Annotated in this window: 54 protein-coding genes and 3 tRNA genes (1 of these 57 cut by a window edge); 16 read left to right on the plus strand and 41 right to left on the minus strand. The window is 70.0% G+C overall.

Going from position 1 to position 55,270, the window contains the following annotated elements; translation table 11 throughout:
* Positions 1-244: 244 nt before the first annotated feature.
* Positions 245-1,108 carry a branched-chain amino acid aminotransferase gene (locus tag ABD056_RS09035; protein ID WP_343866233.1) on the plus strand — a complete coding sequence of 288 codons (864 nt, stop codon included), beginning with the start codon at positions 245-247 and terminating at the stop codon, positions 1,106-1,108.
* A 24-nt stretch (positions 1,109-1,132) separates the two neighbouring features.
* Here the strand turns inward: ABD056_RS09035 and ABD056_RS09040 are convergent, their stop codons facing one another.
* A complete protein-coding gene (locus ABD056_RS09040) occupies positions 1,133-1,594 on the minus strand; it encodes an Rrf2 family transcriptional regulator (RefSeq protein WP_343866234.1) in 462 nt (153 codons plus the stop codon).
* Between the two features lie 182 nt (positions 1,595-1,776).
* On the opposite strand from ABD056_RS09040, the gene ABD056_RS09045 reads away from it, so the two are divergent.
* A complete protein-coding gene (locus ABD056_RS09045; RefSeq protein WP_343866235.1) occupies positions 1,777-1,989 on the plus strand; it encodes a hypothetical protein in 213 nt (70 codons plus the stop codon).
* A 16-nt stretch (positions 1,990-2,005) separates the two neighbouring features.
* Here the strand turns inward: ABD056_RS09045 and ABD056_RS09050 are convergent, their stop codons facing one another.
* Positions 2,006-2,656, minus strand: coding sequence for a cation efflux transmembrane domain-containing protein (locus tag ABD056_RS09050; RefSeq protein ID WP_343866236.1), 651 nt, complete (start codon positions 2,654-2,656; stop codon positions 2,006-2,008).
* A 137-nt stretch (positions 2,657-2,793) separates the two neighbouring features.
* On the opposite strand from ABD056_RS09050, the gene ABD056_RS09055 reads away from it, so the two are divergent.
* On the plus strand, positions 2,794-3,444 hold the full coding sequence (locus ABD056_RS09055) for a helix-turn-helix domain-containing protein (protein ID WP_343866237.1): 651 nt from the start codon (positions 2,794-2,796) through the stop codon (positions 3,442-3,444).
* 58 nt (positions 3,445-3,502) lie between these two features.
* Here ABD056_RS09055 and ABD056_RS09060 read toward each other — a convergent pair whose 3' ends face one another.
* Complete coding sequence (locus ABD056_RS09060) at positions 3,503-5,104, minus strand: lysine--tRNA ligase (protein ID WP_343866238.1); 1,602 nt, start codon at positions 5,102-5,104, stop codon at positions 3,503-3,505.
* 143 nt (positions 5,105-5,247) lie between these two features.
* Here ABD056_RS09060 and ABD056_RS09065 point away from each other — a divergent pair, with 143 nt between their 5' ends.
* The 7 genes from ABD056_RS09065 (at position 5,248) to coaA (ending at position 11,732) form a co-directional block, all read left to right on the plus strand.
* On the plus strand, positions 5,248-5,469 hold the full coding sequence (locus ABD056_RS09065; protein WP_343866239.1) for a TA system antitoxin ParD family protein: 222 nt from the start codon (positions 5,248-5,250) through the stop codon (positions 5,467-5,469).
* A gap of 11 nt (positions 5,470-5,480) precedes the next feature.
* Positions 5,481-5,759, plus strand: a complete 279-nt coding sequence (locus ABD056_RS09070; RefSeq protein ID WP_343866240.1) for a type II toxin-antitoxin system RelE/ParE family toxin — start codon at positions 5,481-5,483, stop codon at positions 5,757-5,759.
* 72 nt (positions 5,760-5,831) lie between these two features.
* A complete protein-coding gene (locus tag ABD056_RS09075; protein WP_343866241.1) occupies positions 5,832-8,597 on the plus strand; it encodes an ATP-dependent DNA helicase in 2,766 nt (921 codons plus the stop codon).
* 148 nt (positions 8,598-8,745) lie between these two features.
* Positions 8,746-9,150 carry a tellurite resistance TerB family protein gene (locus tag ABD056_RS09080; RefSeq protein ID WP_343866242.1) on the plus strand — a complete coding sequence of 135 codons (405 nt, stop codon included), beginning with the start codon at positions 8,746-8,748 and terminating at the stop codon, positions 9,148-9,150.
* A 57-nt stretch (positions 9,151-9,207) separates the two neighbouring features.
* Positions 9,208-9,888, plus strand: coding sequence for an NnrU family protein (locus ABD056_RS09085; protein WP_343866243.1), 681 nt, complete (start codon positions 9,208-9,210; stop codon positions 9,886-9,888).
* A gap of 68 nt (positions 9,889-9,956) precedes the next feature.
* The gene (locus tag ABD056_RS09090; protein ID WP_343866244.1) at positions 9,957-10,592 is read left to right on the plus strand and encodes a LysE family translocator; all 636 of its coding nucleotides are present in this window, start codon (positions 9,957-9,959) and stop codon (positions 10,590-10,592) included.
* A 189-nt stretch (positions 10,593-10,781) separates the two neighbouring features.
* Positions 10,782-11,732 carry a type I pantothenate kinase gene (gene coaA, locus ABD056_RS09095; protein WP_343866245.1) on the plus strand — a complete coding sequence of 317 codons (951 nt, stop codon included), beginning with the start codon at positions 10,782-10,784 and terminating at the stop codon, positions 11,730-11,732.
* Between the two features lie 17 nt (positions 11,733-11,749).
* On the opposite strand, the gene ABD056_RS09100 is transcribed toward coaA, so the two are convergent.
* On the minus strand, positions 11,750-12,562 hold the full coding sequence (locus tag ABD056_RS09100; protein WP_343866246.1) for a ZIP family metal transporter: 813 nt from the start codon (positions 12,560-12,562) through the stop codon (positions 11,750-11,752).
* A gap of 408 nt (positions 12,563-12,970) precedes the next feature.
* Between ABD056_RS09100 and ABD056_RS09105 the strand changes: the two genes are divergently transcribed.
* Complete coding sequence (locus tag ABD056_RS09105) at positions 12,971-14,806, plus strand: phosphoenolpyruvate carboxykinase (GTP) (protein ID WP_343866248.1); 1,836 nt, start codon at positions 12,971-12,973, stop codon at positions 14,804-14,806.
* 419 nt (positions 14,807-15,225) lie between these two features.
* A tRNA-Gln gene (locus ABD056_RS09110) sits at positions 15,226-15,299 on the plus strand.
* A gap of 449 nt (positions 15,300-15,748) precedes the next feature.
* On the opposite strand, the gene ABD056_RS09115 is transcribed toward ABD056_RS09110, so the two are convergent.
* From ABD056_RS09115 to ffh, 18 genes are all read right to left on the minus strand, one after another.
* Entirely contained in the window at positions 15,749-16,450 is a 702-nt protein-coding gene (locus ABD056_RS09115; RefSeq protein WP_343866249.1) for a response regulator, read from the minus strand.
* On the minus strand, positions 16,447-19,197 hold the full coding sequence (locus tag ABD056_RS09120; RefSeq protein ID WP_343866250.1) for an ATP-binding protein: 2,751 nt from the start codon (positions 19,195-19,197) through the stop codon (positions 16,447-16,449). The genes ABD056_RS09115 and ABD056_RS09120 overlap by 4 nt, the downstream gene beginning before the upstream one ends.
* A gap of 64 nt (positions 19,198-19,261) precedes the next feature.
* Complete coding sequence (gene kdpC / locus ABD056_RS09125; RefSeq protein ID WP_343866251.1) at positions 19,262-19,852, minus strand: potassium-transporting ATPase subunit KdpC; 591 nt, start codon at positions 19,850-19,852, stop codon at positions 19,262-19,264.
* Positions 19,853-19,872: 20 nt separating this feature from the next.
* Entirely contained in the window at positions 19,873-21,987 is a 2,115-nt protein-coding gene (gene kdpB, locus ABD056_RS09130; protein ID WP_343866252.1) for a potassium-transporting ATPase subunit KdpB, read from the minus strand.
* 34 nt (positions 21,988-22,021) lie between these two features.
* Positions 22,022-23,731 (minus strand): potassium-transporting ATPase subunit KdpA, encoded by a 1,710-nt coding sequence (gene kdpA / locus ABD056_RS09135; RefSeq protein ID WP_343866253.1) that lies wholly within the window; start codon positions 23,729-23,731, stop codon positions 22,022-22,024.
* Positions 23,732-23,744: 13 nt separating this feature from the next.
* Positions 23,745-23,834, minus strand: coding sequence for a K(+)-transporting ATPase subunit F (gene kdpF / locus ABD056_RS09140; protein ID WP_097278419.1), 90 nt, complete (start codon positions 23,832-23,834; stop codon positions 23,745-23,747).
* Positions 23,835-24,068: 234 nt separating this feature from the next.
* Positions 24,069-25,280, minus strand: a complete 1,212-nt coding sequence (locus tag ABD056_RS09145; protein ID WP_343866254.1) for an extracellular catalytic domain type 1 short-chain-length polyhydroxyalkanoate depolymerase — start codon at positions 25,278-25,280, stop codon at positions 24,069-24,071.
* 70 nt (positions 25,281-25,350) lie between these two features.
* A complete protein-coding gene (locus ABD056_RS09150) occupies positions 25,351-25,770 on the minus strand; it encodes a CopG family transcriptional regulator (protein ID WP_343866255.1) in 420 nt (139 codons plus the stop codon).
* 251 nt (positions 25,771-26,021) lie between these two features.
* Positions 26,022-26,097, minus strand: a tRNA-Ala gene (locus tag ABD056_RS09155).
* A gap of 158 nt (positions 26,098-26,255) precedes the next feature.
* Positions 26,256-27,371 carry a 3-isopropylmalate dehydrogenase gene (leuB, locus tag ABD056_RS09160; RefSeq protein WP_343866256.1) on the minus strand — a complete coding sequence of 372 codons (1,116 nt, stop codon included), beginning with the start codon at positions 27,369-27,371 and terminating at the stop codon, positions 26,256-26,258.
* A 110-nt stretch (positions 27,372-27,481) separates the two neighbouring features.
* Positions 27,482-28,111, minus strand: coding sequence for a 3-isopropylmalate dehydratase small subunit (gene leuD / locus ABD056_RS09165; protein ID WP_343866257.1), 630 nt, complete (start codon positions 28,109-28,111; stop codon positions 27,482-27,484).
* Positions 28,112-28,118: 7 nt separating this feature from the next.
* Positions 28,119-28,400 (minus strand): hypothetical protein, encoded by a 282-nt coding sequence (locus tag ABD056_RS09170; RefSeq protein ID WP_343866258.1) that lies wholly within the window; start codon positions 28,398-28,400, stop codon positions 28,119-28,121.
* A 148-nt stretch (positions 28,401-28,548) separates the two neighbouring features.
* Positions 28,549-29,976, minus strand: a complete 1,428-nt coding sequence (gene leuC, locus ABD056_RS09175) for a 3-isopropylmalate dehydratase large subunit (protein WP_343866259.1) — start codon at positions 29,974-29,976, stop codon at positions 28,549-28,551.
* Between the two features lie 265 nt (positions 29,977-30,241).
* Entirely contained in the window at positions 30,242-30,670 is a 429-nt protein-coding gene (rplS, locus tag ABD056_RS09180; protein ID WP_343866260.1) for a 50S ribosomal protein L19, read from the minus strand.
* Between the two features lie 4 nt (positions 30,671-30,674).
* Positions 30,675-31,394 (minus strand): tRNA (guanosine(37)-N1)-methyltransferase TrmD, encoded by a 720-nt coding sequence (gene trmD, locus ABD056_RS09185; protein WP_343866261.1) that lies wholly within the window; start codon positions 31,392-31,394, stop codon positions 30,675-30,677.
* The gene (rimM, locus tag ABD056_RS09190) at positions 31,391-32,011 is read right to left on the minus strand and encodes a ribosome maturation factor RimM (RefSeq protein WP_343866262.1); all 621 of its coding nucleotides are present in this window, start codon (positions 32,009-32,011) and stop codon (positions 31,391-31,393) included. The genes trmD and rimM overlap by 4 nt, the downstream gene beginning before the upstream one ends.
* A gap of 36 nt (positions 32,012-32,047) precedes the next feature.
* Complete coding sequence (rpsP, locus tag ABD056_RS09195; protein ID WP_343866263.1) at positions 32,048-32,425, minus strand: 30S ribosomal protein S16; 378 nt, start codon at positions 32,423-32,425, stop codon at positions 32,048-32,050.
* 106 nt (positions 32,426-32,531) lie between these two features.
* Positions 32,532-34,058 carry a signal recognition particle protein gene (gene ffh, locus ABD056_RS09200; RefSeq protein WP_343866264.1) on the minus strand — a complete coding sequence of 509 codons (1,527 nt, stop codon included), beginning with the start codon at positions 34,056-34,058 and terminating at the stop codon, positions 32,532-32,534.
* 237 nt (positions 34,059-34,295) lie between these two features.
* Here ffh and ABD056_RS09205 point away from each other — a divergent pair, with 237 nt between their 5' ends.
* Entirely contained in the window at positions 34,296-34,925 is a 630-nt protein-coding gene (locus ABD056_RS09205; RefSeq protein ID WP_343866265.1) for a ferredoxin, read from the plus strand.
* A 280-nt stretch (positions 34,926-35,205) separates the two neighbouring features.
* On the opposite strand, the gene ABD056_RS09210 is transcribed toward ABD056_RS09205, so the two are convergent.
* Genes ABD056_RS09210 through ABD056_RS09220 form a run of 3 tightly spaced genes read right to left on the minus strand, consistent with a single transcriptional unit; the run spans position 35,206 to position 36,495 of the window.
* A complete protein-coding gene (locus tag ABD056_RS09210) occupies positions 35,206-35,475 on the minus strand; it encodes a hypothetical protein (protein ID WP_343866266.1) in 270 nt (89 codons plus the stop codon).
* Positions 35,476-35,500: 25 nt separating this feature from the next.
* Positions 35,501-36,277, minus strand: coding sequence for a tRNA1(Val) (adenine(37)-N6)-methyltransferase (locus ABD056_RS09215; RefSeq protein WP_343866267.1), 777 nt, complete (start codon positions 36,275-36,277; stop codon positions 35,501-35,503).
* Positions 36,274-36,495: a putative signal transducing protein gene (locus ABD056_RS09220; RefSeq protein ID WP_343866268.1), complete on the minus strand. Its 222-nt coding sequence runs from the start codon at positions 36,493-36,495 to the stop codon at positions 36,274-36,276. The genes ABD056_RS09215 and ABD056_RS09220 overlap by 4 nt, the downstream gene beginning before the upstream one ends.
* A gap of 137 nt (positions 36,496-36,632) precedes the next feature.
* Here ABD056_RS09220 and ABD056_RS09225 point away from each other — a divergent pair, with 137 nt between their 5' ends.
* Complete coding sequence (locus tag ABD056_RS09225; protein WP_343866269.1) at positions 36,633-37,634, plus strand: polyprenyl synthetase family protein; 1,002 nt, start codon at positions 36,633-36,635, stop codon at positions 37,632-37,634.
* Positions 37,635-37,742: 108 nt separating this feature from the next.
* Positions 37,743-37,819 (plus strand) — tRNA-Pro (locus tag ABD056_RS09230).
* Positions 37,820-37,881: 62 nt separating this feature from the next.
* On the opposite strand, the gene ABD056_RS09235 is transcribed toward ABD056_RS09230, so the two are convergent.
* The 7 genes from ABD056_RS09235 to ABD056_RS09265 form a co-directional block, all read right to left on the minus strand.
* Positions 37,882-38,634: an RES family NAD+ phosphorylase gene (locus ABD056_RS09235; RefSeq protein WP_343866270.1), complete on the minus strand. Its 753-nt coding sequence runs from the start codon at positions 38,632-38,634 to the stop codon at positions 37,882-37,884.
* Positions 38,606-39,007 carry an antitoxin Xre/MbcA/ParS toxin-binding domain-containing protein gene (locus ABD056_RS09240; RefSeq protein ID WP_343866271.1) on the minus strand — a complete coding sequence of 134 codons (402 nt, stop codon included), beginning with the start codon at positions 39,005-39,007 and terminating at the stop codon, positions 38,606-38,608. Before ABD056_RS09240 ends, ABD056_RS09235 begins: the two co-directional genes overlap by 29 nt.
* 87 nt (positions 39,008-39,094) lie before the next feature.
* On the minus strand, positions 39,095-39,715 hold the full coding sequence (locus tag ABD056_RS09245) for a septation protein A (RefSeq protein ID WP_425545026.1): 621 nt from the start codon (positions 39,713-39,715) through the stop codon (positions 39,095-39,097).
* Positions 39,712-40,488 carry an RlmE family RNA methyltransferase gene (locus ABD056_RS09250; RefSeq protein ID WP_343866272.1) on the minus strand — a complete coding sequence of 259 codons (777 nt, stop codon included), beginning with the start codon at positions 40,486-40,488 and terminating at the stop codon, positions 39,712-39,714. Before ABD056_RS09250 ends, ABD056_RS09245 begins: the two co-directional genes overlap by 4 nt.
* Positions 40,489-40,493: 5 nt before the next feature.
* Complete coding sequence (locus ABD056_RS09255; protein WP_343866273.1) at positions 40,494-41,537, minus strand: Ppx/GppA phosphatase family protein; 1,044 nt, start codon at positions 41,535-41,537, stop codon at positions 40,494-40,496.
* Positions 41,538-41,923: 386 nt separating this feature from the next.
* A complete protein-coding gene (locus ABD056_RS09260; protein ID WP_343866274.1) occupies positions 41,924-43,279 on the minus strand; it encodes a TldD/PmbA family protein in 1,356 nt (451 codons plus the stop codon).
* Positions 43,280-43,534: 255 nt separating this feature from the next.
* Positions 43,535-45,043 carry a UbiD family decarboxylase gene (locus ABD056_RS09265; RefSeq protein ID WP_343866275.1) on the minus strand — a complete coding sequence of 503 codons (1,509 nt, stop codon included), beginning with the start codon at positions 45,041-45,043 and terminating at the stop codon, positions 43,535-43,537.
* A 239-nt stretch (positions 45,044-45,282) separates the two neighbouring features.
* Here ABD056_RS09265 and ABD056_RS09270 point away from each other — a divergent pair, with 239 nt between their 5' ends.
* Complete coding sequence (locus ABD056_RS09270; RefSeq protein WP_343866276.1) at positions 45,283-47,040, plus strand: HD domain-containing phosphohydrolase; 1,758 nt, start codon at positions 45,283-45,285, stop codon at positions 47,038-47,040.
* Positions 47,041-47,048: 8 nt separating this feature from the next.
* Here the strand turns inward: ABD056_RS09270 and ABD056_RS09275 are convergent, their stop codons facing one another.
* The 9 genes from ABD056_RS09275 to egtB form a co-directional block, all read right to left on the minus strand.
* On the minus strand, positions 47,049-47,285 hold the full coding sequence (locus ABD056_RS09275; protein ID WP_343866277.1) for a hypothetical protein: 237 nt from the start codon (positions 47,283-47,285) through the stop codon (positions 47,049-47,051).
* Positions 47,286-47,505: 220 nt separating this feature from the next.
* Positions 47,506-47,799, minus strand: coding sequence for a hypothetical protein (locus tag ABD056_RS09280; RefSeq protein WP_343866278.1), 294 nt, complete (start codon positions 47,797-47,799; stop codon positions 47,506-47,508).
* Positions 47,800-47,897: 98 nt separating this feature from the next.
* Complete coding sequence (gene zapE, locus ABD056_RS09285) at positions 47,898-49,028, minus strand: cell division protein ZapE (RefSeq protein ID WP_343866279.1); 1,131 nt, start codon at positions 49,026-49,028, stop codon at positions 47,898-47,900.
* Between the two features lie 97 nt (positions 49,029-49,125).
* Positions 49,126-50,172 carry an AI-2E family transporter gene (locus tag ABD056_RS09290; protein ID WP_343866280.1) on the minus strand — a complete coding sequence of 349 codons (1,047 nt, stop codon included), beginning with the start codon at positions 50,170-50,172 and terminating at the stop codon, positions 49,126-49,128.
* A 151-nt stretch (positions 50,173-50,323) separates the two neighbouring features.
* A complete protein-coding gene (locus ABD056_RS09295; protein WP_343866281.1) occupies positions 50,324-50,530 on the minus strand; it encodes a hypothetical protein in 207 nt (68 codons plus the stop codon).
* A 128-nt stretch (positions 50,531-50,658) separates the two neighbouring features.
* A complete protein-coding gene (locus ABD056_RS09300; RefSeq protein WP_343866282.1) occupies positions 50,659-52,095 on the minus strand; it encodes a leucyl aminopeptidase family protein in 1,437 nt (478 codons plus the stop codon).
* 121 nt (positions 52,096-52,216) lie between these two features.
* The gene (locus tag ABD056_RS09305) at positions 52,217-53,710 is read right to left on the minus strand and encodes a leucyl aminopeptidase (protein WP_343866283.1); all 1,494 of its coding nucleotides are present in this window, start codon (positions 53,708-53,710) and stop codon (positions 52,217-52,219) included.
* 214 nt (positions 53,711-53,924) lie between these two features.
* Positions 53,925-54,938 (minus strand): L-histidine N(alpha)-methyltransferase, encoded by a 1,014-nt coding sequence (egtD, locus tag ABD056_RS09310; protein ID WP_343866284.1) that lies wholly within the window; start codon positions 54,936-54,938, stop codon positions 53,925-53,927.
* Between the two features lies 1 nt (position 54,939).
* Positions 54,940-55,270, minus strand: the end of a protein-coding gene (egtB, locus tag ABD056_RS09315) for an ergothioneine biosynthesis protein EgtB (RefSeq protein ID WP_343866285.1). 1,028 nt of this gene lie beyond the right edge of the window; the window shows 331 of its 1,359 coding nt (coding positions 1,029-1,359); the start codon falls outside the window, past its right edge; it ends in the stop codon at positions 54,940-54,942.

Genomic DNA, 55,270 nt, shown 5'->3' on the forward strand with positions numbered 1-55,270 from the left:
GGCACGACCTCTGCCGTCTGCGCGCCGCCGCCGGCCGCTGCCTCTCGCATCCCGCCCTGGCCGAGGCGGCGGCGCGGCTGGCCTGGGCGCGCGAGCGGGCGGAGGCGTGGCGACGACGGGCCGCCGCGGCCGGCGTCTGAGCCCGCCCTGATCCATTGGTCCGTTGGACAAGCCTGCGGCTCCGTGACTATGCTGATCGTTCCTGCCAAACAAGACCGCAAACGAACGAAGATCGAGGAGCGCCATGAACGGGCATATCGCGACGGAGGGACTCGTCTACGCCGACGGCGACTGGCATGTCGGCAACCCGAAGCTGCTCGGGCCGCGCACCCATGGCGTCTGGCTGGGCGCGGTGGTGTTCGACGGCGCCCGTTACTTCGACGGCGTCGCCCCTGATCTGCTGCTGCATTGCGAACGGTCGGTGCGCTCGGCGCGGGTGCTCGGCATGCGCCCCATGCTGACCGGGGCGGAGATCGCCGAACTGGCGTGGGAAGGCATCCGCCGCTTCCCGCGCGATGCGCAGCTTTACATCTGCCCGCTGTTCTGGGGCGACCACGGCTTCATCATGCCGGACCCGGACGCCACCCGCTTCGCCCTGTCGGTCTACAGCTCGCCGCTGCCGCCGCCCACCGGCTTCAGCGCCATGCTGTCGAGCTTCCGCCGCCCGGCCCGCGACATGGCGCCGACGGAGGCCAAGGCCAGCTGCCTCTACCCCAACACCGCCCGCGCCGTCGCCGAGGCCAAGGATGCCGGCTATGACACGGCGGTGATGCTCGACCCCGCCGGCAACGTGGCGGAATTCGCCTATACCAACCTGTTCCTGGCCAAGGGCAATGCGGTCATCACGCCGCAGTGGAACGGCACCTTCCTCAACGGCCTGACCCGCCAGCGGGTGATCCAGCTGCTGCGCGACGACGGGGTGGAGGTGATCGAGCGCGCCGTCACCTGGCGCGACGTCCACGAGGCGGACGAGGTCTTCGCCACCGGCAACTACCAGAAGCTGGGCTGGTGCCGCCGCATCGCCGACCGCGACCTGCGCCCCGGCGCCTTCTATGAACGGGCGCGGGCGCTGTACTGGGAGTATGCCCGCCAGCACGGCGCGCCGTAAGGGCCGCCGCGCCGGGCGGGGGCATCACTCCGCCATCTGCAGCAGGTCTTCCAGGGCGGCCGGCTGCGCCACCACATCGGCCAGGGTGGCGCCGTCGAGTACGCTCAGGAAGGCGTCCTGCGCCTGCGCCATGACGCCTTTCAGGCGGCAGGCCGGGGCGATGCGGCAGGTGTTGGTCTCCGGCCGGAAGCATTCCACCAGGTCGCGCGGGTCTTCCAGCGCCCGCACCACGGCGCCGATGCCGATGTCGGCCGCCGGCCGCGCCAGCCGCAGGCCGCCGCCACGGCCGCGCAGTCCCTCCACCACGCCAGCCCGCGTCAGTTCGTTCGCCACCTTCATCAGATGGTTGCGGGAGATGGCATAGCGGTCCGCCACCTCGCGGATGGTGATGGTGTCCGGCTGGCCGGTCGCCGCCGCCCGCTGCTGCCGGACGGCCAGCGCGATCAGCAGGCGCAGGGCGTAGTCGGTGTGTTGCGTCAGGCGCATGGCATCCCCGCGGGAACGGCGGTTAAAGATGTATCCGACATATTGCTTTGCCGGTCGGGCGCCTTAAATATATATCTCAAACGCATCTTTAAAGCCCCGGCTGGCTGCTTGCCAGCCTCATCTTTAGAGCCCAGCCGGCGGGTCGCCGGCTCGTAGCGACGCCACCACCAAGGGGAAGCGCCATGATCGAGATCGTCCTGGTCAGCCTGGTTGCCCTCGTCGGCCTGTTCTTCGCCGGCCTGTTCACCGGCGCCGCCTACTTCGCCGGCGCCGGCAAGCGCTGGAGCCCGGATGCGCCGGGCCTCATCTACCAGTGGTTCGCGCGCGGCGTTCTGTCGCTCGGCCTGCTGGCGCTGACCGTGCTCACCCTGGTCGAGATGCGGGTCTTCGCCTGAAGCGCTGCTGTGCCGCTCAGGCGACGGGGGAAGCGGGGGTGAGGCCGGCGCGGGCGTCCTTCAGCTCTCGGCTGGCGTGGCGGATGATGCTGTGGGCGCCCTGCAGCGACAGGCCGGCGATGAACAGGCCCACCAGCCAGTCGGCCCAGCCCTGGCCGGTGGCGATCACCACCCCGCCGGCGACGATGACCGCCACGTTGGCCATGGCATCGTTGCGCGAGCAGATCCACACCGACCGCATGTTGGCGTCGCCCTCGCGATAGCGGTAGAGCAGCAGGGCGGCGGCCACGTTCACCGCCAGGGCGAGGAAGCCGATGCCGCCCATCACCAGCGGCTCCGGCACCGTGCCGGTCATCGCCCGCCAGCCCACCATGGCGAGCACGAAGACGCCGAAGGCGGCCATGGTCAGCCCCTTCACCAGCGCCGAGCCCGCCTTCCACGTCACCGACCGGCCGAGCACGAACAGGGCGATGCCGTAGTTGGCGGCATCCCCCAGGAAATCGAGCGAGTCGCCCTGCAGCGCCGCCGACCGGCCGAGCCAGCCGGCAATGCCTTCCACCAGGAACATGACGGCGTTCAGCGCCAGCACGATCCACAGCACGCGGCGGAAGGCGGCATTGCGCCGGGCGGTGGTCGGGCACACGGAACCGCAGCCGCAGCCGGACATGGCAGCATTCTCCGTTACATGAACATTCCCTAATCTAGCGGCGACCGGTGCTGCCGGCAAGAGCCTGCGGCGGCACCGGCAAGCCCCTGCGGAAGCCGGGCTTGATTTGCCGCGCGGTTGGGACGACTGTCACCGCCATGGACGAGGACGAGATCACAGCCGCCGCCGTCGGCGTCGACGACCGCATCGCCCGCCGCCTGCGGGCGCGGCGCGAGGAACTCGGCCTCAGCGAGGGCGAGGCGGCGGCGCGCATCGGCATCACCCGCGCCAAGTTGGCCCGCATCGAAAACGGCCGCAGCCACCCGACGACGGTGCTGCTCGGCCGCATCTGCACGGCACTCGGCCTGACCATGACGGCGGTGATGGCGCCCGACGGCCCCGTTTCGGCCGGCCCCGGCGCGGCGGCGGCGGAGGGGGACGGCGGCGTGGCGGTGGTGGCCGCCGGCGGCACGGCGCTGCTGCGGCGGATCGAGCAGCCGGTGTGGCACGATCCCGGCTCCGGCTACCTGCGCCGGGTGCTGTCGCCGCCCGGCGACGGCTCGCCGGTGGAGATCGTCGAGATCGAGTTTCCGCCCTATGCCGATGTCACCTACGGCCCCACCGGCGCCTTCGGGGCAACCCAGCATCTGGTGGTGCTGGAGGGTACGGTGCTGGTGACGGTGGCGGGCGAGACTCACCAGCTGGATGCCGGCGACTGCCTGCGCCTGTGCCTGTCGCGCGGCGGTGCCGTCCACAACCCCGGCCCGGCGACCTGCCGCTACCTCGCCGTGCTGGCCAAGGGACGGTAGGACGGAAACAGGGCCGGCGCCGCGACGATCACTGCGGCGCCGGCCCATTCTCCTGGCCTTACCCCAGGTCTTCCCCGGCGATGGCCTTGTCGAGCAGCGCCAGCGATTCCTCGACGCCGTAGAGCGCGAAGAACGAGCCCATGCGCGGCCCCTGGTCCTGGCCCAGCAGCACCTGATACAGGCACTGGAACCACGTCCGCAGTTCGGGGAAGGTGCCGGCGTGGGCCTTGCCGACGGCATAGACCACGTTCTGCAGTTCGGTGGCGTCGGTGCGCTGGTCCGCCGGCACGGCGGCGAGGCCGTCGCGCAGATCCTTCAGCGCCGCCGTCTCCGCCTCGGTCGCCTTGCGGTAGACCTTGGCCGGCAGCACGAAGTCCTTGTAGTAGCGGATGGCATAGGTCACCAGCCGGTCCAGCATGGGCGCCGACTCGGGGCTCGCCTCGGGGGCGTAGCGGGTGATGTAGTGCCACAGCACCGCCGGGTCTTCCGAATGGGCGACGCCGGCCAGGTTCAGCAGGATGCCGAACGACAGGTGCGCCTTCAGGGCCGGCGGCTGGCCGTGGTGGATGTGCCAGGCGGGGTTGGCGAGGCGGTCCTTCGGCTCCTGCTCGGGGAACTTCTCGCACCACGTCAGGTATTCATCCACCGCCTTGGGGATGACGTCGAAGTACAGGCGCTTGGCCGCCTTGGGCTTCTGGTACATGTACAGCGCCAGGCTTTCCTCCGGCGCGTAGGTCAGCCACTCCTCAACCGACAGGCCGTTGCCCTTGGACTTGGAGATCTTCTGGCCCTTGTCGTCGAGGAACAGCTCGTAGGTCAGGTTCTGCGGCGGCGTGCCGCCCATGATGCGGCAGATCTTCGACGCCAGTTCGACCGAGGGGATGAGATCCTTGCCCGACATCTCGTAATCGACGCCGAGCACGTACCAGCGCATGCCCCAGTCGCACTTCCACTGCAGCTTGCAGCCGCCCTTGTAGATGGACTGGGTGACGCGGGTGCCGTCCTCGTCCTCGAAGGTGATGAGGCCGTTCTCCACGTCGCGGTCGAGGATGGCCACCTGCAGCACCCGCCCGGTGGTCGGGCTGACCGGCAGGAAGGGCGAGTAGGTCTGGCGGCGTTCCTCGCCCAGCGTCGGCAGCATGACGTCCATGATGGCGTCGTAGCATTCGTTGACGCGCTTCAGGCCGCCGTCGAACTTGCCCGACATGTAGTAGTCGGAGGCCGACTGGAACTCGTACTCGAAGCCGAAGCTGTCGAGGAAGCCGCGCAGGCGGGCGTTGTTGTGGTGGCCGAAGCTCTCGTGGGTGCCGAAGGGGTCGGGAATGCGCGTCAGCGGCTTGCCCAGGTGCTCGCGCACCACATCCTTGTTGGGGATGTTGTCGGGCACCTTGCGCAGGCCGTCCATGTCGTCGGAGAAGGCGAACAGGCGCGTCGGCACGTCGCCGCCGGTGATCAGCTCGAAGGCGCGGCGCACCATGGTGGTGCGCACCACCTCGCCGAAGGTGCCGATGTGCGGCAGGCCCGAGGGGCCGTAGCCCGTTTCGAACAGCACGTAGCCTTTCGCCGGTTTCTCCCCCTTCAGCCGCTGCTCGAGCAGGACGCGGGCCTCCTGAAAGGGCCAGGCGTTCGAGGCGAGGGCGAGATCGCGGAGATCGGACATGCTCGTCTGTTCCAATGAGACGGGTTGACGGGAAGGCCGCCAAGCTATGCCGCGTGCGGGCGTGCGTCAATGGCGGGGGGATCGGGTTGCAGAATGAAACCGGCAGCCCCATACTCCGTGCTGGCCCCTTGGAGACTGCTGCCATGCCCACCGCCCTGAAGCTCTCCACCGACCTGGTGGACGCCGCTCGCCCGCACGCGGCGGCCCTGCACCGCTCCGTGTCGAAGCAGATCGAGCACTGGGCCCGCCTCGGCAAGGCGGCGGAGGAAAACCCCGACCTGCCCGGCAGCTTCATCCAGGACATTCTTCTCGCGAAGGAAGAAGAGAAGGCGGGCCTTGCCGAACCCTACAGCCTGGATGAGTGAGGCGTGACGCGGTGACGCATCTGGTCGCCCTGCCGCGCTTTCAGAAAGCGGCGAAGAAGATGCGGCCGGCGGAAAAGGCGGCCCTGCACGATGCCATCCGGGCGGTGGTCGCCGACCCTGCCGTAGGGGCCATGAAGGTCGGTGACCTTGCCGGCACGCGGGTGCATAAGTACCGCTACCAGACCACCCTGATGCTGCTGGCCTATTCCGTCAGCGACGACGGCGGCACCATCACGCTGCAGGCCATCGGCACCCACGAGAACTTCTACCGCGACCTGAAGCGCGATTAGGCTGGCGGGCGCGCTCGCCTGCGTCCACCCCGCAGGTGCATCCGCCGTCCCTGCGCACTATACTCCGCCGCCATGACACCCGATGCCCCAGCAGCGGCGGCGCGACAGCCGCGACTCGTGATCCCGCCGAGCCCGGTGCTGGTGGCCGGGCTGCGTCATGCGGTCATGCTCACCCCCGACGGCGAACTCGCCACCCTGCGTCACGATCAGGCGGCGGCGCGGGCGCGGCGGGAGCATCCCATTCTGGTCCATGCCCCCGCCGTCGGCGCGCGGCTGAAGAGCGATCCCTTCCACGCCTTCGACGTGCTGGAGCTGTTCGCCTTCATCCGCCCCGCCGCCTTCTGCCTGCCCACCGTGCGCGGCCTGGCGGAGGCGGTCGGGCTGCCGCGGCCGGACAGCCTGGAGGACGAGGCCCCGGCCCTCATCGAGATCATCCGCCGCCTGCTTCGCGAGGCTGCCACCTGCGCCCCCAAGGCCCAGACCGCCATGCGCGACCTCGCCTGGGGCATGGGGCAGGCGGGGTGGGGGTGGGCGCCGTCGGTGCTGGCGGCCATCGGCGTCCATGGCGATGCGCCGCACCGCGCCAACGTCGCCGCCGGCCTGCGGGTGTGGGAGCGGCTGCCGGAAACGCCCGAACACGCACCGGAGCCGCCGGCCGGCAACCGCCCGGTCAGCCCCGCCCAGGCGCGCGAGCGGCTGGCCCGGCTGCTCGGTCCCGGCGCCGAGGAACGGCCGCAGCAGGTGGACTATGCCGCCGCCGCCGCCCACGCCTTCCAGCCCCGCGATGCCGAGGGCGAACCCCGGCTGGTGCTGGCCGAGGCGGGCACCGGCGTCGGCAAGACCCTCGGCTACATCGCGCCCGCCAGCGTGTGGGCGGAGGTGAACGAGGGCGCGGTGTGGATCGCCACCTACACCCGCAACCTGCAGCGCCAGCTGGATGCCGAACTGGACCGCCTGTGCCCCGACCCCGCCGACAAGGCGCTGCGGGTGGTGGTGCGCAAGGGGCGGGAGAATTACCTCTGCCTGCTGAACCTGGAAGAGTCGATCATGGGCCTCGGCCGCAACCCGCGGCAGACGGTGGCGCTCGGCCTGATGGCGCGGTGGGCCCTGGCGACCCGCGACGGTGACCTGGTGGGCGGCGACTTCCCCGGCTGGCTGACCGACATCCTGGGCAAGCCGCAGACGGTCGGGCTGGCGGACCGGCGCGGGGAATGCGTGTTCTCCGCCTGCAGCCACTACGACAAGTGCTTCATCGAACGCGCCGTGCGACGGGCGCGGCGGGCGCGCATCGTCGTCGCCAACCACGCCCTGGTGATGGTGCAGGCGGCGCTCGGCGGGCTGGACGAGCGGCTGATGCCGACCCGCTATGTGTTCGACGAAGGCCACCACGTCTTCGATGCCGCCGACAGCGCCTTCTCCGCCCACCTGAGCGGCTTCGAGACCGCCGAATTGCGCCGCTGGCTGCTGGGGGCGGAGGGCGACACTACCCGCTCGCGCGCCCGTGGCCTTAAGCGGCGGGCGGAGGATCTGGTGGCCGACGACCAGCCGGCGGCGGATGCGCTGCAGGCGATCCTCCACGCCGCCCGCATCCTGCCCGGCCCGGCCTGGCACATGCGGGTGGTGGACGGCCAGCCGCACGGCCCGGCGGAAAGCTTCCTGGCGCTGGTGCGCGACCAGGTCTATGCCCGCAGCCCCGACAGCCGCGGCCCCTACAGCCTGGAGACGGAGGCGGTCAGCCCCATCCCCGGCCTGCTGGAGGCGGCGGTGGCGCTGGAAGCGGCGCTGGCGCGGCTGGAGGAACCCCTGAAGGCCCTCGGCAAGGCGCTCGACGCCCGCCTGGACGACGAGGCGGCCGACCTGGACGCCGCCCAGCGCCTGCGCATGGAAAGCCTGATGAAGAGCCTGGAGCGCCGCGCCGTCATGCCCATCGCGGCGTGGCGGGCCATGCTGGCGAGCCTGGGGCAGGAGACGCCGCCCGATTTCGTCGACTGGTTCGCCGTCGACCGCATCGACGGCCGCGACGTCGACATCGGCATGCACCGCCACTGGATCGACCCCACCATCCCCTTCGCCAAGGGCGTGGTGGAGCCGGCGCAGGGGGTGCTCATCACCTCCGCCACCCTGCGCGACGGGTCCGGCGATGCCGATGCCGACTGGGCGGCGGCGGAACGGCGCACCGGCGCCGTGCATGTGGCCTCGGCGACGGTGCGGGCGGCGGTGCCGTCGCCCTTCGACTACCCGGCGCAGACCCGCGTCTACGTCGTCACCGACGTGCGCAAGGACGACATGAACCAGGTGGCGGCGGCGTACCGGGAGCTGTTCCTGGCCTCGGGCGGCGGCGGCCTCGGGCTGTTTACCGCCATCTCGCGCCTGCGGGCGGTGTACGAGCGCATCGCCCCGGCCCTGGATGCCGCCCACATCCCGCTGCACGCCCAGCACGTGGACGGCATGGACACGGCCACCCTGGTGGAGATCTTCCGCGGCGAGGACCATGCCTGCCTGCTCGGCACCGATGCCCTGCGCGACGGCGTCGACGTGCCCGGCCAGAGCCTGCGCCTGGCGGTGTTCGACCGCGTGCCGTGGCCGCGCCCGGACATCCTGCACAAGGCGCGGCGGGCCCACTTCGGCGGCAAGGCCTACGACGACATGATCGCCCGCCTGCGCCTGAAGCAGGCGTTCGGCCGGCTGGTGCGGCGGGCCGACGACCGCGGCGTGTTCGTGCTGCTCGACCCCATGATGCCGACCCGCCTGCTCGGCGCCTTCCCCGAGGGCGTGACGGTGGAGCGGGTGGGGCTGGCCCAGGCGGTGGCGGCCACCCGCGCCTTCTTCGGGCGGTGATCCGTCGGGTGGGGCAATAGCTCCCATGTTTCAAGCGTTTGTGTCCGACCGCCGGCACGGTCGCGCTTGACCGCTCCGGTGGGGCGGGGGAGACTCAGGGCGCGGTCCGGGGGTCTGGACTGACGGCGCAACAGGAGACGACGCTCACATGATCAGCCATCACGACGCCCTCATCTACACCATGGTGCTGACCGCCGCCGCCGATGGCGACCTCAAGGACGAGGAACTGCGGACCATGGGCAACATCGTGCAGTCGCTGCCGGTGTTCCAGGATTTCGACCCCGAGCACATCACCGCCGTCGCCGAGGACTGCGGCCGTTACCTGTCCAAGGAAGACGGTCTGGAAGAGGCGCTGGAGATGGTCCGCAACGCCCTGCCCGACAAGCTGAACGAAACCGCCTACGCCCTGGCGGTGGACGTGGCGGTCTCCGACGGCCAGCTGCGGCAGGAAGAACTGCGCATCCTCGAAATGGTCCGCCACATGCTGGACGTCGACCGCCTGACCGCCGCCGCCATCGAACGTGGCGCCGTCGTCCGCCATCGCAAGCCGTAAGGCCGCACCGCCCGACCGCCCGCCTGCCTGCTGCCTGTCTGCCGGAGGACGCGCCGCATGACCTCGCTCGCCCTGGCCTGCCTGCTGTTCCTGGCGTCGCATCTGGTGGTCAGCCCGTCACCGCTGCGGCCGTGGCTGATCGGCCGGCTGGGGCAGGGGCCTTACCTCGGCATCTACTCCCTGGTGTCGCTGGCGGCGCTGGTGTGGATGGGCTACGCCTACGGCCGGGCGCCCTTCGTGCCGGTGTGGCAGCCGCCGCCCGGCATGGCGCATCTGGCGCTGATCCTGGTGCCGCTGGCCTTCGTGCTGCTGGTGCTGTCGGTGGCGACCCCCAACCCGACCGCCGGCCCCACCGGCAAGGCGCTGGCGGAAGGTCGGGCGACCGGCATCATCGCCGTCACCCGCCACCCGATGATGTGGGCCTTCAGCCTGTGGGCGGTGGCGCATCTGCTGGCCAACGGCGACCTTGCCTCCATCCTGCTGTTCGGCACGGTGCTGGTGGTGGCGCAGGCCGGCATGGTGCTGCTCGACCGCCGCAAGGCCCGCGAGGCGCCGGAGGGCTTCGCCCGGCTGGCCGCCACCACCTCGCGGCTGCCTTTCGTCGCCCTGGCGCAGGGCCGCGCCCGCACCTCCCTGCGCGAGATCGGCCCGCTGCGGATCGTACTCGGCCTGGTGCTGGCGGCGGCGGCGGTGGCCGCCCACCCGTGGCTGTTCGGCGTCTCCCCACTGCCCGGCTGAGGCCCTTGCGCGGGGGGGCGGGGCTGGCGGATGATTGGTGCCGCCTCTCACTCCCTGCGAGCCCCTTCATGGACCCGATGATCCTGTTCCTGGCCGCCGCGGCCGGTGCGATTTATGTGCTGACGCCGGGGCCGGCGTTCCTGGCGGTGCTCGGCATCGGGGTGAGCCAGGGACGGCGGGCCAGCTTCGGCTTCCTGTCCGGCCATCTGGTCGGCGACCTGCTGTGGACGGTGATGGCACTGGCCGCCATCATCGGCGCCCGCACCGTCAGCCCGCTGGTGTTCGACCTGCTGGGGGTGGCCTGCGGCGCCTATCTGCTGTACCTGGGGGTTAGGGCGCTGATGGTGCGCAAGGGCGACGAGTCGGGCGGCGGCTTCGTCACCCGCAGCCCGTTCCGCCGCGGCCTGCTGTTCGGCGTCACCAACCCCAAGGGCTATCCCGTGGCGCTGGCCATGTTCACCGCCCTGCTCGCCGACCGCTCCGACTCGCTGACCTGGAGCGTGGCGCCGGAACTGCTGGCGGCAGCCTTCCTGGGGTTCCTGGCCGCCGACGTGATCCTGGTGTGGCTGACCGGTCTGTCCGGCCTGAAGGCGGTCTACCGCCGCCACGACGTCTGGATCATCCGCGCCACCGGCGCCCTGTTCGTCGGCTTCGCCGTCAACGCCCTGACCGCCAGCCTGCCGGGGCTGTGGGCGCGGCGGTGAGGGCAGGAGAAGGGGCGGGAATCCCCGTGGTCTGCCCCCACACGCAGCAGGTCTGCCATCCGCCGGAAGCATCGTAGCGCCCAACCTCCCCATTGCCTTCCGCCGCTCAAGCCGCCATTCTGTCGCCCGCGAACCGCCCGAAGGTGTGGGGCCTGCGGGTGGGGTCGTGTGCGTAGGGAGGACCGACCCGTGACGCTCGTTTCCGGAAGCGGTACCGTGGGGCCGCTGTTCGATCGCTTCTCCGTGCCCGAATGGGCGGGCGGCTGGGGCGGTGCGGCTCCGCCCCTGACGACGCAGGACATCGACCGCCTGCGCGGCCTCAACGAACCCCTCACCGTCGCCGAGGTGGAGAGGGTCTACATGCCGCTGGTCGAGCTGCTGGTCACCCACATGGGCGCCCGCTGGGACCTGCGCCGCCGCCGCGCCCAGCTGTCGCGCCGGGTGGACCGCCACGGGCCGTTCATCGTCGGCCTCGCCGGCAGCGTCGCGGTGGGCAAGAGCACCACCGCCCGCGTCCTCGCCGCCCTGCTGCGGGCCGAGGGCCGCAAGGTGGCGCTGGTGCCGACCGACGGCTTCCTGCTGCCCAACGCCGTGCTGCAGGAGCGCGGCCTGATGAACCGCAAGGGCTTCCCCGGCACCTACGACCTGAAGGCGCTGATCGCCTTCCTCACCGACATCCGCCTCGGCCGCCCGGCCCAGGCGCCGGTCTACAGCCACCAGACCTACGACATCGTCCCGGACGCCAGCGTGACGGTAGAGGAGGCCGAGGTGGTCATCCTGGAGGGCCTGAACGTGCTGCAGGTCGGCCCGCTGCCGGCCGAGGGCGAGCACAGGCCGTTCGTCTCCGACTTCTTCGACTTCTCCATCTACGTCGACGCCGACGAGGACAGCCTGCGGACGTGGTACCTGGAACGCTTCCTCGCCCTGCGCAAGACCGCCTTCCAGGACCCCCAGGCCTACTTCCACCGCTATGCCGCCATGCCGGAGGACGAGGTGCAGGCCACCGCCGGCCGCATCTGGGAGACCATCAACCTGGTCAACCTGCGGGAAAACGTGCTGCCGACGCGCGCCCGCGCCGACGTGGTGCTGCGCAAGGGCGGCGACCACGCCGTCTATGAAGTGTGGCTGCGGCGGGTATGACCACGGCCATGGCCCCCTCAATCGGTGACGCCGAGCCCGACGTCGAGACCCATCATCAGCAGGAAGCCCACCGTCAGGCCGAAGGTGGCGGCGGTGTCGTGGCCGTTGCGGTGGGTTTCCGGGATGATCTCGTTGCTGACCACGAACAGCATGGCGCCGCCGGCCATGGCGAGGCCCCAGGGCAGCACCGGCTCGGCCAGGGCGACGGCGCCGGCGCCGATGAAGCCGCCGATGCTTTCCACCGCCCCGGTGGCCAGCGCGATGCCCACCGCCGGCAGCGGCCGGTAGCCGAGCGCCAGCATGGACAGCGCCACCACCAGCCCTTCCGGCAGGTTCTGCAGGAAGATGCCGATGGTCAGGGTGACGCCGTTCTGCACGTTGCCGCCGCCGAACCCAACGCCCACCGCCAGCCCTTCCGGGAAGTTGTGCAGGGTGATGGCGATGACGAACAGCCACAGGCGCCGCACCTGGCGGCCCTCCACGTGCTCCGGCCCCTTCACCAGATGCTCGTGCGGCAGGCTGTTGTGGATGGCCCACAGGCCGCCGGCGCCGATCAGCGCCCCGGCTGCCACCACCAGGAAGGCCGGCAGGGTGCCGCCGTAAAGGTCGGTGCCCGCCTCCACCCCCGGCAGCAGCAGGGAGAAGGCGGTGGCCGCCAGCATCACCCCGGCGGAGAAGCCGAGCATGATGTCCTGCTGCCGCACCGTGATGGTCCGCAGCACCAGCACCGGCAGGGCGCCGATGCCGGCGGCGGAGCCGGCGATCAGGCTGGCGATGAGGCCGAGGGTGACGAGCGGCAGGGTGTCCAGGGTGGCGATCAGGCTGTCCAAGGGGCGTCTCTGGATTTTGTCGGAAGGATGGAACCGAAGGGAGGGGGCGGGGTTTCCCGTTTCGGATGTACCCCGTCGGGCACAAGTCGCCAAAGCATAACGTATGGCCCGTTGCCGAGGCGCAAACGTCGTCTTATGGTGGGGGGCACTTGCTTTACGTCTCGCCGGGTGGGCCGAGTGGCGGCCGGGCCCGGGGAGCAGGAGACGGGGAGGTTCCTACGGTGCAACCACGACCAGGAAGGGCATGTTCTGCCCTGTGGTCCCGGGTGTCGCCGCGCGTTCGGGTTCCGGCCCTGGCTTCCGGTCCCCCCGCAGCGTTTTTTCCGCACGCAGACGAATAGGTGAGTTCCGACTCGGCCGCCGTGACGCGACGGGCGGCTGGGCGATTGTCGGTATTGGAGACCCGTAATGACCGAAGCGCCTACCAAGAATGCCAAATTGCTTGCCTGGGTGGAGGAGATTGCGAAACTCACGAAGCCTGACCGGATTTACTGGTGCGATGGCTCCGACGAGGAATATGACCGCCTCTGCCAGGAGATGGTGGACTCCGGCACCTTCATCCGTCTGAACGCGGAGAAGCGCCCGAACAGCTACCTCTGCCGCTCCGATCCGGGCGACGTTGCGCGCGTTGAAGACCGCACCTTCATCTGCTCGCAGCGCCGCGAGGATGCCGGCCCGACCAACAACTGGGTCGAACCGGCCGAGATGCGCGCCACCCTGAACAAGCTGTTCGACGGCTGCATGCGCGGCCGCACCATGTATGTGGTGCCGTTCAGCATGGGTCCGCTCGGCTCCAAGATCGCCCACATCGGCGTCGAGATCTCCGACAGCGCCTATGTCGCCGTCAACATGAAGATCATGACCCGCATGGGCCGCAAGGTGCTGGACGTGCTGGGCGACGACGGCGAGTTCGTTCCCTGCGTGCATTCGGTGGGCATGCCCCTGGACGCCGGCCAGAAGGACGTCGCGTGGCCGTGCAATGCCGACAACAAGTACATCGTCCACTACCCCGAAACCCGCGAGATCTGGTCCTTCGGCTCCGGCTACGGCGGCAACGCCCTGCTCGGCAAGAAGTGCTTCGCGCTCCGCATCGCTTCGGTCATGGCGCGCGATGAAGGCTGGCTGGCGGAACACATGCTCATCCTGGGCGTGAAGAACCCGCAGGGCCAGCGCACCTATGTGGCCGCCGCCTTCCCGTCGGCCTGCGGCAAGACCAACTTCGCCATGCTGATCCCGCCCAAGGGCTTCGAGGGCTGGGAGGTCTCCACCGTCGGCGACGACATCGCCTGGATCAAGCCGGACGAGAACGGCGTGCTGCACGCCATCAACCCCGAATACGGCTTCTTCGGCGTCGCGCCCGGCACCAACGAAAAGTCCAACCCCAACGCCATGGCGTCGCTGGCGAAGAACTCCATCTTCACCAACGTCGCGCTCACCGATGACGGCGACGTCTGGTGGGAAGGCATGACCGACGACGCCCCGGCCCACCTGATCGACTGGAAGGGCCAGGACTGGACGCCGGATTGCGGCCGCCCCGCGGCGCACCCCAACGCCCGCTTCACCGCCCCGGCCAGCCAGTGCCCGTCCATCGACCCCGAGTGGGAAAACCCGAAGGGCGTGCCCATCTCGGCCTTCATCTTCGGCGGTCGCGTGTCGAAGAACTTCCCGCTGGTGTTCCAGGCCTTCAACTGGAGCCACGGCGTCTACCTCGCCGCCACCATGGGCTCGGAAGCGACGGCCGCCGCCGTCGGCCAGGCCGCCATGCGCCGCGACCCGATGGCCATGCTGCCGTTCTGCGGCTACAACATGGCCGACTACTGGTCGCACTGGCTGAACATGGGCCGCAAGCTGCCGGAGCCGCCGCGGATCTTCCGCGTCAACTGGTTCCGCAAGGACGAGAACGGCAAGTTCATCTGGCCGGGCTTCGGCGAGAACATGCGCGTGCTGAAGTGGATCGTCGACCGCGTGCACGGCCGCGCCCGCGCCGTCGAAAGCCCGATCGGCTGGGAACCGTTCCACGAGGACATCGAATGGAACGGCATCGAGTTCGAGAAGGGCAAGTTCGAGAAGATCATGGCCGTCGAGAAGGCCGTGGCGCTGGACGAAGCCAACGAGGAAGACAAGCTGTTCGACCAGTTCGACGGCCGTCTGCCGAAGGAGATGCGCCTGCACCAGCAGATGCTCATCGCCCGCCTGGAGCGCAGCCCCGAGGTGTGGTCGATCAGCGACCCGCGCACCTCGTAAGCTGAGGCACCCCGGCCCCAGGCCGGACGCCAGCACACCGCGGCCCCGCCGGAGACATCCGGCGGGGCCGTCGGCTTTTAGGGGGCGTAGCGGGCTGTTCACCATCACGGAGCACCAGGACTGGGTGCGGCCGTTGACTGGCTCGGCCAGGATGACGCGGACCGGAAGGCCAAGCCACTGACTCACACATAGATGCTTTCACGGGAGAGGCTCTTGTGCGGGCAACGGCGCCCCACGGCCGGGTGGGAAGTGTGCGATGACCCACGTGTCGGGAGTTGGTGTCCCCGGACCCTTCCAGCGGACTGGGTGAAGAGCAAAAAATCTTTCCGAAAGGTGTTTACAGTCGGGGGGCACGATGCTATATACGCGGCCTCTGCCGGGACGCACTGCTCCAAAAGACGATCCGGTAGGCTCCCTGGTGGGGGATAGTTTAATGGTAGAACTGCGGACTCTGACTCCGTTAGTCCAGGTTCGAGTCCTGGTCCCCCAGCCACCGAAAGCGTTGTAGATCAACGCCTTAGCGAAGGCCTAGCAAAGACGGCGACAAGCCCGAAAGCTAGGCCTTCTGCCTATTCGGCCTCCCCATCGCTCGGCTGCGGCCCCGGAAGGTGGTGGACCAGGCGACTGGACCATCCGCTATGCCAGCAACTCCGACTCGGAGTGGATGCGCGCCCTTGTTCCAGAGTTATAGGCCGTCTCGGTTCCCGCTCTGCCCGTCCATCGCCACGGCGCTGGGGCTGGCCGCGGACGGGGTGGTGCCGCCGCCAATCCTGACAAAGCACGAGGGGAGGCTACGGACGTGCGCCCTAACTGGGGGATTCGGTGTGCAGATCCAGGACGCATAACCAGACGGCCGGCGTGAAGGCGCGATGGTGATGGTACTGAAGCATCCCCTGTCCGTGGATGTTGTCGCCGTTATTCCTCTGACCCTGCGCCCGCCCCTTATTCCACGATCAACCGGTAGCCCACACCGGGCTCGGTCCATACGAACCGCGGGGCGTTGGGGTCGTCGCCCAGCTTCTGGCGCAGATGGCCGATGTGGACGCGGAGGTACTGGGTTTCCTTGACATAGGCCTGCCCCCACACCTCGCGCAGCAGTTGGTCGTGGGTCAGCACCTTGCCGGCGTTGCGGGCGAGCAGGCGCAGGAGGTCGAACTCCTTGCGGGTCAGCTTGACCTCCTCGCCGCCCACCCACACCCGCCGGCCGGGAAAATCCAGGCGCAGGCCGCCGGTCTCGAAGGTGGTCGCCTCCGCCGACCCGGCCGCCGCCGGGCGGGAGCGCAGCAGCACGCGCACCCGCGCGATCAGCTCGGCGACACCGAAGGGCTTGGTGACGTAGTCGTTGGCACCGCTTTCCAGCGCCTCCACCTTGTCCATCTCGCCGGCCCGCACCGACAGCACCAGGATCGGCACGTCACTCCATTCACGCACCGAGCGGATGACGCCCTGGCCGTCGATGTCGGGCAGGCCGAGGTCGAGCACCATGAGGTCGGGTTGCTCGGTCGCCACCTTGCGGATGGCGTCCTCGCCGCGCGGCGCTTCCACCACCTCGTAACCGTGGGCGGTCAGGCTGATGCGCAGGAACTTGCGGATCTGCGCCTCGTCGTCCACCACCAGGATCTTCGCCGTCTCGCCCCGCGTCATTGTCCCTCGTCTCCCGGCTGCTGTGCCGCGACAGGGTCGGGCTCGACATCAGCGGCGTCAAGGGCCGGCGGCGCCACCAGCGGCAGGCGCAGGACGATGGCGGCGCCGCGCTGGCCGCGGCCTTCCTCCGCGGCGATGGTGCCGCCGTGCGCCTCGATCAGCCCGCGGCAGATGGACAGGCCGAGGCCGGTGCCGGCGGTGCGGCTGTCGCGTGCCTTGACGCGGTAGAACATGTCGAACACCAGCTCCCGCTCGTCGGGCGGGATGCCGGGGCCGTCGTCCTCCACCCGCAGCTCCAGCGCCCCGTCCCGCGGCCCTGCCTCCACCACGATCAGGCCGTTGGCGGGGGAATACTTGGCGGCATTGTCGAGCACGTTGACCAGCACCTGCTCCATCAGCACCGGATCGGCCCAGAGCAGCGGCGTTTCCGGCGCGATGTCTACGCTGACGCGGAACGGTTCCAGCACGTCGCGCAGGCGCTGCACTGCCCGCCCGACCACGTCGTGCAGGTCGGTCCAGTCGCGCCGGGGCTGCATGGCGCCGTAGCCGAGGCGCGTCATGTCGAGCAGGTTCTGGACGAAGCGGTTGAGGCGGTTGGCTTCCTCCAGCACGGTGCCGACCAGTTCGCGGCGATCCTCGGGCGACACCCGCTCGCCGACCTCCGACAGGGTGGTGGCCGATCCGATGATGGAGACCAGCGGCGTGCGCAGGTCATGGGAGATGGAGGACAGCAGGGCGGAACGCAGGTTCTCCGTCTCCGACAGCAGGCGCGCTTCCTCGATGTCGCCAGCCAGCTGGGCGCGTTCGATGGCGACGGCGGACTGGTCGGCCACCGCGCCCAGCAGCCGCTGCTGCTCCGGCGACAGGGCCTTGCCCGGCCGGTCGAAGGCCACCCCCAGCAGACCAATGACGCCGCGCCCGGTGCGCAGCGGCATGAACAGGTAGCCGGCGGCGGGCAACGTGTCGGTGCCCCAGCCCGCCGGCCGCTCGTTCTTCCAGGCCCAGTCAGCGGCGGCCCAGTCGGTGTCTGACATGCGGTCTTCCGGCGGATAGCCGGCAGCGATGGTCAGGTCCGGCGCCCTCGGCTGCGGCGGCAGCAGCACCAGCGACCGCGCCGTCAGGGTCGACGACACATGATGGACCGCAGCCCACAGCACGTCGTCCAGGCTGGCGGCGGCGGCCACCTTGCGGCTGAACTCGTACAGGTTGGCATTGCGGCGGGCGGTCTGGCGGATGGCATCAAGCTGGGCCCGCACCCGCCCGGCCAGGTTCCCGGTGATGACGGCCACCAGCACGAAGAACATCAGCGTCAGGATGTCGGCCTGATGGTAGACGCTGAAGGTGAGATAGGGCGCGGTGAAGAAGTAGTTGTAGACGGCGAGGCTCAAACCGACGGCATAGAGCGCCGGCCACAGGCCGAAGCGCACGGCGATCAGCAGCACCGCGGTCAGGAACACCAGCGACAGGTTGGGCAGCGGCAGGAACAACTCCACCACCCGCGCCACCGCGCCGGCGGCGCCGACGGCGGCGGTGGCCCACAGCAGCCCGAGAAGGGTGCGGCGGCGGCTGGTTTCCTCCTGGGTCCGCAGCGGGCGGGGGGCGGTGGCCCGCGCCTCGGTGCCGACCACTGTGACTTCAAAGTCGCGGCCGAGGCGCAGCAGCCCCTGCGGCACCGACCGGACGAACCACCGCTGCCACGCCCCCCGGCGCTCCCGCCCGACCAGGATGCGGGTGACGTTGCGGCTGCGGGCGTAGGCGATCAGGTCACGCGCCACCAGCGGCCCGCCCTGCAGGGTGACCACCTCCGCCCCCAGCCGCTGGGCGAGGCGGAGGGTATCGTCCAGGCGGGTGCGGGCGTCCTCGTCCAGGCGGTCGTCGGCCTGGGTTTCCACATGCACGGCGATCCACGGGATGCGGGCGCGCTCGGCCATGCGGCGGGCGGTACGCACCAGCGCCTGACCGCCGGCGCCGTCGTCCAGGCAGACCATCAGGCGATCGCGGGTCGGCCACGGCCCCGGCACCGCATGGGCGCGCATGTAGGCGAGCATCTCGGTATCGACCCGCTCGGCGGCGGTGCGCATGGCCAGTTCGCGCAGGGCGGTCAGGTTGCCGCGCGAGAAGAAGTGATGCACCGCCCGCCGCGCCTGCTCGGGCACGTAGACCTTGCCCTCCGACAGGCGCTGGATGAGGGCATCGGGCGGCAGGTCGACAAGCTCGATCTCGTCGGCCATCTCCAGCACCTTGTCGGGCAGCGTCTCGCGCACGCGTACCTTGGCGATGCGCTCGACGATGTCGTTCAGGCTTTCCAGGTGCTGGATGTTGAGCGTGGTGTAGACGTCGATGCCGGCGTCGAGGATCTCCTCCACGTCCTGCCAGCGCTTGATGTGGCGCGAGCCCTGCACGTTGGTGTGCGCCAGCTCGTCCATCAGGGCGAGGGTCGGACGGCGCTGCAGCAGGGCGTCGAGGTCCATTTCGGTGAACACCCGGCCGCGATAGCCGATGCGCTTGCGCGGCAGGATGACGAGCCCGCGCAGCAGCGCCTCGGTCTCCTGGCGGCCGTGGGTTTCCACCACGGCCGCCAGCACGTCGGTGCCTTCCTTGCGCCGCTCGTGGGCGGCCTGGAGCATGGCGTAGGTCTTGCCCACCCCCGGCGCCGCACCCAGGAAGATCTTCAGGCGCCCACGGTTCTCTTTGCGGACTTCCGTCAGCAGGGCGTCGGGTTCTGGGCGGGTGGTGTCGTCGCTCATGACTTCGGCTTGTCCACAGGGCGCGGAGACGATCCCACAGGGTCTCGACCATGGTCCAGCCCCGTCATGGCGGCGGCGCCCCGCCGGCCAGGGCATCCAGCGCCATGTTCAGCGCCAGCACGTTGACCCGCGGCTCGCCGAGGATGCCAAGCGTGCGGCCCTCGACATGCTCCGCCACCAGGGCCCGCACCTGGGCCTCGGGCAGGCCGCGCGCGGCCGCGATACGCGGCACCTGGAAGGAGGCGCTCTCCGGCGAGATGTGCGGGTCGAGCCCGGACCCGGAACCGGTGACCAGATCCACCGGCACCGTCGGGGCGCCCGGGCCGGCGGCGGCGCGGGCCGCCTCCGTCCGCTCGGTGACGGCGGCGATGAGTTCCCGGCTGGTGGCGCCCAGGTTGGAGGCACCGGAGGAAGCCGCGTCATAGCCGTCGCCGGCATAGGACGGCCGTCCATGGAAGTACCCGGGCCGGGTGAAGCTCTGTCCCAGCAGCGCGGAGCCGAGCACGGTGCCGTCGTCCCGTTGGATCAGGCTGCCGCTTGCCTGATCGGGAAACAGGGCCTGGCCGAGGCCGGTCATCGCCAAAGGGTAGCCGATCCCGAGGACGGCGGTGAAACCGAGATACAGGGCGCCGTAGCGCAGGGTCTTGATGAGCATGGCGGTTGTCTCCTTCGTCCTCACACCAGGCCGAGGCCGGTGATGGCAAGGTCGATGGCCTTGATGCCCACGAACGGCACGATCAGCCCCCCGAGGCCGTAGACCAGCAGGTTGCGGCGAAGCAGCGACGCGGCCGAGGCGGGGCGATACGCCACGCCCTTCAGGGCCAGCGGGATCAGCGCGATGATGATGAGGGCGTTGAAGATCACCGCCGACAGGATGGCGCTTTCCGGGCTCGCCAGCCCCATGACGTTGAGCGCCTGGAGCTGCGGATAGGCCGCCACGAACATGGCCGGGATGATGGCGAAGTACTTCGCCACGTCGTTGGCGATGGAGAAGGTGGTCAGCGCCCCGCGGCTGATGAGCAGCTGCTTGCCCACCATCACCACCTCGATCAGCTTGGCCGGGTCGCTGTCGAGGTCGACCAGGTTGCCGGCCTCGCGCGCCGCCGGGGTGCCGTCGTTCATGGCGATGCCGATGTCGGCCTGGGCCAGCGCCGGGGCGTCGTTGGAGCCGTCGCCGCACATGGCGACCAGGCGGCCCTCCTGCTGCTCCTTGCGGATCAGGTCGAGCTTCTTCTCGGGCGTCGCCTCGGCCAGGAAGTCGTCGACCCCGGCCTCGGCGGCGATGGCGGCCGCGGTCAGCGGGTTGTCGCCGGTAACCATGACGGTGCGGATGCCCATGGCGCGCAGCTGGGCGAAGCGCTCGCGGATGCCCGGCTTGACGATGTCCTTCAGGAACACCACACCGAGCAGGCGGCCGTTCTCGGCCACCACGAGCGGCGTGCCGCCGGCCTTGGCGACGCGCTCCACCTCGCGCCGGCATTGTTCGGCAAGCCGCGACTGCCGCGAGCCGTCGCTGACGATGACCGCCTGCGCCGGCAGGGCGGCGGCCACCGGCTCGGGCTGGGCCATCGCGTGGGCGAGAATGGCATCCACCGCCCCCTTGCGGATGACCGTGCCGCCGGTCAGGTCGCAGCCGCTCATGCGGGTGTGGGCGGTGAAGGGCACGAACTCCGCCACCGTCGAGCGGTCGGGAGTCAGGTGGTACTTGCGCCGGGCGAGGTCGACGATGGACTTGCCCTCCGGCGTCTCGTCGGCCAGCGAGGCCAGCAGGGCGGCGGCGGCCAACTCGCGCTCGCTGACGCCGGCCAGCGGGATCAGCTCGTCGGCCATGCGGTTGCCGTAGGTGATGGTGCCGGTCTTGTCGAGCAGCAGCACGTCCACGTCGCCGGCCGCCTCCACCGCGCGGCCGGACTTGGCGATGACGTTGGCCTTCACCAGCCGGTCCATGCCGGCAATGCCGATGGCCGACAGCAGGCCGCCGATGGTGGTCGGGATCAGCGTCACCAGCAGCGCCAGCAGGAAGGCGACGGGGATGGTGGCGCCGGCATAGCGGGCGAAGGGTTCCAGCGTCGCCACCACCATGACGAAGATCAGGCTCATGCCGACCAGCAGGATGGTCAGCGCCACCTCGTTCGGGGTCTTCTGCCGCCGGGCGCCTTCCACCAGGCCGATCATGCGGTCCAGGAAGCTTTCGCCCGGCTTCTGGGTGACCCGCACCTTGATGACGTCCGACACCACCCGGGTACCGCCGGTGACGGCCGAGCGGTCGCCGCCGCTCTCGCGGATGACGGGGGCCGATTCGCCGGTGATGGCGCTTTCGTCCACCGAGGCGATGCCGGCCACCACCTCGCCGTCGGCGGGGATGACGTCGCCGGCCGTGCACAGGACGATGTCGCCGGGCCGCAGACTGTCGCCCGCCACCTCGTCCCAGCCCTCGGCATCCACCGTCGCCAGCTTCTTGGCCGGGGTGTCGGTACGGGTGGCGCGCAGGGAATCGGCGCGCGCCTTGCCCCGGCCCTCAGCCAGGGCTTCGGCGAAGTTGGCGAACAGCACGGTGAACCACAGCCACGCAGCGATCTGCGCCACCGTCGCCGGGTCGCCGTAGGCGGCGCCGGTCAGGGGCACGGCGGCGGCAATGACCGTCGCCACGACGGCGACCACGGCGGTCACGAAGATGACCGGATTGCGGACCAGGGTGCGGGGATCCAGCTTGACCACCGCCTGGCGCAGCGCCGGACCAACCAGGGCGGGGTCCAGCAGGCGCGTATCCTTGGGTCGATGTTTGGACATCGGAGTCTCTCTTAACCGTGAAGAGGTGGCGGCGTCAGTAGCTGAGGCCGCCGGTCATGGCGAAGTGCTCGGCAATCGGCCCGAGGGCGAGCGCCGGGAAGAAGGTCAGGCCGCCGACGATGACGATCACGCCGATCAGCAGGCCGACGAACAGCGGCCCGTGGGTCGGGAAGGTGCCGGCCGTCTCGGCGTGGGCCTTCTTGCCGACCAGCGATCCGGCGACCGCCAGCATGGGCACGATGATCGCGAAGCGGCCGAGCAGCATGGCGATGCCGAGCATGGTGTTCTGGTAGACCGTCCCCGCCCCGAAGCCGGCGAAGGCAGAGCCGTTGTTGCCGGTGGCCGAGCTGTAGGCATAGAGGATCTCCGACAGGCCGTGCGGCCCGGCGTCCTGCACGCTCGCCACCCCCACCGGCAGCACCGCCGAGATCGCCCCGAGCACCAGGATGCCGAGGGGGATGGACAGCAGCGCCAGCACCCCCAGTTTGACTTCCTTGGCCTCGATCTTCTTACCCAGGTATTCCGGCGTGCGGCCGACCATGAGCCCGGCCAGGAACACCGCCAGCACGACGTAGAGCAGCATGCCGTAGAAGCCGGCGCCGACGCCGCCGAACACGATCTCGCCCAACTGCATCAGGATCATCGGCACCATGCCGCCGAGCGGCGTGAAGCTGTCGTGCATGGAGTTGACCGAGCCGTTGGAGGCGGCGGTGGTGGTCACCGCCCACAGCGCCGAGTTGACGACGCCGAAGCGGACCTCCTTGCCCTCCATGTTGCCGGCGCTCTGGTCCACCGGCAGGGCGGCGATCAGGTCGTTGCCGGCTCGCTCCGCCCCGTAGGTCACGCCGAGGGCGACGAGGAACATCACCGCCATGGCGGCGAAGATGGCGCGGCCCTGGCGGAAATCCTGCGCCATGCGGCCGTAGAGGAAGCAGAAGGCGGCGGGGATGAGCAGGATGGACACCACCTGCACCAGGTTCGACAGCGGCGTCGGGTTCTCGTAGGGGAAGGCCGAGTTCACGCCGAAGAAGCCGCCGCCGTTGGTGCCGAGCTGCTTGATGGCGATCTGGCTCGCCGCCGGGCCCTGGGCGATGAGTTGCTGCCCGCCTTCCAGCGTCGTCGCCGGGATGTAGGCGGCCAGGGTCTGCGGCACGCCCTGCCAGACAAGGACGAGCGTCACCACCACTGCCAGCGGCAGCAGCACGTAAAGGACGCTGCGGGTGAGGTCGACCGTGAAATTGCCGATGCCGCGCCCCGACCGCCGCACGAAGCCGCGAATGACGGCGACGGCGACGGCCATGCCGGTGCCGGCGGACACGAAGTTCTGCGTCGTCAGCCCGACCATCTGGCTGAAGAAGCTGAGGTCCGCCTCGCCGGAATAGGCCTGCCAGTTGGTGTTGGTCATGAAGCTGACCGCCGTGTTGAACGCGAGGTCCGCGCTCATGGGCGGAATTCCCTGCGGGTTGAACGGCAGGACGTGCTGCAGGCGCAGGATGGCAAACAGCACCAGGAAGCCGGCGGCATTGAAGGCCAGCACGGCGAAGGCATAGGCCGTCCAGTGCTGGTCGGCGTCGGGGCGGGTGCCGGTCAGGCGGCAGACCGCCTTTTCGACGGGGACGACCAGCGGCGACAGCAGCGTCCGCTCGCCCGCATAGACCCGCGCCATGTACCGGCCGAGCGGCGGCGCGAGGGCGGCGATCAGGACAACGAATAGGGCGAGCTGGAGGAGATCGGTCATGGGCATGGGACCGGCTCCGTCAGAATTTCTCGGGCCGCAGCAGCGCGAAGCCGAGATAGGCCACCAGCGCCAGTGCGACCGTCAGGCCGAGGATGTGGGTGAAGTCCATGGGGCTGCGCTCCGGTCACAACCGGTCGAGCGCCGGCACGGCGGCTGCGCACAGACCAAAGACCCCGAGCGCGAGCGCCAGGTACAGGACGTCGAGCATGGGAAACCTCCTTCGTTGCTCGTGTCGAAGGAGGATGACGGGAAAGGCTGTAAAGGGGCGATCAGGCGGGAGAGGCGGCGGCGTAAAGTTTCCGGGAATTCTTTACGCCGCCGTTATGCTCCTATCCGGTTCGCCTCAGTCGCCCTTCCGTGGCCCCCGGCCATGGTCGAAGAAGAAGCGGAGCATTTCGCGGCTGGCGTCCGGGCCGCGCGGGTCGGTATGGGAGCCCGTCGGGCTGCCCCCGGCCCAGGCGTGGCCAGCGCCGTGGATGGTCCACTGCTCGCACACCACCTCTCCCGACCGGGCGGTGTGAACGACGCGGCTGTAGCCGTGGCCGCCGCTCGCCTCGCCCCGGTGCGTCGTCGCCCGCGAGCCGGCGGCGGAGGCCGTGGCTTGCGCCGCGACGGCATCGCCGTTGACCGCATGGACCGTCGAATCCGCATCGCCGTGGAAGACGATGGTCGGGATGCGGAGGATCGTCCGCGCGTTCCCGCCACCGCCCTGGCGCATGGCCGCGAAGGCGGAGGGGATGTCGCGGGCGGCGCCGACCGGCAGGCCGGAATGGACACCGACGGCGGCGAACAGGTCGGGATAGGCCGCCGCCAGCACCGCCGCCGTCGCACCACCCGCCGACAGGCCGGCGGCGTAGACCCGGCTCGGGTCAACCGGATGGTCGCGCAGGATCTGGCGGGTCAGGCCGGCGAGGATCGACGGCTCGCCCCGCCCGCGCTGCTGATCCTGCGGGTTGAACCAGTTCCAGCACCGGTTGGGGTTGGCCGACGACGGCTGCTCCGGGTAGGCGACGAGGCAGCCGCGCTCCTCCGCCAGGGCGTTCATTCTGGTGCCGGCGGCGAAATCGTCCGGCGACTGGGTGCAGCCGTGCAGCATGACGACCAGCGGCAGCGCCGCCGCCGACCGGTTGGCCGGAACATAGAGCTTGTAACGCCGGGTTCCGGCGGCGTTGGCGTAGGTGAAGGTCTCGAACGACGCGCCCTCGGGCAGCGGTTCGGTCACCACCGGCGGAGCCTTGCCGAGGCCGCTCAGGCCGCCGCCCTGCCGGGGCACCTGCTTCGCCAGTCGACGCAGCGTTTCGCCGAGACCGGCGCCGGGGGTGCGGCGGGTTTGTCCGGCGGTCCAGGGTGCGGTTCGGGGCTGCGGCGGCGGCGGCGCTGGCGCGTCCACCGTGATGAACTCGGCGTCGATGACGGGCGCCGGCGGGGCTGCCGGCGGCGATGATGCCGGCTCGCCCTTGAGCAGGCGCTGGATGAAGGAGGTCGCGTCGGCCAGCTTGCCGGCGCGAGTCAGGCGCACGGCTTCGGCCATGCCCGAGGGCAGGGTGTCGGTCATCGGGGGAGCCTTCCAGGGCTTGGAGGGGGGACGAACGGCACCGTCTTCGGGGTGGCACCGCCGGAGGGAGCTACGTAGTGCGGTCGGCGAGCGCCGCCTTCACCGCAGGACTGGCGTGCAGGGCACCAAGGACGGAGACAGAGGCGATGGTGGCGCGGGCCAGTTCGGGCGTGACGTCGGCTGCGATGCTGCACAGGCCGAGAACCCGGATCTCCAGCATCCGGCCGGCGTCGCGCGCCGCTTCCAGGTCGTGACGGCTGTAGTGCAGCAGGCCGAGGTCGACGCCCTTGCGGGCAACAGCCTGCCGGGCCACGTCACCATGCCGCTCGATCTGATTGCGGATGGCGGTGCGGATGAAGTCGGTCCGGTTGGAGTAGAAGCCTTCCTGCACCAGAAGGTCGATGTGTCCCAGGTCCACGAACCCGAGATTGATGGTGATCTTCTCGCTGTCCGCCGCCTTCGCCGGCGCCGTCTTGCTGTGCTTTGCCATCTTCACACCATCCATTCACCATCCCGCTGGATGGTAAGATGGTGCAGACGGCAGGGGGCCGCAAGAGCTGGCTGAGAATTGGCAAAACAAAACACCCGCCGTCTCGCGACAGCGGGTGTTCCGGGAATTCTGGTGGAGCTGAGGGGAAGCGAACCGTCACGCCGTAGGCGTGCCACCCAAGGACAGGGGTTCGATTGCCAACCCCAAAGCAAAACACCCGCCGTCTCGCGACAGCGGGTGTTTCTGAAACCTGGTGGAGCTGAGGGGAATCGAACCCCTGACCTCTACAATGCCATTGTAGCGCTCTCCCAACTGAGCTACAGCCCCATCGTGTGCCGGGTGTTGGGATCACCGGCGGAGTGGGCGGAACATAAGGAAGGCCGCGCCCCGAATCAAGCGAAAAATGAAGGGTTTGAGACGGCTTTTTCCCACCCCCGCAAGAGCCGCGGAAGGGCCGGAAAACCGGCCCTTCCGCCAGGCCCTCGTCAGCCCGCCAGGGCGTTCAGTTCGGCCAGGACGGCGTCGCCCATCTGCGTGGTGCCGACGCGGGTGGCGCCCGGCTGCATGATGTCGCCGGTGCGGATGCCCTTGTTCAGGACCGTCTGGATCGCCTGCTCGATCATGTCGGCCTCGGCCATCATGTCGAAGCTGTAGCGCAGCATCATGGTGAACGACAGGATGGTCGCCAGCGGGTTCGCCAGGTTCTGGCCGGCGATGTCCGGGGCCGAGCCGTGCACCGGCTCATAGAGCGCATAGCGCTTGCCGGTCACCGGGTCGGCGGCACCCAGCGAGGCCGACGGCAGCATGCCGAGCGAGCCGGTCAGCATGGCGGCGCAATCCGACAGGATGTCGCCGAACATGTTTTCCGTCACCACCACGTCGAACTGCTTCGGGTTGCGCACCAGCTGCATGGAGGCGTTGTCGACGTACATGTGCGACAGCTCGATCTCCGGGTATTCCTCCTGCTGCAGCTTGATCATCTCTTCGCGCCACAGGACGGTGCATTCCAGCACGTTGGCCTTGTCGACCGAGCACACCTTCTTGTTGCGCTTCATCGCCAGGTCCATGGCGACGCGGCCGATGCGGGTGATTTCCGGCGTGGTGTAGACCAGCGAGTTGATGCCCTTGCGGGTACCGTCCGGCAGGGTCTCGATGCCGCGCGGCTGGCCGAAGTACATGCCGCCGGTCAGCTCGCGCACGATCATGATGTCGAGGCCCTTGACGACCTCAAGCTTCAGGGTCGAGGCCTCGGCCAGGGCGTCGAACACCACCGCCGGGCGCAGGTTGGCGAACAGGCCGAGTTCCTTGCGGATGCCGAGCAGGCCGCGTTCCGGCTTGATGTCGAAGGGCAGGTCGTCCCACTTGGGGCCGCCGACGGCGCCCAGCAGCACGGCGTCGGCTGCCTTGGCCTTCTCCAGCGTGTCGGCCGGCAGCGGACCGCCGGTGGCGTCGATGGCGGCGCCGCCGATGAGGCCCTCGGTCAGCTCGAAGCGCGCCTTGCCGCGCTGCTCCAGCCATTCCATGAGGCGCACCACCTGGGGCATCACCTCGGGGCCGATGCCGTCGCCGGGCAGGACGAGAACCTTCTTCGTGTCAGCCATGGTTGTCTCTCTCTCGGTCTTGGTCTTGGTGGTCCGGGCGGCGGGCCGCCGCGGTCATGAAAAAGGGGGGCTCCGCCATGCAAAGCCCCCCGTCATGCCGTCGCTGTCGGTCAGGCCGCCGTGTTGGCAGCCGGCACCGCCCACGGGGATTCGCGGGTCAGGCGCTCCTCGTAGGCGCGGATCTTGTCGTCCTTCTGCAGCGTCAGGCCGATGTCGTCCAGGCCTTCCAGCAGGCAGTGCTTGCGGAAGGGGTCGATGTCGAAGCGGATGACGCCGCCATCGGGACCGGTGATTTCCTGCTTCTCCAGGTCCACCGTCACGGTGGCATTGGCGCCACGGGCGGCATCGTCCAGCAGCTTGTCGACCTCGGCCTGCGGCAGGCGGATCGGCAGGATGCCGTTCTTGAAGCAGTTGTTGTAGAAGATGTCGGCGAAGCTGGGCGCGATGACGCAGCGGAAGCCGAAGTCCAGCAGCGCCCACGGCGCATGTTCGCGCGAGGAACCGCAGCCGAAGTTGTCGCCGGCCACCAGGATGGTGGCGGAGCGATAGGCCGGCTTGTTCAGCACGAAGTCGGCGATTTCGGCGCCGGCGTCGTCATAGCGCATCTCGAAGAACAGGTTCTTGCCGAGCCCGGTGCGCTTGATGGTCTTCAGGAACTGCTTGGGGATGATCATGTCGGTGTCGACGTTGATCATCGGCAGCGGCGCCGCGACGCCGGTCAGCTTGGTGAACTTTTCCATCGTGCGATCATCCCTTCCTGCGCGGCGACCAGGACGACAGGTTGGCGAAGAAGCCATCCTCGTCCTCGTCGGCCTCGAACTCGATCTCGATGTCGTCGTCGCCGTCGCAGGCCCGGAACTCGTCGTCCTCGTCGTCGGCCGGCGGCTCGCTCAGCAGGTCGGCGGCGGAGAAACGCGGCCAGATGCGGCTGAGCAGGCTCTCGGACACCTCGATCTCCGAGGTGATGAGGCCGTTGACGAAACGGGCGGTCGGGTCCACGAACAGCGATGCCATCGCGGCCTTGGCCATGGCTTTACCCTTCTCTCTTTCTCTCGCGCCGGGCAGGCCGGGCGGCGGGACTGCCGCCGGCCTGCACCGGGACACAGGCACTCGGTCTCTCTCGGGCCCGTCCGGCGCCTCCCGCTCTGGCGGCGGGATCGGCCGGCGGGCCGCAGGGTCAGGCGGGAACCGCGTCCACCGCCGGCAGCTTGCGGACGTCGGTCAGACGGCCGGTGACGGCGGCAGCAGCGGCCATGGCCGGGCTGCACAGGTGGGTGCGCCCGCCGCGGCCCTGGCGGCCCTCGAAGTTGCGGTTCGAGGTGGAGGCGCAACGCTCGCCCGGCGCCAGCTTGTCGGCGTTCATGGCAAGGCACATGGAGCACCCCGGCTCGCGCCATTCAAAGCCGGCAGCCTTGAAGATTTCGTCAAGGCCCTCGGCTTCCGCCTGTTCCTTCACCAGGCCGGAGCCCGGCACCACCATGGCGGAGACACCGGCGGCGACGCGGCGGCCGCGGGCGACCTCGGCGGCGGCGCGCAGGTCTTCGATGCGGCCGTTGGTGCAGGAGCCGATGAAGACGCGGTCGATGGCGACCTCTTCCAGCGGCGTGCCGGCGGCAAGGCCCATGTATTCCAGCGAGCGGGCGGCGGCCTTCTGCTTGGCGGCGTCCTTGAAGCTGTCCGGCGCCGGAATGGCGGCGCTGATCGGCGCCACGTCTTCCGGGCTGGTGCCCCAGGTGACGTGCGGCTCGATGGCGGCGGCGTCCAGCTCGATCTCGACGTCGAAGCGGGCGCCCGGATCGGTCTTCAGCGTCTTCCAGTAGGAGACGGCGGCTTCCCAGGCGGCGCCCTTGGGGGCCATGGGGCGGCCCTTCAGGTAGTCGAAGGTGGTGGCGTCGGGGGCGATCAGGCCGGCGCGGGCGCCCGCCTCGATGGTCATGTTGCAGACCGTCATGCGGCCTTCCATGGACAGCGCCTCGATGGCCTCGCCGGCGTATTCGACGACGTAGCCGGTGCCGCCGGCGGTGCCCAGGCGGCCGATGATGGCCAGCACGATGTCCTTGGCGGTGACGCCGGGGCCGACGTGGCCCTTCACGGTCACCCGCATGTTCTTGGCCGGCGCCTGCAGCAGCGTCTGGGTGGCCAGCACATGCTCGACCTCGGAGGTGCCGATGCCGAAGGCCAGCGCGCCGAAGGCGCCGTGGGTGGCGGTGTGGCTGTCGCCGCAGACGATGGTGGTGCCCGGCAGGGTGAAACCCTGTTCCGGCCCGACGATGTGCACCACGCCCTGGCGGATGTCGGTCATGGGGAAGTACGGCACGCCGAATTCGGCGGTGTTCTTTTCCAGCGTCTCGACCTGGATGCGGCTTTCCTCGTCGGCGATGCCGGCGGAGCGATCGGTGGTCGGCACGTTGTGGTCGGCGACCGCCAGCGTGTTCTGCGGCCGGCGGACCTGGCGGCCGGTGTTGCGCAGACCTTCAAAGGCCTGCGGGCTGGTGACCTCGTGCACCATGTGGCGGTCGATGTAGAGCAGGCAGGTACCATCGTCCTGCACGTCCACCAGGTGCGACTGCCAGATCTTGTCGAAGAGGGTGCGGGGCTCGGCCATCTCCGATCCACTCCATGTCGGTGTGTTGCATCAATGCAGCCGACCGTTGCCGATCGCCTGCGCCCTCAGGCGCCGGGCGGGCGCGCTGGCGCCCTGGTGCCGCCACCGCGGCATCGGCCCGAAACGGGCCGCATTCCCCCCAACTTCCCCGAGGCATGCGGAGCATATGAAAACCGGGCGCGCCTGTCCAACGGAGTCGGACCGTGCGCGCCCGGTGATACAGAACGGGTGCCATCGTGTGTCACGACGGCACCCGCCAAGAGCCTCAGCCCTCGTTCTTCTTGGCGCGCAGGTCCTGGTCGACCTGACGCTCGTGCGCCTTCGCCTTGATGGTCGCCTGGGTGTCCTCGACGATACGGGCGGAACGGCCGCGACGGTCGCGCAGGTAGTACAGCTTCGCGCGGCGCACCTTGCCGCGACGCACCACCTCGATGCGCTCCAGCGCCGGGGAGTACAGCGGGAACACGCGCTCGACGCCTTCGCCGAAGGAAATCTTGCGGACGGTGAAGGAGCTGTTGATGCTGTCGTTCTTGCGGGCGATGCACACGCCTTCGTAGGCCTGGGTACGCTCGCGGTTGCCTTCAACGACCTTCACGTGCACGCGCACGGTGTCGCCGGGGGCGAAGTCGGGAATGCCGTGCTCCGGGGTGAGCTTGGCGACCTGCTCTTTTTCGAGCTGTTCGATAATGTTCATGGGATCAACCCTCTTGCTCTTGCTTCTGGGCGGCGACGTAGCGGGACCACAGGTCCGGGCGGCGCTGCCGGGTGATGTCCTCGGCCTGGTCCCGACGCCAGGCCTCTATTCGGGCGTGATGCCCACTCATCAAGACCTCCGGCACCGGGATGCCGTTCCAGACCTGCGGCCGCGTATACAGCGGGTGTTCCAGCAGGCCGGTCTCGAAACTCTCCTGCTCCAGCGACTCCGTCTTGCCGACCACGCCGGGAAGCATGCGCACCACCGCGTCCAGCAGGACGATGGCCGCCGCTTCGCCGCCGGACAGCACGAAGTCGCCGACGCTGATCTCCAGAACGCCGCGGGCGTCCAGCACGCGCTGGTCGACCCCTTCATAGCGTCCGCAGAGGATCGTCACCGCCGGCTGCCGCGCCAGGTCCTTCACCAGCGGCTGGTCAAGCACCTTGCCCCGCGGGGTGAGGTAAATGACCGGCCCCTCGCCGGGCCAGGCCGACCCGATGGCGGCATCCACGACGTCGGGACGCATGACCATGCCGGCCCCGCCCCCGAACGGCGTATCATCGACGGTGCGGTGTTTATCGCGCGCGAAGGACCGGATGTCCACCGTTTCCAGCGACCACAGGCCATCGGCCTGCGCCTTTCCGGCCAGGGAATGCCCGAGCGGCCCCGGAAACATCTCCGGGAACAGCGTCAGGACCACGGCCCGGAAGGCCGCGGCGGTCATTCCCGCTCCCCGTCGCCGCCGTCGGCCGCGGAGTCGCCCCCGTCGGCGTCGGCCTCGCGGTGATCCTCCGGCCGCGACTCGTCGATGAGCCCGGCCGGCGGGTCGATCACCACCCGGCCGGCGGCCACGTCCACCACCGGCACAACGGCACGGGTGAACGGCACCAGCACCGGCTTGGCGGTCACCCCGCCCGGCACCGGCTTCAGCTCCAGGATGTCACCGGCGCCGAAGTCGTAGACGGCGGCCACCGTGCCGACCACGCCGGAGCCGTCGGCCATCTCGGCCGTCAGCCCGACCAGGTCGGCATGGTAGAACTCGTCCTCGGCCAGGGCCTGCGGCGGCAGCGAGGTGCGCGGCAGGTAGAGGCGGGTGCCCTTCAGCGCCTCGGCGGCGTTGCGGTCGGTGACGCCCTTGACGGCGCAGATCACCGTGCCCTTGGCCACGCCCTTGACGCGCAGGGCAAAGGTCCGCTGCCCGCTTTCCGTCTGGACGGGGCCATAGGCGGCCACGCCTTCGGGATCGCCGGTGAAGCTCTTCACCTTGACGTCGCCGCGGATGCCGTGGGCGCCGACAACGACGCCCACCAGCACCCGATCCTCAGTCCCTTGCTCGGCCATGGCCGGTTCCGGCGCCATAGGGGATGCGGCAGCCGATTACTCGGCCGCGCCTTCCTCGGCGGCGGCAGCAGCGGCGGCGGCCTTCTCGGCGGCCTCGCGCAGACGCTCCTGCGCCTTCGCCTTCGGCTGGTTCTTCTTGGTCTGCTCCGGCACGGCGGCGGCTTCGACCAGACCGGCCTGGGCCAGCAGCTTGCGCACGCGGTCGGTCGGCTGGGCGCCGCTGGCGATCCAGTACTGGACGCGCTCGGTCTTCAGGGCCAGACGGTCGTTGTGCTCGGTCGGCAGGATCGGGTTGTAGGTGCCCAGCTTCTCGATGAAGCGGCCATCGCGCGGGGCGCGGGCGTCGGCAACGACGATGCGGTAGAACGGACGCTTCTTGGCACCGCCGCGCGACAGGCGAATCTTCAGGGACATGTACCGGTCTCCAGGTTCTTCAACAAAACAAAGGTCGATGGCAGGACCGCAGCGGCCCGGCCGGTGAGCGGGGAGGCGGCGGCGGCACGGGGCCGCCGCCGGCCCGTCATTTCTTCTTGCCCTTCTGCATGGCCTTCAGCAGATCCGGCGGCAGACCGCCGGGCAGGCCCTTGCCGAGGGCGGACAGGTCGGGCATGCCGCCACCGGCACCGCCCTTGCCGCCCATGCCCTGCAGCATGTCCGGCGGCAGGGCGCCCTGCATGCCGGCCGGCGGCATGGCGCCGCCGAACATCTTCGACATGGCGCCCATCAGGCCCTTCTTGCCGCCCATCTTCTTCATGCGCTTCATGACGTCGGCCATCTGCTGATGCTGTTTCAGCAGCTTGTTGACCTCCTGCACCGTGGTGCCGGACCCTTCCGCCACGCGCTTCTTGCGGCTGGCCTTCAGAAGGTCGGGGTTGCGGCGCTCGCGCTTGGTCATGGACAGGATGATGGCTTCCTGCCGCTTGATCATCTTGTCGTCGATCTTGGCGGCGTCGAGCTGCTTCTGCATCTTGCCGATGCCCGGCAGCATGCCGAGGATGCCCTTGATGTCGCCCATCTTCTGGATCTGGCGCAGCTGCGACAGCATGTCGTCCATGTCGAACTTGCCGTCGAGCAGCTTGGCCGCCATCTTCTCGGCCTCTTCGGCCTCGAAGGTGGCGGCGGCCTTCTCCACCAGGCTGACCACGTCGCCCATGCCGAGGATGCGGCCGGCGATGCGGTCGGCGTGGAAGCCTTCCAGCTGGTCCAGCTTCTCGCCCATGCCGAGCAGCTTGATGGGCTTGCCGGTGACGGCGCGCATGGACAGCGCCGCGCCGCCGCGGGCATCGCCGTCGACGCGGGTCAGCACGATGCCGGAAATGCCGATCTTCTCGTTGAACTCGCGCGCCAGGTTGACGGCGTCCTGGCCGATCATGGCGTCGGTGACGAGCAGCGTCTCGGCCGGGCGGACGACATCGCGCACCTGGGCGACCTCGTCCATCAGCTCCTGGTCGATGTGCAGGCGGCCGGCGGTGTCGAGGATGACTACGTCGAAGCCGCCCTTGCGGGCCTCGTCCATGGCGCGGCGGGCGATCTCCACCGGCATCTGGCCGGGGACGATGGGCAGGCTGATCACCTCGGCCTGGGCCGCCACCACTTCCAGCTGCTTCTGCGCCGCCGGGCGGTAGACGTCGAGCGAGGCGACCATCACCTTCTTGCGCTCGCGGGTGCGCAGGCGCAGGGCGAGCTTGCCCGAGGTGGTGGTCTTGCCCGAGCCCTGCAGGCCGACCATGAGGATCGGCACCGGCGGGGTGGCGCGCAGGTTGATGGCGCTGTCCTCGTCGTCGGCGCCGAGGGTGTCGACCAGCACGTCGTGGACGATCTTGACGACCATCTGGCCGGGGGTGATCGACTTGATCACTTCCTGGCCGACGGCGCGTTCCTTCACCTTGGCGACGAAGTCCTTGACCACCGGCAGGGCGACATCCGCCTCCAGGAGGGCGACGCGCACCTCGCGCATGGCCTCCGAGACGTCGGCCTCCGACAGCGCACCGCGACCGCGGAGCTTGTCGAAGACGGAGCCGAGCCGGCTGGACAGACTTTCGAACATGCGAATCCTTTGTGAAGTCGCGTCGACCAAGCGGTATCGCGCCAGTGCGCGAACCCTCGCGGACTGGCGTGCCCCCTCGGGAGCCCTAGGCCCGAAGCAGCGTGATGACACACTCCGCCCCTGGGGACGAAGGTGAGGGTGTAATAGGCCGATCGGCGGGCGGAGTCAAGGCGGGGCGTGGCGGCGGAGGGGGACGAGGGCCTTGGCGGCGGCGGCGCCAGCCGGCAGAGTGGGGCCATGCTGGACGCGATCTCCTCCCTCCTCCACCCCCACGGCCTCCTCCTGCGCGGCGCCTTTCACCCGCCGGAGGGCGGCACGATCGTGCTGGTCGGCAATGCCGGGCCGGCCCTGTGGCAGGCGTTTTCCCGCGCCCGCCGGGCCGAAGACCGGCCGCACGAGCTGGATGCCTGGACGCGGCGGGTGATGGAGCCGGTCGCGGCGGCGCTGGGCGCGCGGGTGGTGTTTCCGTTCGAAGGGCCGCCGTACCATCCGTTCCAGCGCTGGGCCATGGCGGCGGAAGGGGTGCAACCGTCGCCGGTCGGTGTGCTGCTGCACCCGCAATACGGGCCGTGGCACGCCTATCGCGCCGCCCTGCTGTTCGAGGACCGGCTGCCGCTGCCGGAGCACCGGCCGGCGCCGCACCCGTGCGACTCCTGCGCGGCGAAGCCCTGCCTCGCCGCCTGTCCGGTGAGTGCCTTCACCGCCGAGGGGTACGATGTGGCCGCCTGTCGGGCGCATGTGCGGTCGGAGGCGGGGGCAGCCTGCCGTTCGCGGGGGTGTCTGGCGCGCCATGCCTGTCCGGTGGGCGAGGCTTACGCGCCCGAGCAGGCCGCCTTCCACATGGCGGCCTTCGCCGGCCTCAGCTGAAGGTGGGGATAGCTGCGCCACACCGGTCTATGCCCCTCTGGCGCAGGCCCTGCCGCTGACCGGTCGGCTGGATGTGCTCGGGGATGGCGTCGAGGGCCAATCCGGTCAGGTCGGTTGCATACACATGCACCACGACGCCGGTCTTGTCCTCCAGGGGGCAGGAAGACCGCGCCCGATAACGTTCCGGGCCGCTGGCGCATCAGCACCAGACCGGCGACCGCCATCCGCGCCATTTCCCCCGTCGGACGGTCCGCGTGAAAGCAGTCAGGGGCCGCAACCCTCACCCCCGCCCGCACCCGCACTTCTCCCCCGCCGGCTTCCACGTCCCGCACGCCGGGCATTGTTCCAGGTCTTCTACCGTGACCCGGGCCTCGGGTTCCAGGTCGCCGTGGGCGCGCATGCGGGCGTGGACCGCGTCGCGGGCGGCCTGGGCGGCGCGTTCGTGGGGGCGCTGGCGGGTGACGGTGCCCGTCTGCCAGCGCTGGAACGCCTTGAACAGCCACCACACGATCACCACCGCCGCAACGGTGAACAGAACCTTCGTCAGCATCGTCTCGGCACATCCATCAAAAGCGTCACGACCGGGCAGCGCCCGGCGGGTCGGGGAACAGCGGTGCCGCGTCGCGCAGCACCGCCTCGGCGGCGGCAGTGTACTTAGTGTCCGCCGCGTGCAGCACCAGCCCCGGCTGCAGCACCGCCGGGCTCCGCACCCCCTTGCGGGCGCGCACGATCACCCGGCGGGCGGGCTCGCCGGCGCGGGGCCACAGGGGGATGACGGTCACGGCGCCGCACTGGCGATGCAGCCCCGCCAGCACGTCGTCCAGGCGGTCGGCGCGGTGGATCAGTGTCAGCCAGCCGCGCGGGCGCAGGCAGCGCAGGCAGCCCTTCAGCCAGTCGGCAAGGTCCGTCGCCCCCTCCACATGGGCGCTGGCGCGGCCGGGGTCGGGCGGCAGGGTGCCGCCGCTGGCGAAGGGCGGGTTGGTCAGCACATGGTCAACCGACTCGGGCGGCAGCGGCGGGCGCTTGGCATCGCCCACGGCGATGGCGGCGGCGATGTCGTTCAACGCCATGTTGCGGCGGGCGAGCTGCGCCGTCTCCGGCCGCCATTCCAGGCCGATCAGCTGCAGGTCCGTCACCCGCGCCGCCAGGGCGAGGCTGGCGGCGCCGGTGCCGATGCCCATGTCGAGCACGCTCTGCCCCGGCCGGGCCGGGCAGGCGGCGGCCAGCAGCACCGGGTCGACGGCGGCGCGGTAGCCGTCGCGCGGCTGCAGCAGGCGCACCCGGCCACCCAGCAGGCGGTCCTCGGTCAGCGCCCCGGCGGTGGCATCAGTGGCGGAAATCGGCGCCGTCACCGCCCGTTCTCCGCCGTTTCGCGCAGGTGATCGAGCACCTGGGCGGCCTCGGCGGCATCCTCGTCGTCGACCATCAGGCGGCGCGGCAGCACCCCCAGCGACCCCTCGGCGATGCTGGTGTAGCCGTCGAACACCACGCAGGGGATGCCGGCGCCCGACAGCGCCGCCTCCAGCGCCGACAGCAGCACCGGATCGTTAGTCCGCAGGATCTCCTTCATGCCCTCTCCGCCCGCAGCCGGAAAACGGCCGCAATCGCTTGACCGCCCCTGAAAGCCGCTTCTATTCTCCCGGCGCGCATAGGGTCGGGGCGCTACCGGCGCCGCACCGGCGCGGACCCTATTGTATAGGAACGACCGTGGAAGAGAACCAGAAGCCGAAGGCCGCCGCGCTCGATGCCCTGGTGGCGCTCGTCGAAGCCGACATGCAGGGCGTCAACCGCACCATCGTCGAGCGCATGCAGAGCCCGGTGGCGCTGATCCCGCAGCTCGCCGGCCACATCGTCGCCGCCGGCGGCAAGCGGCTGCGGCCGCTGATGACGCTCGCCGCCGCCCGCCTGTGCGGCTACGACGGGCAGCGCCACGTCAAGCTGGCCACCTGCGTCGAGTTCATCCACACCGCCACCCTGCTGCACGACGACGTGGTGGACGAAAGCGAACTGCGCCGCGGCCGCCAGTCGGCCAACGCGGTGTGGGGCAACCAGGCCAGCGTGCTGGTGGGCGACTTCCTGTTCTCCCGCGCCTTCGAGCTGATGGTGGAGGACGGCAACCTCAAGGTGCTGGCGATCCTGTCGCGCGCCTCCTCGGTCATCGCCGAGGGCGAGGTGGCGCAGCTGATCACCACCAACGACACCGACACCGACGAAGCCGCCTACCTGGAAGTCATCAAGGGCAAGACGGCGGAACTGTTCGCCGCCGCCTGCCAGGTCGGCGCCGTGGTGGCGGAGCGGCCGGAGGCGGAGGAACAGGCCATGCGCGATTACGGCATGGCGCTCGGCATCGCCTTCCAGCTGGTGGACGACTACCTCGACTATTCCGCCCGTCAGGCCGAACTGGGCAAGACGGTGGGCGACGATTTCCGCGAGGGCAAGCTGACCCTGCCGGTGATCCTCGCCTTCCAGCGCGGGTCGGAGGAGGAAAAGACCTTCTGGCGCCGCTGCCTGGAAGACCTGGATCAGACGCCGGACGACCTGCCGCAGGCCATGGCCCTGATGCAGAAGCACGGCAGCCTGGAAGAAACCCGCGTCCGCGCCCGCCAGTACGGCGAGCAGGCCCGCGCGGCGCTGGAGGTGTTCCCGCCCTCGGCCATGCGCACGGCGCTGTCGGACATCATCGATTTCTGCGTCGAGCGCGCCTACTGACGGCCGCCCGAGGCACCGCCGCGCCGCCGGGGCGATGTGGCGGAGAAAGTTGAAAAAACCGCTTGCAAGGCCCCCGCTCCGCGGTCTATATACCGGGCCTCCAAGCGACGGAGTGTAGCTCAGCCTGGTAGAGCACTGTCTTCGGGAGGCAGGGGCCGGAGGTTCGAATCCTCTCACTCCGACCAGCAAAAGCCCGGCAAGTCTTTGACTTGCCGGGCTTTTCTACGTCTGCCGGGCGCCCGCCACCTCAGGGCCGCTGCCAGAATGTCGCTAGCCGCGGATCGGCGCCGAAGTCGGCCTCGGGATACTCCCGCGTCGCCGGCGGAAACTCCCGCGCCACCTGCACCCCAGCCAGCCGGATGAACACCCGCCAGGTCTGCACCTGCTGCGGCTCGCGGGCGGCCAGGGCGGCGGGCGTCAGGACGGCGACGTTGCGGCCGCCGTCGGGGTCGCGCACCGAGGCATAGCGGATCACCTCCACCCCCGCCGCGCGGGCGGTGTCGGCCAGGGCCTGGCAGGCGGCGTAGTCGCTGCGGTCGGTCCACTGCGCCCCGTCGTCGGACAGGGGCGGTGCGGTCAGGTCCAGGGCCCGCTCGCTGGCGCAGGGGACGGCGAAGGCGGTGTGCTCGGTCGGCCGTTCGGGCAGGCGGGTGGCGGGCGATTCGGCGAAGAACAGCAGGCGGTAGAAGGCGGTTTCCGCCATGGCGCAGAACACGTCCTCGGCGGCGTAGAACACGCCGTCGCGCTGGCCGGCGCGGCGGAAGCGCGAGCCATGGGGATAGGGCGCATAGCGGAACGGCGTCGCCAGCAGGTAGTGCAGGCCGCGGCACGCCGGCGGCAGGGCGGGCTTCACCTCGTCGATGAGGTCTTCCAGCAGCTGCTGGTCGTGCAGGCTGTCGGTCAGGCGCATGGTGGCGGCGCGCGACTGCGATTCCACCACCCGCCACACCTCGGCGCGGTAGGGCCGGGCCTCAGAGGACAGCGCGTCGGGAGTCCACATAGTCCGCCGTCGCTACCAGGCCGCGCACGGTGGTCATCAGGTCGATGGGGCGGGCGCCCAGGGCCAGGTTGTCGGCCCGCAGCCAGGAGCGGGCGGAGGCATCATCGCCGCCGGTGACGGCATCCAGGCTGCGCACGATGCGCAGGAACAGCTGCGCCAGCTCGAACTCCTTGCGGTCGCGCTGCAGCAGGTAGCGGCCGGCCCGCAGCCGCGACACCGACGCCTCTGACAGGCCCAGGATGCGGGCCAGCAGGGCGTTGGTCAGGCCCAGATGGTCGGCCGCCCGGATGCTCGCCCGCGACAGCACCTGCTCCGGCGAGGCAGGAGCGGCGGGGGAGGGGGCGGTGCCCGACGCGGCGCTGGGTCCGGTCATGGACGTTCTCCGGCAAGAAAAAGCCTGTCTTCCTTCCTGAGAATGGGGCGCGCCCGGCCCGCGGTCAAGCGGGCCGGCACCTGGGCGTCAGGCCTGGCCTTCCTTCTCCGGGTGGTACTTGGTCAGCAGCGGGATCAGCGTCAGGCTGAACACGATGGTCAGCGGCATGATGCCGAACACCTTGAACTGCACCCACACGTCGGTGGGGAAGGTGCGCCAGACCACTTCGTTCAGGGCGGCCAGCAGCACGAAGAACCACGCCCACCGCCAGGTCAGCTTGCGCCAGCCCTCGTCGGTGAGGTGGAAGGCGGCGTCGAACACGATCTTCAGCACGTTCTTGCGCAGGCCCAGACTGACGAACAGGGTCAGCGCGAACAGGGCGTTGACGATGGTGGGCTTGAGCTTGATGAACAGCTCGTCCTCCAGCAGGATCGTCAGCCCGCCGAAGCCGACGACGAAGATGCCGGAAATCAGCGGCACCGCCGGCAGGCGGCGGACCAGCGCCCAGGTCACGGCCAGCGAGATCACCGTCGCCACCACGAAGGCGCCGGTGGCCGGGATGATGCCGAACTTGTTGTTGCCGACGAAGAACACCACCAGCGGCCCGGCCTCCAGCAGCAGCTTCAGCCACTGGTTCATGGCCGGCTTGGCCGGCGCGGCGGTGGCCGGGGTGGGGGTGTCGGTCGACGTCTGCGGTTCGGCGCTCACGCCTCGTCCTCCTGATGCCTGGCGGCGGTGGTCGCCGGGCGGCCCTTGAAGCCGCTGGCGATGACGTACAGCTCGGCGCTGTCCTTGCGGCTGGCCGGCGGCTTGGCGTGGCGCACCGTCTCGCACGACTGCTTCATGCGGGCCAGCAGGTCGCCCTCGGTGCCGCCCTGGAACACCTTGCAGATGAAGGTGCCGCCGGGGGCGAGCACGTCCTCGGCGAAGTCCCAGGCCAGCTCCAGCAGGTTCATGATGCGCAGGTGGTCGGTCGCCGGGTGGCCGGTGGTGGGGGCCGCCATGTCCGACAGCACCACGTCCGCCGGGCCGCCGAGCGCCTTCTTGAGCACGTCCGGCGCGTCGTCGTCGTTGAAATCCTTGGTGATGCAGGTGGCGCCGGGCACGCTTTCCCACTCCAGGATGTCGAGCCCGACCACCTGACCGCCGCCGGGCTGGCCGGCCTTCACCCGTTCCACCGCCACCTGGGTCCAGCCGCCGGGGGCGGCGCCGAGGTCGACCACGCGGGCGCCGGGGCGCAGCACGCCGAAGCGGTCGTCCAGCTCGATCAGCTTGAAGGCGGCGCGGGATCGCAGGCCGCGCGCCTTGGCTTCGGCGACATAGGGGTCGTTCAGCTGGCGCTGCAGCCACGCGGCGGAGGACTTGGACCGCTGCTTGGCGGTCTTCACCCGCACCGTCAGCTGCCGGCCGCCCGTATTGGCGACCGCCCCCGCCGCAGAGCGCCGGGCGCCGCCGCGGGAGGAGGTGGGCTTGCGTGTCATGATCGTTATGCAACCTCCATGGCATCGACCCGCATGAGGTCGAGCAGCATGCCCTCGCGCAGGCCGCGGTCGGCGACGCGCAGGCGTCCCACCGGCCACAGCTCGCACAGGGCTTCAAGAATGGCGCAGCCGGACAGCACCAGGTCGGCCCGTTCCCGCCCGACGCACGGCTGCTGCGCGCGTTCGCGCAGGGTCATGCAGCACAGGCGGCGGCTGACGTCGAGGATGTCGGCGAAATCGATGCTGATGCCGTCCACCAGCGAGCGGTCATAGCGCTTGAGGCCGAGGTGAACCCCGCCCAGCGTGGTGACGGTGCCCGAGGTGCCGAGCATCTGCACCTCGCCCCGCCGCACCCGGTCGGCCAGGGTGTGCATGGACTCGAACGGCCGCAGCAGATGCACCACCCGTTCCTTCACCGCCCGATAGGTGCGGTCGCACAGGTCGCCGCCGCCGCATTCCTCCGCCACCGTGACGACGCCCAGCGGCAGGCTGGCGAGGCCCTGCACGTCCAGGCGGCCGCCCGGCTGCACCTCCACCCACAGCAGTTCGGTCGATCCGCCGCCGATGTCGAACACCAGGGCATAGGGGATGTCGGCATCCAGCAGCGGGGCGCAGCCGGCCAGCGCCAGCCGCGCTTCCTCGGCGGGCGAGATGGTTTCAAGGCGCAGGCCGGTCCGGCGTCGCACCTCGTCCAGGAAGTCGGGGCCGTTGCGGGCCCGGCGGCAGGCTTCCGTCGCCACGGTGCGGGCGGCGGTGACGCCTCGGCGGTGCATCTTGTCGGCGCAGTGGGACAGGGCATCCAGGGTGCGGTCCATGGCCGCCCGCGACAGCTTGCCGCTGCCGGCCAACCCTTCGCCGAGGCGGGTGATGCGCGAATAGCTGTCGATCACCCGAAAGCCGTCCGGCGTCGGCCGGGCGACCAGCATGCGGCAATTGTTGGTCCCCAGGTCGATGGCGGCATAGACGCCATCGCCATCCGCTGCACCGAGGCTGCGCCGCGCCGCCGGACCGAGCCCGGCCACCGGATGTCCAGCGCTGATCACACCCACGGTTCCAATCGGTCCTCGCTCTCGGCCGCCCGCCCGTTCCTGTGGCGAGGGCGGCCATAGGTTACGCTTTCCTTATAACCTATAGCACCACGCCCTCCGATGAAACCCCACCGCTGCCGGAAACCGCGCCTGCGGGCGACCGGCGCACCGGGGCGGGGCAAAAAAAGCCCGTTTCATTCCGGCTTGCAGGCGGCGCCACGCGTTCCGGACAACATCACTCTCGTCCCGCTGCCGCCGTACTCTCTCCAAATTCAATCCGGTCGAGCGGGGCTGGTCTTTCCTCCGAGTGCGGTTCCTGTCCTTCCCGCTATCCGCCGACCGGACCGTCATCTTCGACGCCGGCCACCACGTCCGGACGGATCAGGTCCTGGTCGCCGGTCGTCCTGCTACTGCCCGGCCACCGTCACGCCTTCCAGGCGCAGGGTGGGTGCATCCATGCCGAATCGCAGGTCGAGGTCGTTGGCCGGCGTCAGGGTGCGGAACATGTCCTTGAGGTTGCCGGCGATGGTCATCTCGTTGACCGGGAAGGCGCATTCGCCGTTCTCGATCCACAGGCCGGAGAAGCCGCGGCTGTAGTCGCCGGTGATGCCGTTGACGCCGGAGCCGAACAGGTCGGTGACGTAGATGCCTTCCTTTAGGTCGGCCATCAGTTCCTGCGGGGACTGGCTGCCGGGCTCGATCCACACGTTGGTGGCCGAGGGTGACGGCGGCGACGAGGTGCCCCGGCTGGCGTGGCCGGTGCTCTGCAGCCCCAGCTGGCGGGCGGAGCGCAGGTCGAGCAGCCAGGTCGTGAGGGTGCCCTGGTCGACCAGGTTGCGCCGCACGTTGGGCAGCCCTTCGCCGTCGCAGGGGCGGGAGCGCAGGCCGCGCGGGCGGTGGGGGTCTTCCACCAGGGTGATGGCCTCGCTCATCACCGGCTGGTGCAGCTTGTCCTTCAGGAACGACGTGCCGCGGGCGATGCTGGCGCCGTTGATGGCCCCCAGCAGGTGGCCGATCATGCCGCGGGAGACGCGCGGATCGTAGATCACCGGCACCCGCATGGTCTTCAGCCGCCGCGCGCCCACCCGGCGCACGGCCCGCTCGGCGGCGCGGCGGCCGATCTCCGCCGGCGACTTCAGGGCCTCGACGTAGTTGGTGGTGTCGTAGTCGTAGTCGCGCTCCATGCCGCCGTCGTCACCGCCGGCCAGCACCACGCAGGACAGCGACACGTTGGAGACGCGGTAGGACAGCGCCATGCCGTTGCTGCCCACCACCGCCACCGACGAATGCCCCCAGCCGGCCTGCGCGCCCTCGCTGTTGACGATCTTCGGGTTCTGGCGGGCGATGTCCTCCGCCTCCGTCACCATGGCGATCATCTGCTCGGCGCTGAGTTCGGTCGGGTCGAAGCAGTCGATGTCGGGCAGCTCGCGGGCCAGCTGGTCGGGGTCGGCGAGGCCGGAGAACTCGTCCTCCGGCACCTGCCGCGCCATGGCGACGGCGCGCTCCACCAGTTCCGCCAGGGCCGGCGGCCGGCTGTCGGCGGAGGAGACGATGGCCGACCGCTTGCCGACGAAGACCCGCAGGCCGATGTCCTGGCCCTCGCTGCGCTCCAGGTGCTCCAGCTCGCCCAGGCGATAGCCGACCGACAGCGAGCGGGCATCCACCAGCACCGCATCGGCGGCATCGGCCCCGGCCGCCTGCGCCTTGCGCACCAGATCATCAAGCAGCGAAAGGGCGGCGGTATCCTGCTGGGCCTGGCTCATGGTTACTCCTTCTTTCTGTTTGCCCCTCAGGCGCCGGGCGCGGGCCTGTGCCCGCTTGGCTCCCGCGGCAGGGGCCGCGCGGCGCGGTCGCGCCGTAGGTTACTCTTTGCCCCTCAGGCGCCGGGCAGTCTGTTTGCCCTCAGGCGCCGGGCGCGGACCTTCGGCCCGCTTGGCTCTCGCGGCAGGGGCCGCGCGGCGCCGTCGCGCCGTGGGATCGTGGCTTGCTCGAACGGTCGCGCGAGGGCTCCGGTGCCTTTACTTCCAGATCGGCTTGCCGCTGCCGGGCAGGCCGTAACTGTCCCACTTGCGGGTGACGGTGTCGATCACCTCGTCGGTCATGCGGATCTTCTCGCCCCACTCGCGCTTGGTCTCGGGCGGCCACTTGTTGGTGGCGTCCAGCCCGATCTTGCCGCCGAGGCCGCTTTCCGGCGAGGCGAAGTCGAGATAGTCGATGGGCGTCCCCTCCACCACCGTGATGTCGCGCGCCGGGTCCATGCGGGTGGAGATGGCCCACATGACGTCCTTCCAGTCGCGGCAATTGATGTCGTCGTCCACCACGATGACGAACTTGGTGTACATGAACTGCCGCAGGAACGACCACACCCCCATCATCACCCGCTTGGCATGGCCGGGGTAGGCCTTCTTCATGCTGACCACGGCAATGCGATAGGAACAGCCCTCCGGCGGCAGCCAGAAATCGACGATCTCCGGGAACTGCTGCACCAGCAGGGGGATGAACACCTCGTTCAACGCCTCGCCCAGCACGCTCGGCTCGTCGGGCGGGCGGCCGGTGAAGGTGGACAGGTAGATCGGCTTGCGCCGCATGGTGATGGCCGACACCCGGAACACCGGGAACGGCTCCACGCTGTTGTAATAGCCGGTGTGGTCGCCGTACGGCCCCTCGTCGCCGAACTCGTCGAGCATGACGTGGCCTTCCAGCACGATCTCGGCCGTCGCCGGCACCTTGAGCGGCACCGTCTTGCAGTCCACCAGCTCCACCTTGCGGCCGCGCAGCAGGCCGGCGAACTGGTATTCCGACAGGGTATCCGGCACCGGCGTCACCGCCGCCAGGATGACGCCGGGGTCGGCGCCGATGACCACCGCGGCCGGCAGCGGATGCTTCTTCTCCTTCGCCCAGCGGGCGTAGTGCTGGGCGCCGCCGCGATGCTTCAGCCAGCGCATGAGGGTCGTATTCTTCCCCGTCACCTGCATGCGGTAGATGCCGAGGTTGAAGGCGTCCTCCCGCTTGCCGGTCGGGCCCTGGGTCACCACCAGCGGCCAGGTGATGAGCGGCGCCGGCTCGCCCGGCCAGCAGCCCTGCACCGGGATGCGCGACAGGTCGACGTCGTCGCCGGTCAGCACCACCTCCTGGCAGGGGGCGGAGCCGACGGTCTTCGGCTTCATGGCCATGACCGTCTTCAGAAGCGGCATCAGCTCCAGCGCCTCGCGCCAGCCGCCGGGCGGTTCCGGCTGCTTGAGGAAGGCCAGCGTCTCGCCCACCTCGCGCAGTTGCTCCGGCGTGCGGTCCATGCCCCAGGCGACGCGCTCCACCGTGCCGAACAGGTTGACCAGCACCGGCATGTCGTGCGGCGTGCCGTCCTCGCGGCGGACATCCTCGAACAGCACCGCCGGCCCCTGCTCCGCCAGCAGGCGGGTCTGGATCTCGGTCATTTCCAGGTGGGTGGACACCGGCGTGCGGACGCGCACCAGGCGGCCCTCCCGCTCCAGCCGGTCCATGAAATCGCGCAGCGACGCAAAGGGCATGGTGGTTTCGTGGTCCTTCAATGGGTTGGTCAACCAGACCGGATGCAGGCCGGGGCGTCAAGCCCGCAGTGGCCCGCCTGCACCGCAACATTTCGGCACGCGAGGGGCTATCTACCACCTATGACTATGCTAAAGTCAGGGGCCGGATGCAGGCGGGCATTCAGGTACACTTGGGGCGTCATCATAGGGGCGTCATGGGCAGCGGCGGCAGCGGGGGCCGCCGTCGGAAGGGATGCGGGATGGCTGTGGAATCGACCCTGGCACTGTCGGCGCAGGCGGAAACGCCTGACGAGGCGCGACGCAACCGTCGGCTGGAGAAGCTCATCGAACTGGGCATCGCCCTGTCGGCGGAGCACAACCACGACCGGCTGATGGAACGCATCCTGCTGGAGGCGAAGGATCTCACCAACGCCGACGGCGGCACCCTGTATCTGCGCACCGACGACGATACCCTGCGCTTCACCATCCTGCGCAACGACACCCTGAACACCGCCATGGGCGGCACCACCGGCGTGCCCATCCCGTTCCCGCCGCTGCCGCTGTTCAACCCGCAAACCGGCCAGCCCAACCACAACAACGTCGCCACCCATGTGGCCCTGACCGGCGCCTCCATCAACATCGACGACGCCTACGAGGCGGAAGGCTTCGACTTCTCCGGCACCAAGAAGTTCGATGCCGGCACCGGTTACCGCTCGCGGTCGTTCCTCACCATCCCGCTGAAGAACTATTCCGGGCTGGTCATCGGCGTGCTGCAGCTGATCAACGCCCGCACCGACGACGGCACCGTGGTGTCGTTCTCCGCCGAGGTGCAGCCGCTGGTGGAGGCGCTGGCCAGCCAGGCCGCCGTCGCCATCGACAACCAGCAGCTGATCGCCGCCCAGAAGCGACTGCTCGACAGCGTCATCAAGGTGATCGCGGAGGCCATCGACTCCAAGTCGCCCTATACCGGCGGCCACTGCGCCCGCGTGCCCAAGCTCGCCATCATGCTGGCCGACGCCGCCTGCGCCGAGCAGGACGGCCCGTTCGCCGACTACGAGCTGGACGAGGACGAGAAGTACGAACTGTACCTGGGCGCCTGGCTGCACGACTGCGGCAAGGTGACGACGCCGGAATATGTGGTCGACAAGGCCACCAAGCTGGAAACCATCTACGACCGCATCCACGAGGTGCGGACCCGCTTCGAGGTGCTGCGCCGCGATGCCGAGATCGCCCTGTGGAAGGGCATCGCTGAAGGTGGCGACGAGGCGGCGCTGCGGGCCGAGTTCGACGCCACCTGCGCGGCCCTGGATGCCGACTGGCGCTTCATCGCAGAGTGCAACATCGGCGGCGAGTTCATGTCCGACGACCGCAAGGCGCGGGTGAAGGACATCGCCGCCCGCACCTTCGTGCGCCACTTCGACCGTACCCTCGGCCTGTCGTGGGAGGAAGCGCAGCGCCTCACCGACGATCCGCCGCCGCCCCCGCCGGCGGTGGAGCCGCTGCTGTCCGACCGGCCGGACCACCGGGTCGGCGTGTACAATCGCGGCGAGATCTACAACCTGTGCATCGGCCGCGGCACCCTGACCGACGAGGAACGCAAGGTCATCAACGACCACATCGTGGTGACCCAGGAAATGCTGAAGAAGCTGCCGTTCCCCAAGAACCTGCGGCGGGTGCCGGAGATCGCCGGCAACCACCACGAAAAGATGGACGGCACCGGCTACCCGCGCGGCCTGAAGGGCGAGCAGATGGGGGTGTCGGAACGCATCATGGGCATCGCCGACATCTTCGAGGCCCTGACCGCCGCCGACCGCCCCTACAAGACGCCGAAACGGCTGTCGGAGTGCGTGAAGATCCTCAACTTCATGCGCAAGGACAACCACATCGACGGCGACCTGTTCGAACTGTTCCTGCGCTCCGGCGTCTACCGCCGCTATGCCGAGGAATGCCTGCGGGAAGACCAGATCGACGACGTGGACCTCACCCAGTACCTGACGCGGAAGGACGCGGCGGAGTAGGGGGAGGCTTAGGGGCGTCGTTTGAACAGGACAAAGACCGCGAAGGCGCGCCGGTCGGCTGCCGGTACCCGGCGAAACCGGGCGATGACGTCGCGCGCGTCGGCGATATCCTGCAGGACGTCGCTTCTGGCAAACCGGGCGAAAGGGTCGTAGTCCGCGCTGTGGCGCTTGGCCTGGAGGGTCACGAAGGCGGCGGCGAAATCCCGGATGTCCTGCGGGAACCGCGAGATTGCGGCCAGGTCCATGCAGTTCTGCTTTGCCAGCCCATGGTCAAGCGCGCGGTAGGTCTGACGCCACGCCGCATCACTGCGGGCCTGCCGAGTACTGCCGACAAGCAGGTCCGCACCGCTGCGCGCGAGGCAGTGAAAGAGGGCATAATAGGCGGAACTGACCGCGCGGCGGAGATTTGCCTGCCGCGCGTTTCCTCTTCCAGCGGCGACAAGATCGTCCGCGGCCAGAAGCAGGTCAGGCGGCTTCAGTGCCGGCCCCCTCCGCTTGTCTGCGGTCGAGGTAATAGAGAACCGGAAAGGCGTCTTCGCCCAGGTTCGACAGCCGCGGCCAGATATGCCGCACGAGGCCCGAGGACGTGCGCGGGTTCAGGATGCGGCCGCCGTTGTCGAACAGGATGTTGATGCGCAGCAGCGGGCCCCCTTCCCAATCCTGCTCGCGGCTCACGGCGCCGACATGAACATCGGCGTCACCGAACTGCTCCCGCAGCACGGTTTCAACCACGTCCTGAATCGCAGTGATGTCCGGCATGACCATCTCCCGTTTCATTGCCGAGGATAACCCGGCTGATCCCCGAAATAAACGCTGCCAAACGACATGGGGACGGGATCACGGAGGGCAAAGCCCCCTCAGGTCAGATGCGGCAGGCGGATGTAGTCTTCGCTCTGCATTTCCATCAGGCGGCTGACGGTGCGCTGGAATTCGAACTTGCCGTCGCCTTCCAGGTACAGGTCTTCCGGCGGCGCCTCGGCGGAGCAGACCATCAGGGTCTTGTGGTCGTAGAGGGCGTCGATCAGCGTCACGAAGCGCCGCGCCTGGTTGCGGTTCTCCGGCCCCAGGCGGGGAATGCGCTCGATCACCACGCAGTCGTAGAGCGTCGCGATCTGCAGGTAGTCGTGGGTGCCGAGCGGCTTGTCGCACAGGTCGGTGAAGGAAAACCGCGCCGTGCCGTTGCCGGCCAGCGGCACCGGGATGACGCGCTCGTGCACCACCACCGAATCGGGCGCCGCCGGCTTGCCGTCGAGCAGGCGCTGGAAGATGGCCTCGATCTCGGCATCGGCCGTGGGCCCCAGGGGGGTGACGTAGACCTTGGACCCCTGCACCCGCCCCAGGCGGTAATCGGTCACCGAGGCCAGCTGCAGCACGTCCAGGCGGCGGCACAGCAGGTCGATGAAGGGCAGGAACTTCTCCCGCTGCAGGCCATCCTTGTAGAGATCCTGCGGCGGCCGGTTGGAGGTGGTGACGATCACCGTGCCGGCGGCGATCAGCGCCTCGAACAGGCGGCCGACGATCATGGCGTCGGCGATGTCGTGGATTTCCAGCTCGTCCAGGCACAGCAGCCAGGTCTTTTCCGCCACCCCGCGGGCGATGTCGGCGAGCGCGTCGTCGCCGCCCGACCTGCTCTTGCGGCGGGCGTGGAAGTCGGCGTGGATGTCGCGCATGAACTCGTGGAAGTGCAGGCGGCGTTTCTTCGCCACCGGCGCCGTCTGGTAGAACAGGTCCATGAGCATGGACTTGCCGCGCCCCACCTCGCCGTAGATGTAGAGCCCCGGCGGCGTTTCCGGTTCCTCGCGGCGGTGGCGCAGGGCGAAGCCGAAGCGGGCGCGCCAGCCGGTGGCGCCGGTGGAGGGCTCGTAGCCCTGCAGGGCGTGGGCGAGGCTCTCCAGCTTCTCGGCCGCCAGGGCCTGGGCCGAATCGGGCTTCAGCTCGCCGGAGGCAAGCTTGCTGCGGTAGAGGGCGAGGGGTCCGGTGGGCGGCATCGGGTCCGTCAGGGCTGGCTGGGCGAAGGAAGTCGCAGAGCCCGGACGATAGCGGCAAATGCCGCCGCGCGGAAGGGTCGGCGGCGCGGCGGGCGGCTCAGCCGGGCATGCGGCCGTCGCCGGGGTCCTGCTGCAGGGCGCCGCGGATGTAGAGCGACCGCACGGCGATGATCACCGCCACCATGAAGGGCGTCGCGAACACCAGGCCGAGGAAGCCGAACAGCAGGGTGAAGATCACCGTCGCCGCCACCGCCAGGGCCGGCGGCAGATGCACCGCCCAGCGCGCCGCCGCCGGGGCGATGACGTAGCTTTCCACCTGCTGCAGCACGAAGAAGCCGAGCGCCACCCAGCCGGCGGTGGCGACATCGACGGTCAGCGCCACCAGCACCGCCGGCACCGCCCCGAGCCAGGGGCCGAGGATGGGAATGAACTCCAGCACGCCGGCAACGATGCCGAGCGCCAGTGCCATGGGCACATCCAGCGCCAGCAGCAGCACCGTCGCGCCCACACCCACCGCCAGCATGGACACCAGCTGGCCGAGGGTCCACCGCCACAGGCCTTCGCCCATGGCATCCAGGGTGGTGGCGATGCGGTCCTGGCGGCTGGGCGGGAACAGCATCAGCGTGCCGGTGCGGTAGGTGCCCGGCGACACCGCCAGATAGATGCCGACGAACACGATGATGAGCACGCCGACCACGAAGTCGAACAGGGTGGAGGCGACGGTCATCACCCGCATGGCCATGCCGCCGTCCAGCAGGCCGCCGCCGGTGGTGTCCTCCACCACCGCCATCAGGCCGGTGTCGTCCATCCACTCGCGGATGCGGCCGAAACCTTGCTCCACGGTCTGGCTGAGTTCCTGGAACTGGGCCACCGCCTGGGCGCCGAACAGGGCGCCGCCGCCGACCAGCGTCACCGCCGCCAGCACCAGCAGCAGCGCAAGGCCCCAGATGCGGCCGATGCGCAGCAGGCGGGCGAGCAGGGCGGCCGTCCGGTGCAGGATGACGGCCAGCAGCACCCCGGCGAAGGCGAGGATGACGAAGGTCGCCATCTTCCACAGCGCCCACAGGCCGGTCACCACGGCCGCGACGATCAGCACCCGCCGGGTGAAAGCGGCGAGGTCTCGGCGTTCGGCCTCGGGCAGCATGGGATGTCTCCGGCGGCGGCGGGGTCACCGCATCAACACGCGGCGCCCCGGCGGCGTTCGCCGGTGCCGCCGGCGCAAAAGGACCGGGCCGCCCCCAGGAGCAGGAAGGGGCGGCCCGGACTGCCGTTCATCGCCTCGGGAGGGGGCGGGATCAGTCGACCAGGCGGTCGGTGCGCTCCTCCATGCGGTCGGCAGCATCTTCCATGGCTTCGGCGCTTTCCTCGCCGGCTTCGTCCAGCTGTTCGCCCATCTGTTCCATCGGGCCTTCGTCCTCGCAGGCGGCCAGCACCGGCGCCGTCAGGCCCAGGACCAGGGCGGTGAGGACGGTCTTCGGGCCAAGCTTGTGCATGCGACGCATGATCGCTTCTCCTTCTTCGGTCTTGGTCGGCGCCGTGGCGCCCCTGTTGGAAGAAGAACGAGCCGGATCGCGCCCGGGTGTCGTGGCAAAGCGGTGACAGGACGGTGGCGGCGGCGAGGGCCGGCGCCTCAGACGGCGAGCCGGTGCGCCAGCGCCGTCAGCAGGCGGACGCCGAAGCCGGTGGCGCCGCGGCGGGACAGCGGCCGGTCGTCATCGGTCCATGCCAGCCCGGCGATGTCGAGATGCGCCCACGGCACCCCGGCGGGCACGAAGCGGGACAGGAAGCGGGCGGCGTGCAGGGCATCGGGCAGAAAGCGCCCGGCCGGGGCGCATTGCAGCAGGTCGGCCACGTCGCTGCGCAGGTCGTCGTCGAGCGCCGGGTCGAGCGGCAGCGGCCACAGCGGCTCGCCCACCCCATCCCCCAGGGCGCGCAGGGCCGTCGCCAGCGCGGCATCGGAGCAGAACAGCCCGCCCATGTGGCGGCCGAGGCTGGTGACGACGGCGCCGGTCAGCGTCGCCACGTCGACCACCGCCCGCGGCCGCCGCGCCGCCGTGGCATGGGCGATGGCGTCGGCCAGCACCAGCCGGCCCTCGGCATCGGTATCGACCACCTCCACCGTCAGGCCGTTGCAGGCGCGCAGGATGTCGCCGGGGCGCAGGGCGTCGCCGCCGGGCATGTTCTCGGCGATGGCGAGCACGCCGACCACGGGGCAGGCGGCCTGCATGGCGGCAAGGGCGTGGACGGCGCCCAGCACCGCCGCCGCCCCGCCCATGTCGCCCTTCATGCGCTCCATGCCGTCGGCCGGTTTGAGGGAGAGGCCGCCGGTGTCGAAGGTGATGCCCTTGCCGACGAGCACCAGCGGCGGCGCCGCCGCCGCTGCGCCATGACCGGGCCAGGTCAGCGTCACCAGCGCCGGCGGGTGGGCGGAGGCGCGGCCGACCGCCGCCAGCAGGCCACAGCCGGCGGCCTCCAGCGCCGTCACGCCCTGGATCACCTCCACCCTGACGTCCAGCACCTCCAGCGCCCGCGCCCGCTCGACGAAGGCGGTGGGGGTGAGGATGTTGCCCGGCGCCTCCACCAGTCCGCGGGCCAGTAGCACGCCCTCGGCTTCCGCCCGCGCCCGCTGCCACAGGTCTTCGGCGGCGGCGGTGGCGGCAAGGCGCAGGGTGGCGGCGCGGACGGTCGGCGCGGCGGCGGGGTCGGGGCGGCTGTGCCAGGGCGACGGGTCGGGCAGGCGCAGCACCAGCCCTTGCGCGAAGGCGGCGGCGGCCTCCGGGTCGAGGTCGAGGTCCACCGCCAGCGTCCCGGCGCCGCTGCAGCCCAGGGCGGCGGCCACGGCGGCGCCCAGGCGGCGGGCGCGGTGGGGCTCCATGCCGCCGAAGGGGCCGAGGCCGAGCAGCACCAGCCGCTCCGCCGCCACGCCCTCGGGTGCCAGCACGGTCAGCACCTGCCCTTCGCGGCCGGTGAAGGCCGGCGAGGCGGCCAGCGCCCGCGCCACCACGGCGGCCACCTGCGGCGCCCGGGCGGCGGCGGATGCGTTGCCGCCCTCCCACACGCCGAGCACGCGTGTCGCCGTCGGGCGCCAGGGCGGAAAAGCGGATGTCGATCATGCGGCCTGCATGTGTCCGATCATGCGCGCGGCGGCGCCCCGCTGCCGGAGCGCCGCCGCGTCGGGAGGGGCGGGCTTACTTCGCCTCGTACTGATCCGCCACCAGACGGTCGAGCAGGCGCACGCCGAAGGCGGTGGCGCCCTTCGGCACCGTCGGGCTGTCCTTCTTCGACCAGGTGACGCCGGCGATGTCGATGTGGGCCCAGGGCAGGTCGTCCTTGACGAACCGCTTGAGGAACTGGGCGGCGGTGATGCTGCCGGCCTCGCGGCCGCCGGTGTTCTTCATGTCGGCGATGTCGGACTTGATCTGCTTGTCGTAGGCATCGCCCAGCGGCATGCGCCAGACCTTTTCGCCGGTCGCCTTGGCGGCGGCGGCGATCTGCTCGGCCAGGGTGTCGTCGTTGGAGAACAGGCCGGCGTGCTCGCTGCCCAGGCTGATGATGATGGCGCCGGTGAGGGTGGCGAGGTCGACGATGGCCTTCGGCTTGTGCTTTTCCTGGGCGTACCACAGCACGTCGGCCAGCACGAGGCGGCCTTCGGCGTCGGTGTTGATGACCTCGATGGTCTGGCCCGAGGCGCTGGTGACCACGTCGCCGGGGCGCTGGGCGGTGCCCGACGGCATGTTCTCCACCAGCCCGATCAGGCCGACCACGTTGGCCTTCGCCTTGCGGCCGGCGAGCGCGCGCATGAGGCCGGTGACGACGCCGGCGCCGCCCATGTCCCACTTCATGTCTTCCATGCCGGCGGCCGGCTTGATGGAGATGCCGCCGGAGTCAAAGCACACGCCCTTGCCGACGAAAGCGACCGGCGCCTCCTTCCTGTCGTCGGCGCCCTGCCATTCCATGACCACCATCTGGCTTTCGCGCGCCGAGCCCTGGCCGACGCCGAGCAGCGCGCCCATGCCGAGCTTCTTCATCTCCTTCTCGCCCAGCACGGTGACCTTGACGCCCACCTCGGCCAGCGCCTCGCATTCCTTGGCGAAGCTTTCGGGGTGGATGATGTTGGCCGGCTCGCTGACCAGGTTGCGGGTGAGGAACACGCCCTCGGCCACCGCCTCCAGCGCCGCCCAGGCCTTCTTGGCGCCGTTGGCGTCGGCACCGGCGACGGTCAGCTTGGCGAGCTTGGGCTTGTCGTCCTTCTTCTCGGTGGTGCGATACTTGTCGAAGCGGTAGCTGCGCAGGCGGGCGCCGAAGGCCACCTGGGCGACGGCCTCGGACTCGTCCAGGCGCGAGGCATCAAGCCCGTCGACCACGATGCAGGCCTGGCGGTCGTCGGCCAGCGCCGCATAGGCGGTGCCGCCGGCGGCCTGCAGGGCGAGGGTGTCGGCTTCCTCCGCCTTGCCCAGGCCGACCAGCACCAGACGGTCGAGCTGGGTGCCGGCCGGGGCCAGCAGCACCAGCGTCTGACCGGCCTTGCCCTCGAACCGGCCGGCGGTGCGGGCGCGGGTCAGGGCGCCGCCGAGCGTGCCGTCGAGGTCCTTGAGAAAGGCCCCCGGCTCGTCGCCCTGGGCGACCACAACGGCAAGGGCGCCCGTCTCGGGAACGGCGGGCTTGGCGAAGGAAATCTTCATGATCGAACGATCCTCGTGCCTGACTACAATGGATTGCGCGCCGGGCGGGGCGGGGGCGGAGCCGAAGCCCCGCGGGCGGCGCAGAAAACGCAAAAGGTGCGGCTGGCTACGACTGTAGCGAAACCACAGCCGAAGAAAACCCCGCTCATGCAGGTGGGGGGCATGAGCGGGGTGGTCAAGGCAGTGCTGGCGGCGGTCGACGGTCGGCAGAAGCTCAGCCGACGGTAAGGAAATGCAGGCTGAACAGGCGCTGGCTGTCGGTCCAGGTCTGCGCCGGGCGGAAGCCGGCCTCGCCGGCCAGGCGGTGGAAGCCCTCCACCGTGTATTTGTAGCTGTTCTCCGTATGCACCGCCTCGCCCTCGTCGAACAGCACGGAGCGGCCGGCCAGGTGGACGCGCTGGCGGCGGCGGCTGATCAGGTGCATCTCGATGCGCGAGGCGTCCTCGTTCCAGAAGGCGTGATGGCGGAAGAAGCGCGGCTCGAAGCTGCCGCACAGGTCGCGGTTGATGCGCGACAGCAGGTTGAGGTTGAAGGCGGCGGTGAGGCCGTCGCGGTCGTTATAGGCGCGCTCCAGCGTCTCGCGGTCCTTCACCAGATCGACGCCGATGAGCAGGGCACCCTGCGGCCCCAGGTCGTCGGCCACCGTGCGCAGGAAGCTGCGGGCCTCGTCGGGCTCGAAGTTGCCGATGGTGGAGCCGGGGAAGAAGCCGACGCGGCGGCGCTGCTGGGCGATGCCGGGCAGCGACAGCGGGCGGGTGAAGTCGGCGCACACAGCCGCCACCGGCAGGCGCGGGTAATCCTCCGCCAGGGCGGTGGCGGCATCCAGCAGATGGTCGCGGGAAATGTCCACCGCCACCAGCCCGCCGAGGCGCGGCATCGCCTCCACCAACTGGCGCACCTTGGCGAGCGAGCCGCAGCCGAATTCCACCAGACAGGCGTCGGGGCCGATCAGGCGGGCGATCTCCGCCCGATGGGCCTTCAGGATCTGCATCTCGGTGCGGGTGGGGTAGTATTCCGGCAGCTGGCAGATGCGGTCGAACAGGCGGGAGCCGATGGCATCGTAGAAGTACTTGGCGGGGATCGCCTTGGGCGTCGCCGACAGGCCGCGCAGCACGTCGGGGCCGAAGGTGTCGCTGTCGTGGCCGAGGTCGACGAATTCCGCCAGGCCGGGCGGCAGCGACAGCGGCGCGGCGGCTGCGGGGGTGGGCAAGGTCAGGCCGTGGTGCATTTCAGACGTCCTCCGCCAATCTGACGCCGCTGTAGGCCCAGCGGTCGTGGGGGTAGAAGAAGTTCCGGTAGGTTGAACGCATGTGGCCGGCCGGCGTGACACAGCTGCCGCCGCGCAGGACCATCTGGTTGCTCATGAACTTGCCGTTGTATTCGCCCAGCGTGCCGGCCGGCGGGCGATAGCCGGGGTAGGGGCGGTACGGGCTGGCCGTCCATTCCCACACGTCGCCAAAAAGCTGCAGCGGCGCCGCCGGCTCGGAGGCCGGGACGGGCGCCAGGGGCAGCAGCAGGTCGCGGTCGGGGTCGGCGAGCAGGCGGCCCTGCACCGGCACT

Source organism: Caenispirillum bisanense (assembly GCF_039523075.1).
Classification (GTDB): domain Bacteria; phylum Pseudomonadota; class Alphaproteobacteria; order Rhodospirillales; family Rhodospirillaceae; genus Caenispirillum; species Caenispirillum bisanense.

What these genes read in the sequence shown, in the direction of transcription:
- ABD056_RS09080 (WP_343866242.1), top strand. Translation starts at nt 8,746, where the DNA reads ATGATCAGCCATCACGACGCCCTCATCTACACCATGGTGCTGACCGCC.
- ABD056_RS09090 (WP_343866244.1), top strand. Translation starts at nt 9,957, where the DNA reads ATGGACCCGATGATCCTGTTCCTGGCCGCCGCGGCCGGTGCGATTTAT.
- ABD056_RS09205 (WP_343866265.1), top strand. Translation starts at nt 34,296, where the DNA reads ATGCTGGACGCGATCTCCTCCCTCCTCCACCCCCACGGCCTCCTCCTG.
- ABD056_RS09270 (WP_343866276.1), top strand. Translation starts at nt 45,283, where the DNA reads ATGGCTGTGGAATCGACCCTGGCACTGTCGGCGCAGGCGGAAACGCCT.
- ABD056_RS09220 (WP_343866268.1), bottom strand. Translation starts at nt 36,495, where the DNA reads ATGAAGGAGATCCTGCGGACTAACGATCCGGTGCTGCTGTCGGCGCTG.
- ABD056_RS09150 (WP_343866255.1), bottom strand. Translation starts at nt 25,770, where the DNA reads ATGGCAAAGCACAGCAAGACGGCGCCGGCGAAGGCGGCGGACAGCGAG.
- ABD056_RS09305 (WP_343866283.1), bottom strand. Translation starts at nt 53,710, where the DNA reads ATGAAGATTTCCTTCGCCAAGCCCGCCGTTCCCGAGACGGGCGCCCTT.
- ABD056_RS09115 (WP_343866249.1), bottom strand. Translation starts at nt 16,450, where the DNA reads ATGACGCGGGGCGAGACGGCGAAGATCCTGGTGGTGGACGACGAGGCG.
- ABD056_RS09055 (WP_343866237.1), top strand. Translation starts at nt 2,794, where the DNA reads ATGGACGAGGACGAGATCACAGCCGCCGCCGTCGGCGTCGACGACCGC.
- ABD056_RS09045 (WP_343866235.1), top strand. Translation starts at nt 1,777, where the DNA reads ATGATCGAGATCGTCCTGGTCAGCCTGGTTGCCCTCGTCGGCCTGTTC.
- ABD056_RS09265 (WP_343866275.1), bottom strand. Translation starts at nt 45,043, where the DNA reads ATGCCCTTTGCGTCGCTGCGCGATTTCATGGACCGGCTGGAGCGGGAG.
- ABD056_RS09210 (WP_343866266.1), bottom strand. Translation starts at nt 35,475, where the DNA reads ATGCTGACGAAGGTTCTGTTCACCGTTGCGGCGGTGGTGATCGTGTGG.
- ABD056_RS09260 (WP_343866274.1), bottom strand. Translation starts at nt 43,279, where the DNA reads ATGAGCCAGGCCCAGCAGGATACCGCCGCCCTTTCGCTGCTTGATGAT.
- kdpA (WP_343866253.1), bottom strand. Translation starts at nt 23,731, where the DNA reads ATGCCCATGACCGATCTCCTCCAGCTCGCCCTATTCGTTGTCCTGATC.
- ABD056_RS09295 (WP_343866281.1), bottom strand. Translation starts at nt 50,530, where the DNA reads ATGCGTCGCATGCACAAGCTTGGCCCGAAGACCGTCCTCACCGCCCTG.
- kdpC (WP_343866251.1), bottom strand. Translation starts at nt 19,852, where the DNA reads ATGCTCATCAAGACCCTGCGCTACGGCGCCCTGTATCTCGGTTTCACC.
- kdpF (WP_097278419.1), bottom strand. Translation starts at nt 23,834, where the DNA reads ATGGACTTCACCCACATCCTCGGCCTGACGGTCGCACTGGCGCTGGTG.
- ABD056_RS09280 (WP_343866278.1), bottom strand. Translation starts at nt 47,799, where the DNA reads ATGCCGGACATCACTGCGATTCAGGACGTGGTTGAAACCGTGCTGCGG.
- ABD056_RS09235 (WP_343866270.1), bottom strand. Translation starts at nt 38,634, where the DNA reads ATGTGGACTCCCGACGCGCTGTCCTCTGAGGCCCGGCCCTACCGCGCC.
- ABD056_RS09240 (WP_343866271.1), bottom strand. Translation starts at nt 39,007, where the DNA reads ATGACCGGACCCAGCGCCGCGTCGGGCACCGCCCCCTCCCCCGCCGCT.
- trmD (WP_343866261.1), bottom strand. Translation starts at nt 31,394, where the DNA reads ATGACCGCCGCGGCCTTCCGGGCCGTGGTCCTGACGCTGTTCCCGGAG.
- rplS (WP_343866260.1), bottom strand. Translation starts at nt 30,670, where the DNA reads ATGAACATTATCGAACAGCTCGAAAAAGAGCAGGTCGCCAAGCTCACC.
- ffh (WP_343866264.1), bottom strand. Translation starts at nt 34,058, where the DNA reads ATGTTCGAAAGTCTGTCCAGCCGGCTCGGCTCCGTCTTCGACAAGCTC.
- leuD (WP_343866257.1), bottom strand. Translation starts at nt 28,111, where the DNA reads ATGGAAAAGTTCACCAAGCTGACCGGCGTCGCGGCGCCGCTGCCGATG.
- ABD056_RS09170 (WP_343866258.1), bottom strand. Translation starts at nt 28,400, where the DNA reads ATGGCCAAGGCCGCGATGGCATCGCTGTTCGTGGACCCGACCGCCCGT.
- leuB (WP_343866256.1), bottom strand. Translation starts at nt 27,371, where the DNA reads ATGGCTGACACGAAGAAGGTTCTCGTCCTGCCCGGCGACGGCATCGGC.
- rimM (WP_343866262.1), bottom strand. Translation starts at nt 32,011, where the DNA reads ATGGCCGAGCAAGGGACTGAGGATCGGGTGCTGGTGGGCGTCGTTGTC.
- ABD056_RS09040 (WP_343866234.1), bottom strand. Translation starts at nt 1,594, where the DNA reads ATGCGCCTGACGCAACACACCGACTACGCCCTGCGCCTGCTGATCGCG.
- ABD056_RS09250 (WP_343866272.1), bottom strand. Translation starts at nt 40,488, where the DNA reads ATGACACGCAAGCCCACCTCCTCCCGCGGCGGCGCCCGGCGCTCTGCG.
- ABD056_RS09060 (WP_343866238.1), bottom strand. Translation starts at nt 5,104, where the DNA reads ATGTCCGATCTCCGCGATCTCGCCCTCGCCTCGAACGCCTGGCCCTTT.
- ABD056_RS09290 (WP_343866280.1), bottom strand. Translation starts at nt 50,172, where the DNA reads ATGCTGCCCGAGGCCGAACGCCGAGACCTCGCCGCTTTCACCCGGCGG.
- ABD056_RS09120 (WP_343866250.1), bottom strand. Translation starts at nt 19,197, where the DNA reads ATGAGCGACGACACCACCCGCCCAGAACCCGACGCCCTGCTGACGGAA.
- leuC (WP_343866259.1), bottom strand. Translation starts at nt 29,976, where the DNA reads ATGGCCGAGCCCCGCACCCTCTTCGACAAGATCTGGCAGTCGCACCTG.
- ABD056_RS09105 (WP_343866248.1), top strand. Translation starts at nt 12,971, where the DNA reads ATGACCGAAGCGCCTACCAAGAATGCCAAATTGCTTGCCTGGGTGGAG.
- ABD056_RS09050 (WP_343866236.1), bottom strand. Translation starts at nt 2,656, where the DNA reads ATGTCCGGCTGCGGCTGCGGTTCCGTGTGCCCGACCACCGCCCGGCGC.
- rpsP (WP_343866263.1), bottom strand. Translation starts at nt 32,425, where the DNA reads ATGTCCCTGAAGATTCGCCTGTCGCGCGGCGGTGCCAAGAAGCGTCCG.
- kdpB (WP_343866252.1), bottom strand. Translation starts at nt 21,987, where the DNA reads ATGTCCAAACATCGACCCAAGGATACGCGCCTGCTGGACCCCGCCCTG.
- ABD056_RS09085 (WP_343866243.1), top strand. Translation starts at nt 9,208, where the DNA reads ATGACCTCGCTCGCCCTGGCCTGCCTGCTGTTCCTGGCGTCGCATCTG.
- ABD056_RS09275 (WP_343866277.1), bottom strand. Translation starts at nt 47,285, where the DNA reads ATGGACCTGGCCGCAATCTCGCGGTTCCCGCAGGACATCCGGGATTTC.
- ABD056_RS09065 (WP_343866239.1), top strand. Translation starts at nt 5,248, where the DNA reads ATGCCCACCGCCCTGAAGCTCTCCACCGACCTGGTGGACGCCGCTCGC.
- ABD056_RS09035 (WP_343866233.1), top strand. Translation starts at nt 245, where the DNA reads ATGAACGGGCATATCGCGACGGAGGGACTCGTCTACGCCGACGGCGAC.
- zapE (WP_343866279.1), bottom strand. Translation starts at nt 49,028, where the DNA reads ATGCCGCCCACCGGACCCCTCGCCCTCTACCGCAGCAAGCTTGCCTCC.
- egtD (WP_343866284.1), bottom strand. Translation starts at nt 54,938, where the DNA reads ATGCACCACGGCCTGACCTTGCCCACCCCCGCAGCCGCCGCGCCGCTG.
- ABD056_RS09145 (WP_343866254.1), bottom strand. Translation starts at nt 25,280, where the DNA reads ATGACCGACACCCTGCCCTCGGGCATGGCCGAAGCCGTGCGCCTGACT.
- ABD056_RS09075 (WP_343866241.1), top strand. Translation starts at nt 5,832, where the DNA reads ATGACACCCGATGCCCCAGCAGCGGCGGCGCGACAGCCGCGACTCGTG.